This window comes from Enterococcus alishanensis, assembly GCF_019218635.1.
Lineage (GTDB): Bacteria > Bacillota > Bacilli > Lactobacillales > Enterococcaceae > Enterococcus_A > Enterococcus_A alishanensis.
The window spans coordinates 692,059-749,729 of record NZ_JAHUZB010000001.1; the positions used below are offsets into that span (position 1 = coordinate 692,059).

The following is a 57,671-nucleotide window of genomic DNA, read 5'->3' on the forward strand; positions in this document are numbered from 1 at the left end:
AAATGATTCAATTAGAGCCGGTGAATTATTGGTAAGCTTTGATTTAGCAGCCGTTCAAGCTGCCGGATATGATCCAACAATTATGGTAATGGTCACTAACAGTACGAAATTTGGGTCTATTGAATTTGTAGATGAAAATCAAAGTCTGCCTTTGAATGATCAATTTGCAGAACTTTTAGTATAAGGAGAAAAGCTATGACAAAATTTCCGAAAGATTTTTTATGGGGCGGTGCAACAGCTGCTCATCAAGTTGAAGGTGGATTCGACGAAGGCGGAAAAGGACTTTCTGTTTCAGATGTTTATACATTTGACAGTAGTTTGCCAAAAGAAAAATGGACAGACCAATGGCATTTGATGACACATGCTCAAGTGGCGGAGGCACAAAATCCAGATAGTAAAAAATATTATCCAAAACGGAACGGCAATGATTTTTATCATCACTACAAAGAAGACATCGCGCTATTTGCAGAAATGGGCTTCAAATGTTACCGCACATCGATTGCTTGGACTCGAATATTTCCAAATGGAGATGAGGACTTGCCGAATGAAGCTGGTCTAGCTTTCTACGATAAAATGTTTGATGAACTTTTAAAATACGGTATTGAACCGGTCGTTTCTTTGTCCCATTATGAAATGCCTTTACATTTGGCAACCGAATATGGTGGCTGGCCGAATCGTCAGTTAATTGATTTCTATGTTAAATTTGCAACAACTGTTTTTAAACGATATAAGAATAAAGTAAAATATTGGATGACTTTTAACGAAATTAATTGTGTGAAGCACCATCCATACGTGAGCATTGGTGTGATCGAAGAAAATCATCCCAATATTGAACAAGCTAAATATCAAGGTGCACATCATCAATTTATCGCAAGTGCTCTGGCGACTAAAGCTTGTCATCAAATTATTCCTGACTCAAAAGTAGGTTGTATGATTAGTTATCAATTATTGATTCCATATTCATGTGACCCAGATGATGTTCAAAAAACTGTCGAAAGTCAAAGAACCTCTCTATTTTTCTCAGATGTCCAAGCTCGGGGCTATTATCCTGCTTATACAAAAAGAATGTTTGAAGAAAAAGGGGTTGTTTTAGAGACTGAAGTTGGTGATGAAGAAATATTGCGGCAGTATCCAGTAGATTTTATTTCTTTTAGTTACTACATGTCGTCAGCTGTCTCAGCTCATCCTGAAAATTTAGAAAATGCAGAAGGAAATTTGATTACCGGCGGAATAAAAAATCCGTATCTACCTAGCAGTGAGTGGGGTTGGCAAATTGATCCAAAAGGTTTGAGAATTGCTTTAAATCAACTCTATGATCGCTATCAAAAACCATTATTTATTGCTGAAAATGGTCTGGGTGCTGTTGATCAAATTGAAAAAGATGGTACCATTCAAGACGATTACCGAATTGATTACTTAAAACAACATATTGAACAGATACAAGAGGCAATTCATGATGGTGTTGACTTATTTGGTTACACTTCGTGGGGATGTATTGATATTGTCAGTGCTTCAACCTCACAAATGTCTAAACGTTATGGCTACATTTATGTTGATCAAGACGATGAAGGTCATGGTACAAGAAATAGAAGAAAGAAAAAATCCTTTGACTGGTATAAAAATGTCATAGCGACAAACGGTGAAGAATTATAAAAAAGAAATTCCTGCCAGCCGGTAGGAATTTTTTCGGCTTTAATGGCACTAAAAGCTGCTGACAAATCAATAATCAGAAAATACACCTTAAATTAAAACTAATTTAAAAGAAATAAATAATATTTTCAGTTTAGTATAGAAAATTAGTCTTCTTAATTTATTTTAAACGTAATTATTCTTTTAAATTGGCTAACAATAGTACTATAAAATAATCTAACATTTACAATTTCAAAGACTTTTAATCAAAAAACTAAAAAAGAACAAAAAAAATCATTGACAGCGTTTTCTTAATTTGCTATGATGATTTTGAAGAAAATAGACCACTGATGGATAGTGATTGTTTAAGTACAAGCTAAACCTGATGAAAGTACGCTTTTTTGTGTACGTTCATTGGGTTTTTTTGTTGCAAAAAAATAATAAATGAATATTTTTTGTATTTATTTTATATCACATCTGTCATGAAAAATAACAAATAAGGAGTTGGTTATTTATTATTTATTGTTGCAGATAGTAGGAAAATGGAGGATCTAAGCATGCAGATTCAAAAAATTCTAAACAATAATGTTGTGATCACAACAGATCAAAATAATAATGAAGTTGTTGCAATGGGACGTGGTTTAGCGTTCAAAAAAAAAATCGGAGATGTCATTTCTAGTAAAGAGATTGATAAAATTTATCGTCTAGATAATGAAAATTTATCTCACAAGTTTCAAGAATTATTAGAAAATGTTCCTCTTATCTATGTTGAGTTGGCCACTGAAATTATAGATGAGGCAAAGAAAAAATTAGATAAACCCTTAAACGATTCACTATATTTGTCTTTAACGGATCATTTACATGGTGCGATTGAAAGAGGAAGAGAAGGAATCCAATTAAAAAATTTATTGCTTTGGGATATCAAACGTTTTTTTCCTGATGAATATGCATTGGGAAAGAAAGCGATTGTCCAAGTTAAAGAGTTGTTTTCAGTTGATTTAGGAGATGACGAAGCTGGAAATGTTGCTTTGCATTTGGTAAATGCACAAAGCGATGTTGAAAATGGTAACGTCCAGGAATTAACTGAATTGATGCAAGAAATCATTCAAATTACCAGCTATTATTTTAAAGTTCAATTTGACGAAGAATCGGTCTATTTTTATCGCTTTACCACGCATCTACGCTTTTTTGCTTCAAGAATTTTAACTAATAAACAGTTCAATGATGAAACGGACGAAGAATTATTATTGATGATCCAAAAGAAATATCAGAATGCTTATTATTGCACGGAAAAAATTGCGACATTTATTTATCAGAAATATCAGTATTTAATGACTAATGATGAAAAATTATATTTGACAATTCATATTGCAAGACTTGTTCAAAAAACTATTTGAGGAGGATAAAAGATGGGAAAATATGAAGATTTGGCAAAAAAGATCGTCGATAATGTTGGGGGAAGTGACAATATTAATAGTCTGACCCATTGTATTACCCGTTTACGCTTTAAATTGAAAGATGAAAATAAAGCCAAAGATGAAGTTTTAAAAAATACGGATGGTGTTGTGACTGTCATGAAAAGTGGCGGACAGTATCAAGTAGTCATCGGTAATCACGTACCTGATGTCTACGCAGATGTGCAATCAGTAGCTGGAATAAGTGGTGAATCTGAAGATGCCGCAAAAAGTGATGGCAATATTTTTAACCGTTTAATCGACATCTTAAGTGGTTGTTTCCAACCATTTTTAGGTGCTTTAGCAGCGGCCGGGATGATTAAAGGTTTAAATGCTTTGTTAGTATTTTTGGGAACGTTGGGCTGGTTCAACTACACGGTGACATCTGGTAATTATTTGATGTTAAATGCCATTGGTGACGCAATATTTATGTTCATGCCAGTAGTTCTTGGTTTCACTGCAGCGAAAAAATTTGGACTAAATCCAATGGTGGGAATTGTAGTAGGTGCTGCAATGTGTTACCCAACAGTTCAAGGAACAGCGTTACAGGCAGCCTTTACTGAAGCTGCTGGTGCAAATGCAGCTGCGCCATATAGCTTGTTTGGATTACCGGCATATGAGAGATTCTTTGGCATTCCATGGGTAGGAGCAAACTATACTAGTAGTGTTGTACCAGTTATTTTTATTATTGCCTTTGCTGCCCAAATTCAAAAATTGGCGAAAAAGATTATTCCGACTGTTGTACAAAATTTCGTTGTACCATTTTTAGTTCTTTTAATTGCTTTACCGATTGGTTTTTTGGTCATTGGACCCGTAATTTCAATTTTAACTGATCTTTTAAGTGCTGGTTTCCAAGCATTGATGGCCTTCTCACCAGCATTATATGGTGTGGTTTTAGGTTTCTTCTGGCAAGTGCTGGTTATCTTCGGTTTACATTGGTCAATTGTTCCATTAGCAATTATGCAAGTAACCATGAATGGATCAAGTATGATTTTAACAGGTACATTTGGCGCAAGTTTTGCTCAAACTGCCGTTGTTTTAGCTATGTACTTCAAGCTAAAAGACAAAAATTTGAAAGCTTTATGCCCGCCAGCAATTATTTCAGGCTTGTTCGGTGTAACCGAGCCAGCAATTTACGGGATTACTTTACCTAAAAAGACGCCATTTGTTTTCTCAATGATCGCCGGAGCTGTTTCAGGTCTGTTTTTAATGATTAATCAAGTGACTGCCTTCACATCAGGTGGATTAGGAATTTTTGGTATTTTTAACTACATTTCTCCAGATGGAAATGCTAGAGGCATGTGGATTTCATTAATAGCGATTGGTATCGCTGGAGTCGTTGGTTTTGGTTTAACAATGGCTTTTTGGAAGGATAAAACTGTTGTTGCTGATCAAGAATTACCAGAAAATGCTGCAAAAATTCGGAAAGAAGTTGTTACCTCTCCATTAGAAGGACAGTTAATGCCACTAGATACAGCAAGTGATCAAGCTTTTGCCCAAGGTATTTTAGGTAGAGGTGTTGTGATTCATCCAACTAAAGGAGAAGTCGTTGCCCCATTTGACGGTACAGTTATGACGATGTTCCCGACAAAACATGCGATTGGTTTAGTTTCAGATCATGGTATGGAACTATTGATTCATATTGGTATGGACACCGTTCAATTAAATGGAAATTTCTTTGAAAATCACGTCAAACAAGGTGACAAGGTAAAACGTGGAGACAAATTAGTGAGTTTTGATATTCAAGAAATTCGAAATGCTGGTTATTCCGTCGAAACTCCTGTAATCGTTACCAACTCAGCTGATTATTTAGATATTGTTGAATCAGATAAAAAAGAAATTAACGACAATGACGAACTATTAACAGCGGTATTGTAAATCAATAATTAAAGAAAAGTCCTTTAACTAGTGACTTTTCTTTAATTTGGTCTTAAAAAATCACGATATTGAATGTTAGGTTCAGCCATAATATCTGAGCTGGACTTTCTGATATCTACTTGTTCACCGATGGAAATTAGGTGATTAAGATTTTTTTCATAATCTTCAGCAAAGACGCAGCTGTATAAAACATCTAATAAAAAACTGATCGAACTATTAATGCTATAGTTTGCAATTTTTGAATAGAGTCTTTCTCTGGTTGTTATGTGCAAAACAGCTTGAGCTTTTTCAGCAAGCGTATTTTCACCAATGCTTGTTAACGCAATAAAAGGAATTTTTTGTTGATTAAAAAGTTCAGCTAATTTAGTCATCATGACATTTTCACCGGTATATGAAATCAAAATGCAAACATCATCGGGATGAGTATTATGTGCTTCATAAGATTGTTCATTCATAGTGGATACTACACGAACAGCTCGATTGAGTCGGCGCATCTTTAAAGCGAAGTCTTCAGCGATCAATAAATTGGCATTGCTTCCAAAAATCTTAATGGTACGGGCATTGAGCAATAATTGTTGGGCTTTTTGTAATTGATCATGATGGAGCAAACTTAAGCTGTCAGCGATTGTGTCTTTTTCTAGACTAGCAATTTTATGAGCAACTGTCATAATGCCGTCTTGTGGCGAAAACGGTAAATTGGCATCAATATCAGTGAAATACGTATTCAAATAGTGGGATTCAGCTAAAAAAGCATCTTTTAAAGCCGACCAACCTGAAAAATTTAGTTTTTTAGCGACACGAATTAATGTGGATGGATGGACATAAGTGATTTCGGCAATTTCTTTAACGGTTAAGTCTCTCAACTGACTGTCAGAATGTAATAGGAACCTAATAACATTCTCTTCAGCAGTTGAAAAATGAATTTGTTTCATTTTTTCACGGATAAGCATATATTCCCCTCCAAAATATTTACGATATTTTTGTATTGTTGTAAATGATATTAAAGCAAAGTACTACTGTTTTGCAATAGCGTTTACAAATAATACCGCATATAAAGATAAAATTTGTAAATAGTATTGGAATCAACTCAAAACGAATTGTAAATATATTTTACAGATAGGATAATAAATTTGTAAATTAATTATAAGGAGTGAGCTAATGAATCAAGGTGTAAAAATTGCCACGATTGGTGGCGGAAGTAGTTATACCCCAGAATTAATGGAAGGTTTTATCAAAAGATATGAGGAATTACCAATTTCAGAGATTTGGTTGGTAGATATTGAAGCTGGAAAAGAAAAGTTAGCGATTGTCGGAGCAATGGCCCAAAGAATGTGGGATGCTTCACCATATGATGTGAAAATCCATTTGACTTTAGATCGCGAAGCAGCTTTAAAAGATGCTGATTTTGTTACCACACAATTTCGAGTTGGTTTATTGGAAGCACGAATCAAGGATGAAAGAATCCCTGCTTATTATGGCATGTTAGGACAAGAGACTAACGGACCAGGTGGAATTTTTAAAGCGTTAAGAACTGTGCCAATCATTCTGGAAATTGTTGAAGATATGAAACGGCTTTGTCCAGATGCCTGGTTGATTAATTTTGCCAATCCTAGTGGCATGGTGACAGAAGCCATTGTTCGTTATGGTAAGTGGGAAAAAGTCATTGGTTTATGTAATGTACCTGTGATGGCGACGATGATTGAGCCAGCATTAATCGGGAAAAATCCAGATGAGTTAATTTATAAATTTGCTGGGTTAAATCATTTTCACTGGCATAAAGTTGCGGATAATCATGGCAATGACGTGACGATGGATATCATTGAAAAAATGTATGAAGAAGACAACGGCTTACCGAAAAATATTTTCGATATTCCTTTTTATCATGAACAGCTAGAACAGATGAAAATGATTCCTTGTGGTTATCATCGGTATTACTATCGTCAAGAAGAAATGCTGGAACATGCTTTAGAAGAATATCAAACAATTGGTACGCGCGCCCAACAAGTCAAGCAAACAGAAACTGAATTATTTGAACTCTACAAAGATCCAGCACTAAATTACAAACCGGAGCAGTTGCAGCAACGGGGTGGAGCGTATTACTCTGATGCAGCTTGTGAAACAATTGCTTCAATCTATGCCAATAAAAACACGCAATTGGTCGTTTCTACTAAAAATGATGGTGCTGTTCCGGATTTACCAGCGGATTGTGTTGTTGAAGTGACTGCTTATGTAGGTGGTCAAGGAGCACGCAATGTTGCCTTTGGTACATTACCGACAGCTGAAAGAGGTTGGCTGCAAGTGATGAAAGCAATGGAATTATTGACAATTGAGGCTGCAGTCACAGGTGATTATAATACTGTTTTGCAAGCCTTCACGATTAATCCATTAATTCCGTCAGGAAAAACTGCCAAACGAGTAATGGATGAATTGTTTATTGCCCACAAAGAATATTTACCAAACTTTAAAGCAACAATCGAAAAATTAATGGCAGAAGGAATCGAAGTTCAGGATCAAGTAGCTAGTCATTTAGATTTAATAGAAGTATAAAACTTAGGAGGAATCATGCATGGCATTTAGAAAAGATTTTTTATGGGGTGGCGCAACAGCTGCTAATCAATGTGAAGGAGGATACGATCAAGGTGGACGTGGTCTTGCCAATGTCGATTTAGCACCAGTTGGCAAAGATCGAATAGGGGTCATTACTGGTGAGCAAAAAATGTTTGATTTTGATGATGACCATTTTTATCCAGCAAAAAATGCGATTGATATGTATCATCGCTATAAAGAGGACATTGCTTTATTTGGTGAGATGGGATTTAAAACTTATCGCTTATCGATTGCTTGGAGTCGGATTTTTCCTAAAGGTGATGAAACCGAACCAAATGAAGATGGCTTAAAATTTTATGAAGACTTGTTTAAAGAATGTCATAAATACAATATTGAACCGCTAGTGACGATTACTCATTTTGACTGTCCAATGCATTTAGTTGAGAAATATGGCGCATGGCGTAGTCGTGAATTAGTTGGTTTTTATGAAAACTTATGTCAGGTGATTTTTAATCGATATAAAGGCTTGGTTAAATATTGGTTGACTTTTAATGAAATCAATATGATTCTACATGCGCCATTTATGGGAGCTGGACTTTACTTTGAACCAGGAGAAAACAAGGAACAAGTGAAATATCAAGCAGCCCATCACGAATTAGTTGCTTCAGCGATAGCAACGAAAATTGCCCATGAAGTTGACCCGGAAAATAAAGTGGGATGTATGCTAGCCGCTGGTGCTTACTATCCGTACTCATGTAACCCGGAAGATGTGTGGGCTTCTCGTAAAAATGATCGAGAAAATTATTTCTTTATTGATGTTCAATCTCGTGGTGAATATCCAGCATATGCTATAAAAGAATTAGAACGCAACGGCATCGAAATTAAAATGGCCGATGGCGATGCAGAATTATTAAAAAATCATACTGTCGATTTTATTTCTTTTTCTTATTATTCTTCTCGAGTGGCAACCACTGATCCTGATTTATTGGAAAAAACTGAAGGAAATATTTTTGCTTCTATTAAAAATCCCTATTTAAAAGCTAGTGAATGGGGTTGGCAAATTGATCCTTTAGGGCTGAGAATTACTTTAAATGACTTATATGATCGCTATCAAAAACCATTATTTATTGTAGAGAATGGTTTAGGAGCTGTTGATACACCAGATGAAAATGGCTATGTTGAAGACGATTATCGGATAAATTATTTGGCTGAACATTTACAAGCAATGAAAGACGCTGTCGAGTTAGATGGAGTTGATCTTTTAGGATATACAACTTGGGGCTGTATTGATTTGGTTTCAGCTGGAACTGGCGAGATGAAAAAACGTTATGGTTTCATCTATGTAGACCGTGATAATGACGGCAACGGCAGTCTAAAACGCAGTAAGAAGAAATCTTTCGACTGGTATAAAAAAGTGATTACCACAAACGGTGAGGATTTGAGTAATGATTAGGTTGGTTTTAACCGATTTAGATGGCACATTTTTAAATAGTCAAAGTCTGTTTGATGAGAAGCTATATTTGAAAGTACGTAAAATGATGCAAGAAAAGGGAATTATTTTTGCACCCGTGACTGGAAAACAAGCTGAAAGAGTTGAGGAACTTTTTGTGAATGTAGGCTTTGAAGACTTATGGATTTTAGGAGACAGTGCAACTCGAATCAAGCATCAAGGGAAAATTGTTTATCAAGATTTGTTGCCAAATAGAATCGGTCTTAAAATGATTGAGACGCTACAACAGATCCCACATCAGACAATTATCGCTTGCACTGAAGAAGCCGCTTTTATCTTAAAAGATACGCCGGAAGCTGACTTATTTTTTGTAAATGGATCGTACCAAGTAGTGAAATTTGTTGACAAGTATGATCAAATAAGTGATGATTTCATAAAAATTACGGTTTTGGATAATCAGCTACGTACTTTTGAAACGGTTAAGCTTTTGGAACAGTATCAAGATCAAGCGTATTTTGTGGCTTCCGAACCTCGCTGGATAGATATTGCTCAGCTAAATGTTCATAAAGGCACGACAGTCCAAGAGTTGCAAAAATTGTTAGGTATTTCAAAATCTGAAACAATGGCATTTGGAGATGGGTTAAATGATATAGAATTGTTTGCCGAAGCCGACTATAGCTTTGCTGTGAAAAATGCATTCGCTGAGACGAAAGCTGCCGCAAATTATCAAGTGAACTTGAGCAATGATGAAAATGCTGTATTAGTAACATTAGCAAAAATGTTGGCAATTTAAAACAAGCAGTCAGTTTGTGTTATTCAAGCTGGCTGCTTTTTTTTCGGTTGAGATCAAGTAGTTTTAGATTTTAATGATACCAAAAGCAGCCAAAAAATAAATAACTAACAAAGTGAAAACAACTAAAAAGCTAAGAAAAATCATTCCTTGAATCATTCTTTGACTGATGAGTAGTTTTCTTTCTGATACTGGTTGATAAAAATCCTCTTTATAATAAATAGTGATCCAGAAAAGAAAAATAAGTTGGGCTAATTGAAGAGGGATTACTAGGATAATCGCTTCAAAAATTTCTGTTTGACGAATAACATTAATAAAGCCGGCAATCGATCCAATGATAGTAGTAAAAGAAATGATGCCAATGAAAACTCCTTGTTGAACTAAGTTAAATAAAGTAACATCTTGTTTAAGCTTTTTCATATACTTCTCATCTCCTTTCATTAACGCATCCAATGATATTTGATAGTAATCACTGATTTTAATTAGAGTAGGCACATCCGGAAAGCTATTTCCAGTTTCCCAACTGGAAACTGTTTGCCTAGAGACAAACAAATAATCAGCAACTTGTTGTTGCGTCAGCTGCAATTCATTTCTACGCATTTTTAAAATATTCCCTAACATATTTTCACCCCTTACTTAATTTAATTGTAAATGAAAGAGGAGAATTTACTAGCAAATATTCTTGGCATCATTGATTTAACAACAAAAAAACTCCAGAAAGGAATTATCCTTCGTGGAGTTCAAAAAATATTTTTATTTATATAGTCCAAAACTAAATAGCCAAGCAATTAAAACAGAAAGGGGACCCGTCAAAAGCCTTGAGAAAAGTACAGCTGGTACACCAATTTCAACTGTATAAGGTTCTGCTTCAGAAAGAGTTAAACCAACAGGAACAAAATCTGCACCAGCTTGGGAATTAATCGCAAACAATGCTGGTAAAGCCATAGCAGGAGCAATCGAACCTTTACCAATTTCTACGCCTAAAAGTACACCAACAACTTGAGCAATAACAGCTCCAGGTCCTAATACTGGTGATAAGATTGGAATTGTACAGATTAAGGATAAAATGACCATCCCAACAATATTATTTGCTAAAGGTCGGACACCTGTCGCAATAAAGTTACCGATACCAGTGTAATTAATCAAACCTACTAACATACTTACAAAGGTCATAAAAGGTAAGATATTTTTGATAACCATGTCTAAAGTATCTCGCCCAGCTTGATAAAAAACACCGACAAACTGTCCTACGACACGACCAATTTTATTAATTAAGCCGAAAATCCCACCTTGCTTTTGCGTAGCTGCTTTTTTCTCTTTGACATCGGCTTTTGCCTGCGCATATTTATCTTGAAAGTTTTCTTCATTTTCTTCAGGAGCTACTACTGGTTCTACACTAACTTCATCAGATTCTTCCACGATCCGAATATTTTCTGGCTTCACTCCAGAAACAAAAATATCTTCTGTGATATGTTTTGCCAGAGGTCCAGAAGGGGAGGAAGGCAGAACATCCACGGTTGGCACCCGTTTCATGGGATAAACGCCAATCCGTGCAGTCCCACCACAGTCAATTACAGCACACATCATCTCATCTTCAGGAATCGAAGTCTTAAAGCCATCGACGGCTTCTCCGCCGGATAGTTCAGCAATTTTTTCAGCAACTGGATGAATCCCACCACCAGTTACAGAGGCTATTTTTATTTTTTTTCCTTCAGGTTTTAATTCAAAGCCAGGTCCCCAGCCATTATTTCCACGACCTACAAAGATTTTTCTATACATAGTTTTGTCCTCCATCTAGGCTTCTGCCGGTTCTTTCCACATAATTTTAGTTAATGTTTCTGTACAAATACCACGAATTAGAATGACGATTAAGCCTACAAGAAAATAGCGAACGGCTAAAGGCATTGTTGACAAACCTAAAGTAGTAATCCCAGATGAAATACCCGTCCAAACAAATAATTCTCCAGCATTCGCATGGGGAAATAGACCAGTAATTGGGTGAACTAATGAAACCGCTGAGTCGTAAAAAGCTGGTTTTTGTTTTTCTTTTAAGAAACGTCCGAAGGAATAACACATCGGATTGGTCATGAAAAAGACCGCCAATAGTGGGAATAGGGAGTAGCGTAAGACAATATTTTTAGTACAAAATTGAGCGAAATTCGTTACCCGTTCTTCTCCAATTAAAGCTATAAGAGCATTTACAAATGTTAATAAGACCATCAAGGTAGGCAAAATCCCAGTAATTAAACCAACTAAGTTTTCCCCACCTGCATTAAAAATTCCGATAAATCCTTCTGCAATCTTTACTAAAAAGTCCATTAGATTCCCTCCGCTTTCATTATTTCTTGATTGATTAAATCAAAGGCTTGTTGAAAAGCTCTGATTCTTTGTTTCCCCTTTAAAGCCGTCATTGTTTCATTGACATTTTTTCCTATCAATCGTTCTTTTTGTTTGAATCGAGCAAAAACGGTATAACCAGACATTTCGCGATAGTCTAAAATCGTACCGTGTTCATCCGCCACAAGTAGAGAAATTACACCTTTTCCCATTTTAAATTTTGCTTTGGCGACGCCCACACCTAAGTAACCATCAGATCGATGCTTAATTTGATTCAACATATGATGATAATTTTTATGCTGAAAATATGACATGCCAATCTGTATTCCCCAACAAAGCACTAATAAAATAATTAAACCAGCATAGTTAGCCATAGTCTTCCTCCTCTTTTCTATATGTAAGCGCTTGTATAAACAAAATCTTAAATTTTTTTGAAATCAATGTCAATGGAATTTTATCATAATTCACATATTGGAACATATGTGATATTTGTGAATAAATCGGAAATTATGTTACATTACAATTAGAAAAAATATGTATTTACTCATTGACTTTTAAAATAAAGCACTTTATGATTGTTTGTGTATCATATGTTACGTGTAATAACAAAAGAGAAGGAGCGATAACAGTATGACAATTTATCAACAGTTGTTACAAAGACAAGCAGAAGAAAATCCAATCAAAGTCGGGGTAATCGGTGCAGGACAAATGGGTTATGGCATGATTGCACAAATTGCAACGATCCCAGGAATGGCAGTCACTGGCGTGAGTGATATTCGCCAAGAATTTGCTCAAAAAGCAGCCGATGCGTATTTAGCTTCATCAGATATCAAAAATAAAGTGTTAGTAACTACCGATTTTAAAGAAGTCATTCATTCGCCAAACGTTGAAGTGATTGTAGATGCGACGGGTGTACCAGAAGTTGGGGCAAAAATTGCTTTGGAAACGTTGATCGCCAAAAAACAATTGGTTCTATTAAATGTTGAAATTGATATCACCATTGGACCATTGATGCATAAGCTTTATCAAGCAGCTGATTTAGTTTATACCGGTTCTGATGGAGATGAACCCGCAGCAACAACAGAGCTTTTTGAATTTGCTAAATCAATGGGAATGGAAGTTTTAGTAGCTGGTAAAGGTAAAAATAATAAATTAAATGTTGGTGCAAATCCAGATACTGCTCAAGCAGAAGCAGATAAGAAACAAATGGCTTCTCATATGTTGGCAGCCTTTCAAGATGGTACAAAAACAATGGCAGAAATGAATTTACTATCAAATGCGATCGGATTTGTACCAGATAAAGTAGGAATGCATGGACTAGCAGGAGATGTAGACTCGGTTATTAAAGATTTAGATTTGAAAGAAAATGGAGGCGTCTTAAGTAAATATGGCGTAGTAGAATATGTTGATGGGTTGGCACCAGGGGTCTTTGTCATTGTGAAAGGACAAAATGAAGGCGTCCGTCATGAGTTAAGTTACTTAATGAAGACAGGTGATCGGGATCATCATATTTTATATCGACCATATCACTTAGCAAGTTTAGAAACACCGATTACAATCGCAAAAGCAGTTTTAAGAAATGATCATGCTATTGTACCGTTAGGCGCACCAGTTTCAGAAACTGTAGCTGTAACGAAAAAGGATATTGCTGAAGGTGAAAAACTAGATGGTATTGGTGGATTCTGCGTCCGTGGCGTATTGGAAACTCATGTTGATATGAAAAAAGATGGTCATATTCCAATTGGTTTAATTTCTGGAAATGTGATTGCCCGTCGACCAATTAAAGCGGGAACGTTTATTACTGAAGAAGATGTTGTATTGGATGAATCAACGACAGTTTATCAATTAAGAAAATTACAAGATAGTACATTTGATTAAAAAATGTGGTTGATTGTGAAAACCATACATTTTCACTAATTTTTCTTGTAAAATAAAGAGTATTAATAAAAAGGAAAATTCGGAGGGGAATTATGAGCTATTCACAAGATATGCATTTATTAGTTGGGATTGCCACAATGTATTACGACGAGGGAGCGAAACAAGCTGATATTGCCAAAAAATATAATATCAGCCGCTCGCTTGTTTCAAAATATCTTACAAAAGCAAGAGAATTGGGATTAGTTGAAATTATTATTCATGACGAAATGATTCATCCCCATAAAAATATCGAGGACAAAATAAAAAGACGCTACAATTTAGACGAAGTGATTTGCGTAGATTCAAAAGAACCCGAGCAATTAATTAAAAAATTAGGCGTAGCTGCAGCAAAATATCTAACTCGTGTCATTCAGCCAAACCAAATTGTCGGCGTGTCAGCCGGCAACACTGTGCATGAAATGGCGTTGAATTTTTACTCAAAAAATAAATTATCATCAGTGACTTTTGTTCCTTTAGCAGGTGGATTGGGTCAGCAACATAGTGCGATTCAAGCCAATACAGTTTGTGAAATATTAGGTCAAAAAAGCGGGGGTCAATATTTAGCTTTGCATGCACCGATTACGACAGACACAAAAGAAGCGAAAGAAGTTTTTATGAATCAATCCTTTATTAAAAAGGTATTCACTAAAGCAGCAGCAGCGGATATTGCGGTTGTTGGAATTGGTGGTTCACCGGTGTATTCAACGATGACTAAAATTTATTTGACTGAAAAAAACAATGAATTGGCTGAGGATATTAAACGAACGGATATTGTTGGAGATATTTGTTACAACTTTATTGACAAGCAAGGTGCATTAGTAGACTGTAACTGGAATCAACGAGTGATTTCGTTACCATTAGACGATTTGAAAAAAATACCAAAAGTGATTGGTGTCTGTGGTGGTCATGATAAGGTTGAAAGTATTCATGCAGCGATTTCTGGTGGCTTAATCAATATTTTAATTACGGATGATATTACCGCAAATTTATTACTAGATTTTATGTAGTCGTCACAAAGGAGTGTCGGCAATGAGCATGTCATTACCAAATGATGCTGGATTAACGGATCAAGAATTAAAAGAAATATATGAAACGATGTGGAATATTCGTTTTTTTGATGAGAAGGTGGATCAGCTTTTCGCCAAGGGTGTGATTCACGGAACAACTCACTTGGCAGTAGGTCAAGAAGCAACTGCAGCAGGAAGTGGCGCGGTTCTAAGAAAAACTGACTGGATCACTGCTACTCACCGCGGTCATGGTCAAACGATTGCTAAAGGGACCAATATTCATGCGATGATGGCAGAATTATTTGGTCGAACGACTGGTACCAATAAAGGTAAAGGTGGTTCGATGCATATTGCTGATCTCGACACAGGAAATCTCGGAGCTAATGGTATTGTGGGTGGTGGATTTCCAATTGCAACCGGAGCTGCTTTGACTGAGAAGTTGAAAAAAACAGACACAGTTGCTTTGGCCTATGCTGGTGACGGCTCTACTAATGAAGGAAGCTTTCATGAGTCTGTCAATTTAGCTGCTATTTGGGATTTACCTGTTATATTTTTTATTGAAAATAATCAATATGGTATGAGTGGTCCTTTTAAGAAAATGATGCGAGTAGATAAATTATCTGATCGGGCTAAAGCATATGGGATTGAAGGCGTAACTATCGATGGCAATGATTTGATTGAGGTTATTAATACGACTTATGCAGCAGTAGAAAAAGCTCGCCGTGGTGAAGGACCAACCTTGATTGAGGCAATGACTTACCGTTGGAAAGGGCATTCAAAATCTGATGCAAAAAAATATCGTACAAAAGAAGAAGAGGAAGATTGGCGAAAAAATCGTGATCCGATTCGCTTAGCGAAAGAACAGATGATCGGAGCGGGCATTTTTACAGAAGAAGAAGCTGAAGAAATTCGGTTACAGGCAAAACAACGAATTGAAGATGCCGTGACTTTTGCAGAAGAAAGTCCAATGCCAGCTTTAGAAACTCTTTACGAAAACGTTTATGCGGATTAGGAGGGAATTGTCATGAGAGAAATTACGTATTCAGAGGCAGTAAGAGAGGCAATGTCTGAAGCGATGCGCACAGATGAAACCGTCTTCATGATCGGTGAAGATATTGGTATTTATGGTGGTGCCTTCGGAGTCAGTCGCGGTATGGTGGAGGAATTTGGTGAGGAACGAGTGCGTTCAACACCAATAGCTGAATCTGTTATTGCCGGAGCATCAGTCGGTGCAGCTATGACAGGAATGCGCCCTATTTTTGAAATTCAATTTTCTGACTTTGTAACTATTGCCTTAGATCAAATTGTGAACCAAGCAGCAAAAATTCGTTATATGTATGGTGGAAAAGCCAAAATTCCATTGGTTATGCGGACTCCTGGAGGCTCGGGAACTGGCGCGGCAGCCCAGCATTCTCAAAGTTTAGAAAATTGGACAGCCCATGTTCCAGGTTTAAAAGTAATCCAACCGGCAACTGCCTATGATGCTAAAGGACTACTGCATGCTGCAATCGAAGATGATAATCCAGTGATGTTTTATGAACACAAGCTTTGTTATCGCACCACAAGTGATGTACCAGAAGGAAAATATACAATTCCAATTGGTGTAGCAGATATTAAAAAAGCTGGAACTGATATAACAGTAGTGGCAACAGGTATTATGGTTCACAAAGCTTTAGAAGCAGCCGAAAAATTATCAGATGAAGGAATCGATATTGAAGTAGTTGATCCTCGAACATTGGTACCTTTGGATAAGCAAACGATTATTGATTCAGTGATTAAAACGGGTAAAGCCGTAGTGGTGACAGAAGCTGTTAAAAGAAGTGGCTTTAGCGCCGAATTAGCTAGTGTGATTGTCGAAAGTGAAAGTTTTGACTTTTTGGATGCACCATTGGTTCGTTTAGCTGGTAAAGAAGTGCCGATTCCTTATCATCCTGATTTGGAAAAATTAGCGGTGCCACAAGTGGAAGATATTGTTGAAGCTTGTCGCAACTTAGTGAAAGGTTAGGAGGAATAGCGATGGCTCATGAAGTAACGATGCCCAAACTTAGCTCCACCATGGATGAAGGAACCATTACCCTTTGGTTGAAAGAAGAAGGCGATTCTGTTGAAATTGGCGAAGCAATCTTTGAAGTGATGACCGATAAAATTGCGATCGAAGTTGAGGCTTATGAAGAAGGCATGCTATTAAAAAAATACATTGGTGATGGTGAAAGTGCGCCAGTTAATTCAGTGATTGCTTATATTGGTGAAGCTGGAGAAATTGTCCCTGAGACTACGCCTAGTGTTGAAATAGTAGAGACCGAAGTAGTAATTAGTGAGACAGCAGGGGCAACACCTGAAGCAAAAACTGAAAATATAGCTACTTCAAAAATTCGGGCAACACCAGCAGCCAGACGAATAGCTAATGAAAAACAAATCAATTTAGCTGAAATCAATGGTTCAGGTCCCAAGGGAAGAATACAAGCGTTAGATGTAAAAAATTATCAATCTCCTAAAACTACTGGAAAAAATAGTCATGAAATTGAAAGTGATGTGGAAGTTATTGCCTGGGAAGGTATGCGAAAAGTCATTGCTGATCGTATGTCGTACAGTAAAACAACGATTCCTCATGTAACAATGCAAGCAGAAGTCAATATGATTAAGGCAAAAGAATTACGTGAACAAGTCTTACCAATGGTGGAGGCTCAAACTGCTGAACGTATTTCTTACACTGAAATTATTATGAAAGCAACGATGGTCGCCTTAAAAGAGTTTCCAATTTTTAATGCCCATGGAAAAGAAGACGCTATCTATCAATATAGCCAAATTAATTTAGGCATAGCAGTAGCAGTGTCGGATGGCTTACTGGTTCCAGTGATTAAAGAAGCTAACAAAATGGGCTTGGCTGATTTGACGAAACAGACCAAAGAACTGACTAATAAAGCCCGTAATGGTCAATTAACTGGTGATGACTTACAAGGTGGTACATTTACCATCAGCTCTTTGGGACGTTCCAAAGTTCAGTCGTTTAACCCGATTATCAATGCGCCAGAAGTGGCGATTCTCGGAGTAGGTGGCATGAAATCGATTTGGCAAATGGGTGAAAGTGAAGTTGGACCCGAATTTGTAGAGGTGCCAACACTGAATTTAAGTCTATCTTTTGATCATCGTGTAGCAGATGGTGCACCGGCGGCAGCCTTTTTATCTAGAATTGTTGAATTGTTGGAAAATCCATTAGGACTGTTACTTTAAGGAGGTTAAGTTTGTGAGAGAAACAGAAACCGTTGTACTTGGGGCAGGTCCCGGAGGTTATGTAGCAGCAATTCGCGCGGCACAATTGGGTCAAAAAGTGACGATAGTTGAAGCTGGAGAAATTGGTGGTGTCTGCTTAAATGTTGGATGTATTCCCTCAAAGGCTCTGATTACTGCCGGCCACCGTTTTCAAGAAGCACAATCATCGGATTTTTTAGGCGTAAAGACAAAAGAAGTGACGTTAGATTTCAGCAAAACCCAAAAATGGAAAGACCAACAAGTTGTAAAAACTTTAACGAATGGTATTCGTGCTCTTTTAAAGAAAAATGGCGTCACAATTATGGAAGGCTTTGGTTCTTTTCTTGATAAGAAAACCTTGCAGGTAAAGACGAAAAATGGCAATGAAAAGCTAATGTTTAAACAAGCGATTATTGCTACTGGTAGTTCGCCAATTGAAATTCCTAATTTTAAGTTTGAAGGAAGAGTGATTGATTCTACAGGAGGACTAAATCTAAAAGAAATTCCTAAAGAATTAATTGTAGTTGGCGGCGGATATATCGGTTGTGAGTTGGCAGGTGCTTATGCCAACTTAGGTGCAAAAGTGACAATTGTCGAAGGTAGCTCTAATATTTTACCAGCGTTTGAATCGGATATTCAAGCTTTAGTGGTTAAAGGTTTTAAAGAAAAAAATATAAGAGTAGTTACTTCAGCTAAAGCGCTAAAGGCTGATCAGACGAATGACTCGGTAACGATTGAAATTGATGTAAATGGGAAAAAAGAAAAAATGACAGCAGATTATGTAATGGTCACTGTTGGCAGAAAACCCAATACTGCCAATTTAGGTTTGGAAAATTTAGGTATCGTGCCTGATTCAAAAGGACTAATTCCTGTGAGTGATCAATATCAGACCCAGGAAAAAAATATTTATGCGATTGGTGATGTAGTTGCAGGCCTGGCACTCGCTCATAAAGCAAGCTATGAAGCAAAAGTAGCGGCTGAAGTGATTGCTGGAAAAAATGTGAAAAAAGATTATCGTGTGATACCAGCAGTTTGCTTTACAGATCCCGAAGTGGCTACTGTAGGACTGACTAAAAAAGAATCACAAGAAGCTGGTTTAAAAGTGTCTACGGCAAACTTTCCAATGCAAGCCAATGGTCGTGCCTTGTCATTAAATGCAACAGAAGGCTTTGTTCGTTTAGTTTTTGAAAAGGATACTGAATTAGTTGTCGGTGCACAAATTGTTGGAGTAAATGCCAGTGATTTAGTCGCTGAAATTACTTTGGCAATCGAATCTTATTTAACATTAGAAGACATAGCACTAACAATTCATGGTCATCCAACCTTATCAGAGATGGTGATGGATGCCAGTGAAGTTGGTTTAGGTTTACCAATCCATATGTAAAAAAGGAGATAATTGATGGTACGAATAAAAATTACTGATATCGGTGAAATGGTGCCGGCTTTTGAAGAAGAAAAGCTACTGATTTTATTTGGTCAACAAGTAACGGCTGAATTATTACCGATTTGTGTGGTTCACGAACCAGTTGAAATAGAAAAAAGTCCCCTAAAGGCTAATGGGAAAATTAAAATTAATCAACAAGAATATCACATTCAATCGATTGGAGATGCTGCCAATCAGAATTTTGATGAATTAGGACATATTTCTATTTATTTTCGGAATGAAGAAACGGAAGTCTTACCAGGGGCAATAGTTGCTTCTCCTGAAGTATTTCCATCATTTTCGATCGGCGATTTTATTGACATTTATTAAAAAAATAAAAAGCCCTGCTAGATTTTTATAAATCTAGCAGGCTTTTTTTAGTTTATCAAGGCAAAACCAATATTTAAATAAGTAGCAAACAAAATCCATACTAGGTAAGGAATCAATAGATATGCTGCCGGTTTTGAAAGTTTGTGGTAATAAAAAATTTGATAAGCAACGACAATATCCAAGGCGAGAATGTTAATAATTGCCAGTCCCATTTGATTTCCGCCAAAAAATATTAAACTCCATGTAAAATTAAGTAATAACTGGATAGCGTATAACAGATAAGCATTTCTTTTGTAAGTTTGACGGATGTTTCCGGTAATAATGAAAAAAAGTGAGACACCCATCATTAAATATAAAATTGGCCAAACAATTCCGAATAGTGAACCCGGCGGTGCCAACGGGATTTTATCAAAAGATTCATAAATACTGCGAGAATTACCGGCTAATAAGCCAGACAATCCACCTACTAGTTCTGTAAATATAATTGCCGCTACCAGAATTAGCCATTTCTTTTTATTCATTTTAAACTCCTCCTCTGTTCTGATTAATCCTAGCTTAACAAGTAAAGATAAATAATTGGATTCAAATGACCTAGAAAAAATCTGAAAAACTGAATTTTTTTCTTTTTATACGGCCTATTTCCTAAATAATTATCAGAAAAAGCCTTGATAACAGAAAAAAATTTACTAAATATTGTGGAAATAGCTATTTATATATTGAGAATCATTTTTTTTTCTTGAATTATTTTATTGATTGAACTGAATTTTAATAATTAATGGACTTATTAAAAAAAATATTGGTGTAAATGATATAACAAACGATGCAAGCGGTTTCAAAAAAGATAACCCACAAATAAAAACAGTTATGATGGAATTTGAAGTTAATTATAATGTTTTTTATTTTGTTCTTATAAAAAACAAGTTTTTTTAAAATTTTTTTAAAGGAAAGGTGTCATTTTAATGAAAAAGAAATTATCTGTATTGTTTGTTGTGTCAATATTAATTTTACAAATTTTAATGCCAACAATTACTTATGCACAAGAAGCTTCAACCGCTACAACCAATTCAGAAAAAACATCTACAACTAGTGAGTTAGGAAAAGTGTCTTCTTCTATTTTAAGCTCGGAAGAAAATAAGACGACTGAAAGTTCTAAATCAACGGAGCAATCAAATGAGAATAAGCCGGTCACTCCTAAAAAAACCAAAGCAGCAATCAGTGATAATATTTTTACTTCTATTAAAATGTATAAAATTAATGGCGATGAAATTCAACCAACTGATACGATACCGAATATGTCAGGTATCAAGCTAACTATGAATTTTTCATTTGCCAATAAAAATTACCAAGCAGGGGATACATTTACTACACAGTTACCAACACAGTTAGCAATTGCAAAGGATTTATCTGGTGATTTTAGTCCAATGACTTCAGCAAAATGGTCCATTAGCGCTGCTACTAAAGAGTTAACGATTACTTTTTTAGAAGATAATGTCTCTTCAGAAAACTATGATCTAACGTTAGTGACTTCGTTAGAAAAAATATCTGGTGTCGATGAAGAAAGCCAAAAAATAGTTTTTGATACAACACCTCAACAGACCATTTATACGCTTGAAATGACTTCCAGTATTGATAAGGGAAAGACGACGACAACCATCACTTCAGATACTCTGAATCCAAAGACAGCACAGATCAATTCCGTTTTTAATTTAGATCGGACAGACAATACCAATCGTCGCTATCAAATCTATGTCAACAATAATACTAGTAAACTAAATTATGATGAAATTAAGGTCTATTCTAGTGATGTTGATTTTAATGGCACAATTGTTGGCAGTAAAACGCTGCTAAAACAAGATGAGGACTATCAAATTACTTACAAAGGCAATGATACCTCTCAAGCGACAGCTGATATTACTTTGTTAAAATCCATTGGAAAAAAAGCAATTGTTACAGAAGCTACTATTTCTGGGATTGATGGAAAAAATTATGTTGATGATGGTATTGCAGGGTATGAATACAATTATTTATATAACTATGCTTATACTTATGAAAATGAAACCCAAGTGAATTCTGCATTTGCTAGTAAAACTTTTGTCACTTTGCAGCCGTTACAAGCCAGTGGCAAAATTAATCAAGAAACAGGCATGATTGATTGGGAGATCAAATACAATTTCAATCAACAGCCGTTAACATCTACTTCTAAGCTAATAACAAACTTAGCAGATCAAGGTGTCGAGATGGTAGATGGATCACTAGATATTCAAAAAGTTGATTTGAATTATACTAGTGGCAATAGTTATGATGTTCAAGCAAAAGGTGATGGAAGTGGTGATTTTGACCAGTCAGCCAATACGGATGGGTCATTAACTTTAACGACTAAGGCTAACACTACGCAAGCGTATATCATAAAATATTCCACAAAAATAACTGATCCAACTGAACGAATTATTAAAAATAAAGTTACCAACGGAACAATAAATAAAGAAGTTCAAGTTAGTTTGATTCCCAATCTTTTAACAAAAGAAGCCGGAAAAATAGATATTTTCGACCGTACTATGGAATGGAGCATCACTGTGAATGCGGAGAAATATACTATGAAAAATCCCGTTGTTCACGATTACTTTATTGGCGCAGTAAAAGATTATTCAGGTGTAACAATCAGTAAGAAAATTTCAGAAACAGAATCAACACCTTTAGTTGAAGGTGTCGATTATAAAGTGACTAAGTTTGATGAAAATGGTTCTCCTGTTGGCGCACAGCCAAATGTGAATGGCGCACCAGATAGTTTTAATGGTGGTATAAGAATTGATTTTTTAGGTGACTATCAAAATCTAAAAGATACTTTGGTGATTACCATTAAAACTAAAATTGATTCTTCAGGTCAAAAAACTGAAGTAAAAAATAAAGCTACTTTGAATTATGGCGATGTTCCCGGTGTTGTTGAATATGAAGCTAAAGGAACTTTTACAGATCCTTATTACACAGGAGCAACAAAAATAGGCCAAACATCCAATCAAACATCAGAAAAATATTTATATCAAGATTGGTTAGTATTTTTAAACTCAAAAGGTTCAGATTTTAATCTAACGAAACTAGAAGATACTTTACCAGCAGGAACTGAGTTGGTTCCAGATTCTTTACGTTTTGAAGAAGTAACGAGTCAGTCGATGATTGAAAACATGGCTAACTATCTGTCGACAGACTATAAATTAGTACCAGAAGGTTCAGACGCGTATCCAACAAAAATCGATATTAAAGATAATCAAATGAACTTAGAGTTCGCCAACTTAGGCTCAAAACGGGTCTATGTAAAATATCGGACGAGAGTGAAAAAAGATTGGTATGTTTATCAAAAATTAGATAATGTTGCTAAGGTAACCTATGATGATAAAGCACCAATTGATTTAAAATATAGTGTTTATGCTTATAACTATCAGTCAGCGTTACAAAAAGCAGTTGCTAAAGATGCCACAAAAGAAAATGTTGCCAACTGGACAATTACAACTAAGAATATTTCCACTGATTTACCAGTTAATAATCCTGAAATTACAGATACCTTAACTCAGGGAACGACTAATGCAACTTATGATCCAACTTCTTTTGTCGTAACCGATACGGCAACTGGTGAAAAAATTGGTACCGAACATTACCGCTTGACCATAAGCGGGAATTCTTTCAAGATTAATTTCTTAGATTATCAGGCAGAAAGCAATATTCAAGTGACTTATAATACGGTCAGTGAATTTCCTGGTGCAGTAAAAAATCTTTCTCAAGTCAATTCAGCAAGTTATGGCGGCTTAGGAACGTATTATCGTCAAAGTACAGCAACCGTTAATTTAAGCTTTACTAGCGGAAGCGGCTCTGGAGTGATTAAGACTGATAATTTATCGGTACTAAAAGTCAATGATAAAGATGAACCTTTAGCTGGCGCAACTTTTGAAATCCTTAAAGCTGATGGAACAGAAACCGGCTTGAAGGCTGATACTGATGAAAATGGTGAGCTAACTTTTGAAGGACTACCATTAGATAATTACCTATTAAAAGAGACCAAAGCGCCAAACGGCTATGAAATTAATCCTGATTATCAAGAAGGTAAAGCAATTACCTTGACTGAAAAAATGGCTGCTATCAAAGTTGTCAATCAAGCGACTGTTCCTAATAGTGTCGAGTTAACTAAGGTCGATCAAATATCGAAAGAAGGATTGGCTGGGGCAAAATTCCAACTAGAAAAATCCGATGGAACAATTATTAGTTCTGATCATGAGACTGGTACTGACGGACGCTTCACTGTAAAAGACTTACCAATTGGTAAATATCAATTTATTGAAACACAGGCACCAGACGGATATAAATTAGATCAAACCCCAGTAACATTTGCCATCACCGAACGACAAGGACAAGTTGTTAATCTTGAAAAAGAAAATACTTTATTAACTGGTTCTGTCATATTAAATAAAGTTGATGAACAAACAAAAGAACCATTAAAAGGCGCCATTTTCCAACTGAAAAATAAGCAAGGGATAGTCTTAAAATCTGAATTAGCAACAGATGGCTCAGGACAGTTGAAAGTGGAGGACTTAGCTCCAGGGGATTATCAATTTATTGAAACGAAAGCACCAACTGGTTATCAACTAGATCAAAAAGAAGTTGAATTCACAATTGCTAAAGGACAAGATAAAACGATTGTTGTTGAGAAAACCAATATTAAAACCCCAGATCCAGGTACCATTACATTAACGAAAACTGATGAAGAAACTGGAGAAGCTTTGGCAGGGGCAACCTTTAAATTGCAAGACAGCGCAGGAAAAGATTTGCAAACCTATCTGGAACTGGTTACTGACAAATCTGGTAAAATTTCATTTGAAACACTACCGGCTGGAAGTTACCAGTTGATTGAAACAAAGGCACCAACTGGCTATCAAGAAGATAATAAACCTGTGAAATTTACTGTCACAGATCCATCAGAAACAATCGAGTTAGCTAAAACCAATAAAAAAGTAAATCAAGGTGTTATTTTAGAAAAAGTCGATGAATTAACGGGACAACCACTTTCTGGTGCAACATTTGTTTTACAGACACAAGAAGGTAAAACTATTAAAACCGAAAAAATGACTACCGATGATAATGGACGATTGGCAGTGGATGAATTACCACCTGGTAATTATCAATTTGTCGAAAAAGAAGCACCAAAAGGTTACGAACTTGATGAAAAACCAGTAACATTTACTATTAAGAGTAAGCAAGATCAAGCAGTGCAAGTGAAAAAGACCAATAAACAAATCTCTTCAAGTGTGCTTATGAAAAAAGTCGATAGTGTGACTGGTGAAGGATTAGCCAATGCTCAATTCACTTTGCAAGATCAAGCAGGAAAAACCATCAAAGAAAATTTAGTCAGCGATGAAGATGGTAAATTACTAATTGAAAAATTAGCTGTAGGAAAGTATCAATTGGTTGAAACGAAAGCACCGTTGGGTTACAAATTAGACAGTCAACCAATTGACTTTGAAATAACAACGAAAAAATTTGATATGATTAATCTGACAAAGGAAAATCAAAAAGAGCAACCAACCAAAAAAGATCCAGCCAATGACGATACATCCAAAAAATCATTATTAAGCAATACCTCTGCTATACAATCGGCTGGGAGGAACCACACGTATTTACCAAAAACAGGTAATAGTAGTTCACCAATTCTAATAGTGATTGGTACGATCATACTGTTGATATTAGCTGCTTTTACATTTTACAAAAAGAAATATAATTAAAGGAAAGTTCCTATCGCCATTCAGGTGATAGGAACTTTTTTGGTTAAAACAGACAATTAGCTTCAGTTTATTGTTCGTTTTAACCAATGATAGAATCTCAGAAAACGCTTACTATTAACTAGAAAAAGTTTATTTGTCTGAAAATAAAAAGGAACAGGTGAAGAAAATGCGCGTAACAAAAGAAGATTTACATCAATTAATCCAAAACAAAATTCATAAGGCAGGTTTGTCTGAAGATCAAGCAGCGATTGTTAGTGATGTTTTAACCTTTGCTGATGCAAGAGGGATTCATTCTCATGGTGCAATGCGAGTAGAATACTATTCAGAACGGATTGCTAAAGGTGGTATCACGCAAAATCCAAAATTTGAATTCAAAAAAACTGGTCCCAGTGTTGGCATTTTTGAAGGAGATAATGGTTCAGGTTTCGTTGCTGCTGAAAAAGCGATGGATCATGCTATCGAAATCGCGAAAGAAACCGGTATTGCTGTTGTTGGTATCAGAAATATTTCTCATAGTGGCGCACTAGCTTATTATGTAGAAAGAGCAGCTACTCATGATATGGTTGCATTGTCCATGTGTCAATCTGATCCAATGGTTGTACCTTTTGGCGGTAGTGAACCTTATTTTGGAACCAATCCGATTGCTTTTGCTGCACCGAGTAATGATGATAGAATTATTACTTTTGATATGGCTACAACAGTTCAAGCCTGGGGAAAAATCTTACATGCCCGTTCTCGTAAAGAATCTATTCCAGATTCATGGGCAGTTGATGAACAAGGAAATTCTACCACTGATTCAACTAAAGTGAATGCTTTGTTACCAATCGCTGGGCCAAAAGGTTACGGCTTAATGATGATGGTTGATATTTTATCTGGTGTGTTATTGGGCGTACCATTTGGTAAACATGTGTCTTCTATGTATCATGATCTTTCTAAAGGACGTGAATTAGGACAACTTCATGTAGTCATCAATCCTGAATATTTTGTTGGGTTAGATACATTTAAAAAATCAATTTCAACCATGTTAGATGAAATCAAAGAAATCGTACCAAGCGAAGGATTTAAAGAAGTCAATTATCCTGGTGAACGAGGCCGAATGCGGGAACAAAAATATGAAGAAAACGGAATCGAAATCGTTGATGATATTTATAATTATTTAGTTAGTGACGATATTCATTTTGATTATTACGATCACAAGAATAAATTTGCTGAATAAATCAGATCAAATGTACTTATATCTATTTAATAGGTATAGGTACATTTTTTTATTTTATATTGATTTTGTTGACAATAATAATGATAGAATAAATGTAATATAATCTAAGGAGGCATTACCATGATTGATTTTGAAAAAAGTAAATGTAAAGTTGCCGTTGTTCAAGCAGCTCCTGTTCTATTTGATAAAGAAAAAACGATTGATAAGACGATTGCTTTAATAGAAGATGCCAGTCAAAAGTCTGCCGATTTAATTGTTTTCCCTGAAGCCTTTATTCCTTGCTATCCCAGAGGTTTTTCATATGGATTTGTTGTAGGCAGTCGAACAATGGAAGGTCGGCAAGATTGGAAATTACTTTATGACAATTCAGTCGTAGTTCCCAGTAAAGATACCGATCGAATTGCAAGTGCAGCCAAAGAATCGAATGCCTATGTTGCCATCGGTATTAATGAAAGAGATGAAAAAAATTGTACTTTGTATTGTACCTTTATTATTTTTAGTCCAGAAGGCAAAATTGTGTCGAAACACCGCAAACTAAAACCGACTGGTACAGAACGTTGTATCTGGGGTGACGGAAATGAAGGGGCAATTTCGACTGTGGATACAGTATTTGGCACAATGGGTGGATTAATTTGTTGGGAAAACTATATGCCATTAGCTAGGGCTGCTTTATATCAAAAGGGCGTTTCGATTTATTTGGCACCGACAGCCGATAATCGTGAAGAATGGCAACATACGATGCAACATATTGCAATGGAGGGACGCTGTTTTGTGATTGGTTGTAATCAACATGTGACAAAATCTCAGTATCCAGAAGGCTTGCATTCTCAAAATGAATTAGCTGCATTACCTGAAGATTTGTGTCCAGGAGGTAGCTGTATTGTCAGTCCTTTTGGGAAGTATTTAGTTGAACCAGTTTGGAATAAAGAGACCATTATTTATCAAGAATTAGACATGGAACAAGTACCGTTAAGTCGAATGGATTTTGATCCGACTGGGCATTATTCACGGCCGGATGTATTTCATTTAGAAGTAAATAATAACTAATTAAGTAACAATCATTTGTTCCCAGTCAATTGACAAGATTATATTAAAAACTAAAGCTATAAATTGGCGTGATAATACCAATTTATAGCTTTTTTTATCAGAGAAATATTCTCAGAAATTTTTAATTGATTGGATTGAAAAATTTATGATAGTTGATAAGCTTCAACATCAAAGATTGCTTGTTTAAACATATCCTGTGTAATCTCATAAGGAACATGAACGATATCATTCGTGGACATCGCCTTATCGATAATAGCGGTCAAGTCGGTTGTATTATTTAGTCCCATTTCGGTTAGTGAAACTGGAAGTTTATTTTCTTTCATGAAGCGATAAACTCGTTCAAAAAGAGCGTCTTGCTGATCCATTTTTAACAAGGCTAAAACACCGTAACTTACAGAAGCCCCATGTAAATAATCTTCCATTTTTTTAAGAACTGTTGTGCCATAATAAAAAGAATGAGCCATCGCAGAGTTATAGTCATTGATTACTAATACTGAAACTAAACCAGTAGTAACAATAATATCGGCAACCACTTGTTCAATAGCAAAAGATGGAATCCCTGCAGAACTGTCTTTTAAGGCCTGTGTACCATATTCCAACAGACGATCAGTACACATTTTTCCAATTTGAATACCTAATCCGTCGGTGTAATCTAGTTGGTCTCCACGAGCAGAGAAAGTTGATTCAATTTCTTTAGAAAGTGCATCTCCAACGCCAGCCCACAAATATTTATCTGGTGCCTTGGCGATAATAGCAGTATCGATAAATGTATGCGTAGGTGGTTTAGATGGGAAAAAGAGACCTTGCATTTCACCTTCTTCGGTATACATCACACAGACTGCAGTTACTGGTGAACAATTTGAACCAATTGTAGGAAAAGTGAAAACCGGTTTTCCCATTTTCTCAGCAACTACTTTGACTGTATCACAAACGCGGCCGCCTCCTACTGCAAAAAGAATATCTGCCTTTTGGACATCAGCATCATTCACTAATTTTTCGACATTTTCATAAGTGGAGTTACCACCGTACCAAAGGGTATTAGTGACTTCGATTTCTTGTGATAGTGCTTCTTTAATTTTTGTTTCGGCTTTTTCTAATGCTGTTTCGCCACCAATTATAACTGCTTTGCTACCGTATTCTTTTACGATATCTGTGATTTGCTCATAAGCATCGACACCAATTGTATAGTTAGGTAAAAAGACTGTTTGACTCATATTATTTTCCTTCTTTCTTAATCAGTTGATTTGTTAAATATAGTAGAGATAGTCAAAATCATGACAAATGTTATTTTTTAAATGTTGAAATTGAGTATAAAAAAAACATTCCATAAAAGAAGTTCTGCCTTCTTTTAAATGCAATGTGAATAGGGACTTTTTGATTAGATTCTCAAAAAAGTCCCAGCTATAATAATAAAATAATAATTGCCATCTGATTTTTTTCCATCATTGTCTTCACCTACTATTTTTTTGAATTTTCGGAATATTGTATCAATATTTCTTTACAGTTTACAAAATAGATATCTCTTTGTCAATCTAAAAATGGAATTTTAGTTAAAATAAGTTTAAAAAAATATGAGATTGTGGACTGGAGGTGAGGGATCAATGGCTGATTTTGTGAATTCAATTTTGATTTTCTGAGATTAGAATGGAGTACAATATTTACCTAAGTAATGGAAGAAAGAAGATGTTAAAAAGATATCAATAGCATTTTTTAAATAATATAGAAAAATTTTCTGATGATTGATGTTTTATAGGAAAGATATACAACTAAATTTGATAATCTTATGTACAGATGAAAGGTTATTATTCCTGCTATACTAAATAGATAAATAGCAAGAAAGGAGCAGTCCGATAATGAAAAAAGCAGTATTGATTGTAAATCCTAGTTCTGGTAATGAGGAAGCTCAAGAATACGAGAAATTGGTCAAGGAAAAACTGACGGATATATTTGATGAAGTAGAGGTACAGCATACAGGAGACACTGGAGATGCAACTAAATTTGCGAACCAAGCAGTGACAGATAAAGTAGACAGTGTTTTTGCTATGGGTGGTGACGGAACAGTTAATGAGGTGATCAGTGGTTTAGCAGAACAAGAACACCGACCGAAGTTTGGTTTCTTTCCATTAGGTACAGTAAATGATTTGGCTCGCTCGCTGAATATCTCAATGGAACCAGAAGAAGCGGTTGCTGAATTGGATTTGGATCGTCGGATAGCTTTAGACATTGGAAAAGTCAACGAAGATTATTTTATGAATATTGTTGCAGTCGGTGGAATTCCTGAAGCTATCAGTGACGTGGAGGTTGAAGAAAAAACTAAGTTTGGTAAATTAGCTTATTTTACTTCTGGTTTCAAGCAAGTGTTAAAAGATGAAAGTTATCATTTTGAGTTAGAAATCGAGGGTGAAAAAAGAAAAATTGAAAGTAGCGCTGTCGTCATCGCGCTAACTCAAACTATCGGTGGCTACGGTCACATTGTGCCAGAAGCCAGACCTGATGATGGCAAAATGTATCTGATATATCTTAAGAATCAAAATGTGCTCGATATGGTAAAAAGTGTGCCAGATATTATAAAGGGAATCGATCATTCGACAGATTACATTGGTTATCAACCTTTCATTGAAGGCAGTTTATCAGTTAAAGAAGAGGTTGATTTGCATTCTAGTGTAGATGGTGATGAAGGTCCAGGGTTACCATTGCGTTTTAAAATTCTACCACAACATTTGGAGGTTTACGTTGGACCTCAAAAGAAATAAAGTATATTGAACATGATTGGAAATCTAAAAATAGATTCTATATGTAGATATTGATAAAAAACTTTAGATATTTATTATTTAAGCTTTCATACCATACTATTTATTCAATTAGATGGTGATATTTCCAGTGTGTCATGAGCCACAATTTATAAGCTGCTTAACACCTTTGATTCCAGATGTTAAACAGCTTAATTGATTATCAATCCTTCATACGCTTTTTTGCTTTTTTTTGCCATTTGTTCATAATTTCTAGTATGTCACTATGAATAATAAAAATACGTTTAAAAGTGGCAATAGTTGCCTGGTCAACAATGTACAATTTACTATCTAAGTCTCTGAGGAAGGCTCGATGAATATTTACGTTCTCTTTTTAAAATTTTAGTTATTCCATTAAATTGAAGAAATTTCTTGTTTTCCCATGCCGGTATATACTGATAACCTAGAGAATACATCATGCTTGAGATTATCATCGAATAATTTTTCATTTGTATTCGCCTTTAATTTTACAAAAAGAAAAAGCTGCAATTGCATTTATAAACGAGATCTTGTCCACAGTCAAACGCGAGGAAAAACCTCGCGTTTTTTTATGTTGGCTATTGTACTTTTATTACTTTTAATCCAGCCTTTTCGATTTGAGTAATTAATTTTGGTGGACAATACCGATCGGTGATTAAACAATCAAAGACAGAAAGATCAGCGATTTTGAATTTGGAAGTTAACCCGACTTTTCGATGATCCGCAACGAGTATTTTATATTTAACGGTTTGTTTAATCATGAGTTCGTTGATCTTTGCTTCATTTAAAATTTTGGTAGTAACGCCATTTACTATATCAACACCACTACAGCCAATAATACAAATATCTGCATTAGTGGAAGTGATTGTATCTATCGCGATATCACCCACTAAGACTTCTTTTGGAAAACGTAATTCTCCTCCAGTTAAAATGTAATTATAGTTTGCATTGTGAGGTAAGTGAGCAATTTTCAAATTATTGGTGACAATAGTTAAATGTTTGGCTTTTAAGTAATTCACAGTATTTAAAGCAGTGGAACTTGAATTAATAAAGACAGTATCGTAATCGCTTACATAAGTACTGGCAATTCTTGCGATAGATTGCTTGATTAATTCAGGACCAGATGCATCGAAATTTTTTTGATTGTCATAATTAAAAATGCAGTAACCATATTTACGTTGAATATCATTTTTCTCTTCTAGAATATTCAGGTCCCGACGAATGGTACTAATCGATACCCCTAACGAGTTTGCTAACTCTTGTGTAGTCATCCGTTCATGTTGTTCTAAAATATTCAAAATATTTTTGTGACGTTGTTCAATAGTGGCAATGGAATTTTTCACTGAGGTTCCTCCTTTAAAATTTTTTATTTATATCTCATATGAACAAGTATACAACAAAAAAAGATTAATTAATCCAAAAAAATCATATAATGTTCTAACGGTCATAAAAAAGGGTTTTCATAATGATTTTTTGAATATATGATTGTAAATGTAAAGAACAAATAAATCATTTAAGGAGATTCAATTATGGCGAATACGGTAGATAATATTTCAAAAGAAGATTGGATTTTGAATACCTTCCCAGAATGGGGGACTTATTTAAACGAAGAAATTGAGGAAACTGAAGTAAAGGATGGGACTGTTTCAATGTGGTGGCTTGGATGCACAGGTATCTGGCTGAAATCTGCTGCTGGAACAAATATTTTGTGTGATTTATGGTGTGGTACAGGTAAACGTAGCCATGGAAATGGTCAAATGAAAAAAGGTCATCAAATGATGCGAATGAGTGGTGTTCAAAAAATGCAACCTAATTTACGTACACAGCCATTTGTAATTGATCCTTTTGAGATCAAAAAGGTGGATGCATTAGTTGTTACTCATATTCATTCAGACCATTTAGATATTAATACTGCGGCGGCGGTCCATCAAAACTGCCCAACAGCAAAATTTATTGGGCCAAAAGAAGTGGTAGCTACTTGGTTGAAGTGGGGGATCCCTGAAGAAAAAACTATCATTGTTAAACCAGGAGATGAAGTACAGGTTAAAGATATTAAAATAGTTGCTTTAGAAGCATTTGATCGTACTGCTTTGGTAACTTGTGAAGATCCTGCTGTATCTTTGAAAGGGAAATTACCTCAAGATATGGATCAAATCGCAGTAAATTATCTATTTGAAACTTCTGGTGGAAATATTTATCATGCAGGTGATTCTCATTATTCTAATATGTTTGCTAAGCATGGAAATGAACATACAATTGATGTTTGTTTAGGAGCTTACGGAGAAAATCCACGAGGGATTACTGACAAAGTTACCTCTGTCGATATGCTTCGAATGGCGGAATCATTAAATGCTAAAGTTGTTATCCCTGTTCATTACGATATTTGGGCGAATTTTATGGCGGACCCAAAAGAGATCACTGAATTGTGGCAGTTTAAAAAGGATCGTTTGAAATATCAGTTTAAACCTTTCATTTGGCAAGTAGGCGGGAAATTTACTTATCCAACAGATAAAGACGATTTGGAATTTAACTTTTATCGTGGATTTGATGATGCTTTTTCTATCGAAAATGATACGCCATTCCCATCATTCTTATAAGAAAAGAGGGTATTAAAATGCTTAAATATTTTTTTGAAAATGAGTTAGTAAGTTATTCAGAAAAAACAATTACTGATTGGCGAGAGGCAATTAGTGAGAGTTGTCAACAATTACTAAATAAGGGAATAATTAATCAAACATATATTGATGAAATTATCACATGTGTTGAAAAACACGGTCCATATATTGTTATTGTACCGCAAGTAGCAATGCCTCATTCTTCTGATAAAAGTGAAGGGATTTTTGGTACAGCGATAGCTTTTACAAAATTTAAATCACCAATTGTGTTTGAAAGTGATGATGAAGAAGAAAAATCAGCCAGTCTCTTTTTCACATTAGCCGCTAAAAACTCGGAAGAACATATGGAAAATATTCAGAACTTGTCTGAATTATTGATGACAGAAGGATTAATTGATCAACTAGTCGCTAGTGAGTCTATCGAAGAATATCAACGTATAATGAAAGAATTTAATATCTAGGGGGAGATATGAATGGGTGATTTTTTACTAAAAATTTGGACATATTTTGCTACTAACATTCTGACGCAACCAGCCTATTTAATTGGTTTTATAGTTTTGCTAGGCTATATCTTACTGCGTAGACCTTTTTATGAGTGTTTGGCTGGTTTTTTAAAGGCTACTGTAGGTTATTTTATTTTATCTGTAGGTTCTGGTGGATTGGTTAATAATTTCCGACCGATCCTAGTAGGACTGAAAGATCGATTTAATCTAGACGCGATGGTTACCGATCCTTATTTTGGTCAAAATGCTGTTGATGCTGGTTTAATGAAAACATTTGGTCGTACATTTGGTGACGTGATGATTTTATTGCTAATTGCTTTTATTATGAATATTTTATTGGTACGTTTCCAGAAATTTACAAAGTTAAGAGCAGTATTTACTACCGGAAACGTTCAAATTCAACAGGCGGCTACCGCATTTTGGATTTTACTATTTTGTTTCCCTAATTTAGGACGAATAGAAGTTTTGGTTTTTATGGGGCTAATTCTAGGATGTTATTGGGCGGTGGCCTCTAACTTAACTGTGGGAATTACACAAGAATTGACCGAAGGGGCTGGTTTTGCAGTAGCCCATCAACAAATGTTTGGCATATTTATTTTTGCTAAGTTGGCAGAATTCATGAAGAAACGTGATAGAAAGAATCATCGGTCAGAAAAAGCTGATAAAAAATTAGAGGATATGGAATTGCCAGGTTTCTTATCAATTTTCAATGAGAACATGGTCGCTACTTCTTTATTAATGTTATTTTTCTTTGGCATTATTTTATTAGTGTTAGGTCAGGATTATTTAGTTCAAGCAGGATTTATGGAACAGGGACAAAGTTTTCTATTTTACATTATGACGACCTCTTTGAACTTTGCAGTGTACCTAGCTATTTTACAACTGGGTGTTCGTACTTTCGTTGATGAATTAACACAATCGTTCCAAGGAATCTCCAATACAATTCTACCAGGAGCGGTTCCCGGGATTGATGTAGCTGCTACTTTTGGATTTGGTTCGCCCAATGCTGTAACAGTTGGTTTCTTATTTGGTGCGTTAGGTCAGTTTGTGATGATTGGTTTATTAATTTTATTTAAATCACCAACAATTGTCATTGCTGGTTTCATTCCGTTGTTCTTTGATAATGCTGTAATTGCTGTTTTTGCAAATAATCGTGGCGGATTTAAAGCTGCATGTATTTTCCCATTTATTTCAGGATTAATTCAAGTAGGAGGATCTGCTTTATTCGCTACATGGATTGGTTTGTCTAAATTTGGCGGTTATATTGGAATGTTTGACTGGGCAACTGTTTGGCCAGTAATGACTGTAGTGATGAAAGTTTTAGGTTATGTAGGTGTAGCCGTCGTGGTAATTGGATTGTTGATTATTCCTCAATTACAGTATCGGAAAAATCCAGAAGGCTATTTTATGATTGTAGATGATTATGAAGAGTATGCAGAAAAATTTCAAAACAATTAATTACTTTAAGGAGGATTTATAATGAGAATTTTAGTATCTTGTGCAAATGGATCTGGAACTAGTTTAATGATGATGAGAAGTGTAGAAAAAGCGATGAAAGATTTGGATGTAACTATAACAAAAATTCATCACTGTGCAATTTCGGAAGGTAAAAGCTCAGCAGGTCAATATGATGTTGTTTTCACTCCTATGAATTTTTTAAGTATGTTTGCTCAAGCGCAAAAAAAAGGAACTACAGTGATAGGTATCAAAAATGTTATGTCAGCAAAGGAAATTGGCGAGAAATTTGCTGAGTCTGAAATTTATCAAAAAATGAAATAAAAGGGGTTTAATATAGTGAGACCAAAATTGCAAATTGCTCTGGATCATAATGATTTAGAAACTGCTTTGGCTGATATCGTCAAAGTTGGTGATGTTGTCGATATCATTGAGGTAGGAACAATATTATGTTTACAAGAGGGCCATCGTGCCATTAGTTGTATCCGTAGCCTATTTCCTGAAAAAATAATTATTGCTGATACTAAATGCGCCGATGCAGGAGGAACAGTCGCTAAGAACGTCGCTGTTGCAGGAGCAGATTTTATGACTGTTATTTGTTGCGCTACTTTACCAACAATGGCAGCTGCTAAGGAAGAAATTAAAGAACTTCAAGTGGAACTATATGGGGATTGGACATTTGAACAAGCACAGCAATGGTTAGATTTAGGAATCACGCAGGCAATCTATCATCAAAGTCGTGATGCTTTATTATCAGGTGAAACTTGGGGTGAAAAAGATTTAACAAAAGTAAAAAAATTAATTGATATGGGATTCAATGTATCAGTTACTGGTGGGTTGACGGTTGAAACATTGAAATTATTTGAAGGTTTGGCAGTCTATAATTTTATTACAGGTCGTGGGATTTCAGCGGCACCTGATCCAGTCAAAGCTGCTGAAGCCTTTAAAGCTGAGATTATACGAATTTGGGGTGAGTAAGTTGACTCAAATTGGGATATATGAAAAAGCTTTGCCAAAGGATATTTCATGGTCAGAAAGATTTTCGTTAGTTAAGGAATTAGGATTTGATTTTATTGAAATGTCAATTGATGAAACAGATGAGCGATTGGCTAGATTAGACTGGTCAACAAAAGAAATAAAAGAACTGAGAGAAGCGATGTTTAGTTCTGGCGTAAGAATTCATTCAATTTGTTTAAGTGGTCATCGTAGGTTTCCTTTTGGTTCTAGTCAAGTTGAAGTGCGTAAAAAAGCCATCGAAATAATAGATCAGGCGATTAAACTGGCTGATCAATTGAGCATTAAAGTGATCCAAATTGCAGGCTACGATGTTTACTATGAGGACAAGTCAATGAGTTCTAGAGAAGCATTTATTACTGGTTTAAAAGAAAGTGTTCGCAAAGCTGCACAGTATGGTGTTATTTTGTCAATCGAGATTATGGACGATCCATTTTTAAATTCAATTACTAAGTTTATTGAAATAAAAAAACAAATTCATTCGCCATATCTTCAAGTTTATCCGGATTTGGGAAATTTATCTGCTTGGCCGGAGAATAATCCTGCTTATGAATTAGAGTCAGGTATTGACTATATAACATCAGTCCATTTAAAAGATACCTATTCAGTTACTAAAGATTTTCCGGGTCAATTTAGAGATGTTCCTTTCGGTGAAGGGTGTGTTGATTTTTTAGGTCTCCTAAAGACATTAAACAGGTTGGATTTTCCTGGTCCATTCTTGATTGAAATGTGGAGTGAAAATAGTTCAAACTATCAACAAGAAATTCAGTCAGCAAAAACGTATTTGTATCCGAAGTTATTGGAGGCGGGTTACGATGTTTAAAGAAGTCATTGAAGAAATGAAACAGCGAGTTTATCAAGCCAATATGCAGTTGCCGCAATTAGGATTAGTGAAGTTAACTTGGGGAAATGTTAGTGAGATTAACCGTGAAGCTGGCGTCATTGTCATTAAACCAAGTGGTGTAAATTATAAAGATATGACACCTGAAAAAATGGTGGTCACAGATTTAAAGGGAAACGTTGTTGAAGGAGAAAAATTAAGACCCTCATCAGACTTAGCTACACATGTTGTATTGTATGAACAAATGCCAGATGTTCAAGCAATTGTTCATACACATTCCACCAACGCGGTGATGTGGGCACAAGCTGGTCGCGATCTGCCTTCCTATGGAACGACCCATGCTGATGCATTTTTTGGGTCAGTACCTTGTACACGACAGCTGACCAATGAAGAGGTAATCAATCAATATGAAGAAAACACAGGGAAAGTGATCGTAGAAACTTTTCGTGAACGAAATATTCAACCCACAGAGGTTCCAGGAGTACTCGTTTATGGTCATGGGCCTTTTACTTGGGGAGATACCCCCAAAAAAGCAGTGGAAAATAGCTTGATTCTTGATGAAATTTGTGTGATGGCTAGAGAGACTGAACAAATCAATCATAAAATCTCTGCAATTCCACAATATTTATTGAATAAACATTATTTTCGCAAACACGGAGATACAGCCTATTATGGGCAAAGTTAAATAAAATGCGGTAGACAAAATTTTTATTTTTGCTTCAGCTTGTAGACGAAGAAGGTTCCACACTCAAAAAATCGAGTGTGGAATTTTTTTATTTGAATGATTTTGAAGTTGCGTGACTAACTATTTCTAATTCATTACAGGTAAATTCAAACTTCGTTTGCATTGCCCTTTCTTATAATCTTGATGCGTTCTTTGAGATCAGTAATAAAAAGCGAGAGTTAAGAAGAAATATGTAAGATTTCTTTTGGGATTAAAATGGTTACTTAGAAATTTTGAAGATATTAAAACATTTTTCTTTTTGCTAAAAGAATGACTGATTTTGAAAAGGGTACGCTACGAAAATTTTTACTCATTTTAATATTTGTTAGAGGTTGGCAATCAGATAAATTCATACATAAGAAAACAATTTAGAAGGCCATAGTTGATATAAGATGTCTTCAGGTGATAATTAGAAGTTCGTAAGGGTGGTAAGAATTTTCATAATTGATTGTTTAACATTATTTCTAGTCTTCTAAGAACTAGACTAGAATTCTTTGTCTAAAGTATATGACCATTTTTTCATGATGTCGCTAAATATAAAGTTGTATTTTTTAATATAACGTTGACTTAAATAATACAATGTTGTATTATCGTTTTGGAAACGTTTCAATACAATAGAGAAAGAGTGATTATTATGAATAAAAAATCCGTAATTATCAGTACAGACCCAGGAATTGATGATGCTGTTGCAATCGCATTGGCACTTTTTAGTGAACAATTAGAAGTAAAGTTAATTTGTCCTATTTTTGGAAATGTAAGTTTAGAGAACACAAAATTAAATACTGAAAAATTACTTACGCTTTACAAAAAATCCCCCCGCATTGTATTAGGTAGTCACAAACCGTTATTAAGAAAATCAATTAATGCTAGCAATGTTCACGGAAAGTCTGGAATGGATGGTTATTCTTTTACTGCTTCAAATATTTTAGTAGATGAAACTATAACTGCGGCAGCAGCTATGCATGAAGTCGTTAATCAGTCAGATGATAAAACGACAATTATTGGGATTGGCCCATTGACAGATATTGCATTGTATATTCATTTATATCCACAAGATTTTAAGAAAATTGAAAAAATTGTTGTTATGGGTGGAAGTTTAGGTCGAGGAAATTACGGTGTTTTATCTGAATTTAATTTTGCAGCTGATCCCGAAGCTGCCAAAATAGTTTTTGATAGCGGTATCCCAATTCAAGTAGCACCTATGGAAGTTGGTCGTCAAGCCAAGGTGATGCCTGAAGTATCTGAAAAGATAAAAAAACTTGGTGCAATAGGTGATATGTTCTATCAATTATTTTCAAAATATCGAGGCGGTAGTTTTGCCACAGGATTGAGCATGTACGATGCTTTAGCAATCGGATTGGTTTTAAATCCAACGATGTTTGATATTGTTTCAACAAGAGTGGAAATAGAAACAACTGGTTTGTTAACTGCCGGAGCTTCATTGATTGACCTTAAGGGTTATCTTGATCTTCCTGCAAATGCCGAAGTAGCTGTCAGTGTAGATCCAAAACAATTTGAAGAGTGGTTTATCGAGGCTATTGCTAAAACTATATAAAGAAAGAGTGGTTGAAATAGTATGAATGTTTTATTAACTTGTATTGTTGGTATATTAGCAGTTGGAATTCTTGTTTATATGTTATTGAAGAAAAATGATATTAAGATGACCCTATTATTTTTAGGTGTTGTTCTTATGTATATTGCACTTTTAATGGGCAGAAAACTTGAAGTAAGTGATCCTACAGGTGCATTATTACTCGATCCGTTCCAAGTAATTGTTGATCAATTTACAAATACATTGGTTGGACCTGGTTTTGTTATATTAATTTTAGGTGGATACAGTGCCTATATGAATCATATTGGTGCTAACAAAGTAACTGTACAAGCATTGACCAAACCAATCGCAAAAATTAAATCAATCTATATTTTGATTCCAATAGTTTTTTTAATTGGTAATTTGTTGTCTCTTGTTATTCCAAGTGCTTCTAATTTAGCTATTATATTGTTAGCAACACTTTATCCAGTTTTGCGTACAGCAGGTATGTCTCGCCTCAGCGCCGCGGCGATTATTGGAACTTCGGCTACTATTGTCCCAACACCTTTAGGTTCCGACAATGTGGCAATTGCCTCTTTGCTAAATGTAAACGTTACAGACTATGTTTTTAAAAGCCATGCACTCGTTTCAATTCCTACTTTACTAGCGATCGCTATTGTTCATTATTTTTGGCAGAAGCATGAGGATACTAAGCAGCATGAAACATTGAGTTATGAAGAGGAAATAGCTGAAAATGATGGAAGTGAAGCAAAGGTGGATACCGAAACTTCTTATTCAGGATTACAAGCATTTGTTTATGGTACATTACCTCTTCTTCCTATTATTTTATTGTTGATTGTCTTTGTTTTGAATATATTCCTTGGAACTACTTTAAATATCAGTGTTCAAGTTGTTAGTTTGATCAGTTTTATCATTGCCGTTTTAGTTGAATTTGCGACTCATCATTCGATTAGTTCTGTATTAAAAGAAACAAGTTACTTTTTTGACGGTATGGGAAGTGTCATGAGTATTGTCGCCTTATTAGTTTCTGCGCAGGTATTTGTTCAAGGACTTACTTCTATAGGGATTATCGAATTAGTTCAAAAAACGATGGAAAATATTAATGGTGCAGGTATTCTTCTTCCAGTTATTATGGTTGTTTTCACAGCAGTTATTGTATTATTAAGTGGAAGTGGGACAGCATTACTTTTTGCCATGATTCCTTTGATGATTCCGCTTTCTAAAGCTGCAGGCATAGATCCGATTGCTTTATCAATCCCTATGCAACTTTCTGGGAATTTACTAAGAGCTGTGTCACCAGTTGCAGCTGTTGTCCTAATTGTTGCTGGTACAACGAAACTATCTCCTATGCAAATCGTTCGTAGAACATCTGTGCCAATGATATTTGGGGTTGTCCTTTCACTAGTCTTATCGCTAATACTATTTCAATAGTTGGTATGAATTATCTTAAACGAATTGCTGTCTCTAGTGACTATTCAAATATTCTAAAATTAATCAATAACGGAAAAGAACAGATGAAATCTGCTGGAATTACTCAATGGAATGATTCCTATCCCAGTAAGGAAATTATTTGGCAAGACATCATTAAAAAGGAATTGAGACTTTATGGAGATCATTACGAGGCTAGTGTGACTGTTTCAAAACATGAGCGTACTATCTTTATTCAACGGTTAGTCGTTCATTCTCAGCATCAACGAAGTGGCATTGCGCGATTTATTCTGACCGATATTATTAGACAAGAAAAGGTAAATTCCGAGGTTGATCAACTTAAAATAAGTACGAACCATTCGAATATTCCTGTTCAAAAACTTTTGACTAGTCTCAATTTTATTCCTTGCAGAAAATACCTCATACCTAATCGTGAACAATTTGGAGACTTTATTGAATTTATTTATCCGCTAAGAATTTTCAAATAAAGATTATGATACAATGTTATTATATTTATTTTACGAGGAATGAGGATGAAGATGCATCGTACACCAAAATATGTCCAAGTTTACAATCAAATTTTATTGATGATCAAACGGTCACAATTTGCACCTGGTTCAAAATTACCTTCAGAAGAAAAGCTGACAAACGATTTTAATGTTAGTCGAGTGACTTTGAGAACTGCTTTATCTCTTTTAAAAGAAGACGGTGTTATCAGCAGTATTCATGGTCAAGGTCATTTTGTTACTATGACAGAAACACAAAAAAATGATCAAGGAATTCGCGTGTTAAGATGTCCAATTTTAGATAGTTTGACAATTCCAATTGAAGAAATCACTCATAAAGATGCTTACTATTTTAAAAACCCCAGCAGTGTTTTTACAGATAAGCTATTTGGCGTCAAGGATATTTCTTACTTCACTTTAAATATTTGGTATAAAATCAATCAGTTGAATGTCGCAAACATTTTCTCGATTTTGTTGCCTGAAACAATTGAAAAATTTAATTTAGATTTGGAAGATGAAGAGCAAATTGTCCAATTTTTAGAAGAAGATATATATCGTGAAGTCGCTAACTCAAAATTAACAATTAGTATTTCTTCAAGAGAACCTGATAGTTTTAGACGTGAATTTTCTGAGGAAGATAAGTTAGTTCTAATGACTGAAAATCTCTATTCTATGAATGGGAAAGTTTTAGCACAAAATAAGTACTATATTTCTGATAATTTTTTCAGAACTTCATTAGTTCGTTATCAATCGAACCAGTAAAATAGGTACCTCATAAATGTGAGGCTTAGTTATAAGTTATCACCGATAAACATAATTATCCGTTTTAACAGCAGTTATGATCAACTTAATAAACAGTGAAATGAACGATTTAGATTTGATCGTTATTTCACTGTTTTTTTAATATATATAACATTTCTGTAAAAAGTAGTAACTAAAATAAAATGGATTTTTTCTTTAGAGAAAGCTAAAATTTACTATAAATTAAAAAAGATTTATTAAACTGAGAGGTAGAAATGAAAAAAGAGGTATTTTTACAAAAGTTGAAGCGTCAAATTTATGATGGTAAATATCTTTTAGGTATATCCACAGCAACAGGAATGAGTGCAATTAATGCAAAAGAGGGTGGGGCGGATATGATTCTTGCCCTAAACTCAGGAAAATTTAGGCAAATGGGTCGAAGTTCATTAGGTGGCTATCTTCCATTTGCCAATAGTAATGAACTGGTAAAGAATTTCTCGACAAGAGAGTTGCTACCAATACTTGCAGATTTTCCTGTTCTGTTTGGTGTAAATGCGACAGATCCATTGATGGATTCAAAAGAGTTAATTAAGTATATTGGCGAAAGTAATTTTACCGGTATAGTCAATTATCCGACAATTAGTTTGATTGATGGGCAATTTAAAGAAGCTTTGGATGAACAGGGTATTTCCTTTTCTCAAGAAGTAGAATTTATTGCTGAAGCAAAGAAGAATGGATTGTTTACCATGGGGTTTATCACAAACACTGAGGAAGTGAGGCTGATGGATCAAGCAAAACCTGATATCATTTGTATTCATTTAGGACTTACTGAAGGTGGAAGTTTGGGTGCTAAAAAGATGCGTTCTTTTGAAAATATGTTATCGACAATTCAAGAAATAACAGCGTTACTAAAGAGTAGGAATTCAGCGAGCATTATTATGGTATACGGAGGACCTATTAATGATTTAATAGAGGCTCGGTATATTTATAATCAATTTCCAGAAATAAAAGGATATATTGGTGGATCAACATTTGAAAGAATTAATTCTGAACAAATTTTATCTTCACAAATCAAATCTTTTAAAGATGCGACACATACTCAGCATGACAATTTAACGATTCAAATTTTAGAAGGCATAGAGAAATACTATGATTATGTAGATTTTATAAAAAAGTATATCAGTGAGAATTATTCTACGCCAATTTATATCAGTGAACTGGCTGAATTTACTAACTTATCACCCAGCTATCTGAGTGACTTATTTAAGAAGAAAACGGGGATCAGTTTTACAGAATATCTAATTAAGTTTCGACTGAATAAATCAATTGAATTAATGAATTCTACTGATTTAAAATTGGTGGAAATAGCAGATTTAGTTGGCTATCCAGATTACGCCCAATTCAACAAAATATTCAAAAAGTATATGAAGAAACCACCAAAAGAATACAAAAAATCTAATATATAAACTATTTTCCAGTATAATAAAACGTTTTCAACCGATACTTGAAATCATATACTTACCTTGTAAGCAGGAAATTAAAAAGGAGGTATAAATAATTGAAAACGGTAGCTTTAGTCGGTACATTCGATTCGAAAGGAACAGAGTATCAATACATTAAACAACTTTTAGAAAAACTTGATTTAAATGTCTTTACTATTCACACAGGTGTTTTCGAATCCTCATTTGTACCAGACGTTGATGTCTCTGAGATCGCTGAACAAGTTGGTGAAAATATTGCTCAGATTCGTCAACGAAATGATAGGGCATATGCAACGGAAATTTTAGCTAAGGGTTTGGAGATTTTATTACCTAAGCTGTATGAAGAGAATTTATTTGAGGGTGTCCTTTCTTTTGGTGGAACGGGTGGCACTTCTTTAGTAGCTCCCGGTATGCGTCAATTACCAATTGGATTACCAAAATTAATTGTTTCAACAGTTGCTTCAGGGGATACTAGTGTTTATGTTGGTACAAGTGATATTATCATGATGCCATCGATCGTTGATGTTTCAGGTTTAAATAAAATTTCTAAAAGGATTTTTGGAAACGCGGTTTCCGCAATGGCAGGATTGTTAAACTACCGATTTGAAACAGAAGAGGATGAACGTCCTTTAATTGCAACAACAATGTTTGGCGTCACTACTCCGGCGGTAAATTATGCGAGAGAGTATCTTGAAAAAAATGGATACGAAGTTTTAGTTTTTCATGCTACAGGCGTTGGTGGTCGAACAATGGAATCGTTAATTTCAGATGGCTATTTTAAAGGAGTTCTCGATCTTACGACTACAGAGTGGGCAGATCAACTTGTTGGCGGGATTCTAAATGCTGGAGAAAAAAGACTTGAAGCTGCAGCCTTAGCCAAAGTTCCTCAAGTAGTTTCACTTGGTGCAATGGACATGGTCAACTTTGGTCCATTTGATACTGTGCCAGAGAAATTTAAAGAAAGATTGTTTTATAAGCATAATCCTACGGTTACTTTGATGAGAACAACAGTGGAGGAAAATAAAAAACTAGGACAAATAATTGCAGAAAAATTAAATTTAGTTCAAATAGAAACTGTCTTAACCATCCCTAAAAATGGTTTTTCAGGTATTGATGTTGTAGACGGTCCTTTTTATTATCCAGAAGCAGACCTTGCGTTGATTGATGCATTAAAGAAACATTTAAATAATGAAAAAGTAAAATTGATTGAATTAGACTATGCTATAAACGATCAAGCTTTTGCGGAATTTTCAGCACAGCAGTTGATTAATCTGATTGATAAGAAAGGAAATTAAATTATGAATACTCAAACAAGAAAAGACATTATTAGTTCTTTTAAAGAAAAAGTTAAAACTGGTGATATTTTGGTTGGTGTCGGTGCAGGAACAGGAATCACCGCTAAAAGTAGTGAAGCTGGCGGGGCAGATATGCTAATTATTTATAATTCGGGACGCTATCGAATGGCTGGAAGAGGATCACTAGCAGGACTTCTTTCTTATGGAGACGCAAATCAAATCGTTGTAGAAATGGGACAAGAAGTTTTGCCCGTGGTTAAAGAAACACCTGTTTTAGCTGGAGTTTGTGGAACTGATCCGTTTCGCGTAATGGACGTTTACTTAAAACAATTGAAAGAACAAGGATTTAATGGGGTACAAAATTTTCCAACAGTCGGATTGATTGATGGTGTTTTTAGACAGAACCTTGAAGAAACTGGAATGGGATATGGCTTAGAAGTTGAAATGATCAAAAAAGCTCACGAATTGGATATGCTAACTACGCCATATGTATTTGATCCAGAACAAGCTAGAAAAATGGCGGAAGCGGGAGCTGACATCTTAGTTGCTCACATGGGATTAACTACTAAAGGAACTATTGGAGCAAAAACAGCACTAACTTTAGATGATTGTGTTAAAAAAATCGAAGCAATTATCCAGGCAGGAAGAGAAGTTAATCCTGAAATTATGGTAATTTGTCATGGAGGGCCGATTGCTGAACCGGAAGATGCCAAGTATGTAATTGAAAAAACAGAGGGAATTGATGGATTCTTCGGTGCTTCGAGCATTGAACGTTTTGCAGCAGAAAAAGGTATACGAGAACAAACAGCGGCTTTTAAAGATATAAAAAAATAAATAATTGATAAAAAAACTAGATTGATCATGATGATTAATCTAGTTTTTTTTGTTTTTAAAAGTAATCAGGCGAGCTTTGATGCAATGTTTATTTTAGAAACATATGATTTCAAAAATACTTTAAATTATTGAACATCAGAAAAATTTCCTACCCTTAGGAAAAATATCAAAATGAAAGTAAAAAAATTTGACTGTACAATGAAATTATAAAAGAAGAGGAGGAATTCAAAATGACAACGAAAGTACTATTAATATGTGGAACAGGTGCTTCATCTGGTTTTATGGCAGCAAATGCAAGAAAAGCAGCAAAGAAAGAGGGATTAGATTTTGAAATCAAAGCCAAAAGCGAGTCAGAAATTACTGATTACTTAAATGAAATTGATATTTTATTGGTTGCGCCCCATTTAAAGTACATGTTGAATGAAGTTAAAGAGGAAGCGGAAGCTGCAGGAGTCAAAAGTGCGATTATCCCGCAAAAAGTTTATGGTGCACTAGATGGAAAAGGTTTAATAGAAGAGGTAAAGCAATTAAAAGAAGAATAAACATTGGGTGATGTCATTGGATAAAGAATTAGCACTACTTAAATATCTGAAACGTAATACAGGCGTTCGTATTACTTCTAGAAAATTAGCAGAATACTTGGACGTATCCACTAGAACAATTAGAAATTATATTAAAAGAATAAATGAGAATGAGCCAAACCTAATTATTTCAGATTCAAACGGGTACCAAATTAATCTGGAGAAAAATTATAAAGATATTGATAGTAATAATATCGAAAGCCAACGTAAAATCTATATTCTGCGACGATTAATTAAAAATGTTCATCGTGGTTTAGATTTATATGATTTGGCGGATAGTTTATATATATCTGAGTCAACATTGAAGTCAACCATCAATTCTATCAATAAAGACATTAAACAATGGAATGTCACAATAAAAAGTCGAGATTTTAAAATATATATTGACGGCAATCAATATGCAATTCGACACTTACTCCTAAATATTCTAAATCAGTCATCAGTTGAAAATTTTAGCCTTTCTCATGAAATTCAAGAAATACTTGGACCGAATATTAAGTTAGATGATTTATACAAAATATGTTTGAAATACCTTGGCGCTGAGACAAGTAATACCTTTTTCTTAAAAAATCTCGTTTTCCATCTTTCAATTGCCTTAGATAGAGCAACCACAGAACTTTTAGCTCCTCAAAATTTTTCAAATGACGTTGTTGAAGAAATTATCAAAGAAATTCAAGATAACTATTCGTTGTATTTTATTAAAGAAGATTTAGACGAGTTTGATGAGCTTTTCGAGCAAATTTATCATCGGAAATTTGATGTTTCTAAAGGGAAAAGTGAGAAACATATCAATAAAATTAGCATCATGTTAAAAGAACTTGAAAATGTTTATGGTATAAGTTTTGAAAATGAAGATTTTAAAAATCGGCTCTTGATTCATATCAACAGCCTTTATCAACGTGCGAAAAAAAATATTTTCTCCAGAAATTTAAGCTTTGAGAAGATTAAGGTCAAATATCCAATTTTATTTGATATCGCAGTATATTTAGCTTCACTTCTTGAAAAAAATTTAAATATTGAAGTTAACGATGATGAGATCGCTTTTCTAGCCTTACATATAGGTGCTTTTTTAGAAAGTGAACCAGCATCATCAAACTTACGATTGAAAACAGCGATTGTTACGCCAGGATATTTAGATGAAGGCACACAAATTGCAAATCAAATTAAGCGTGAATTTTCAAATGATTTATTGGTTACTGATGTCCTAGATGTAGATATTTTTGATCAAGTGACGGATTCTTTTGATTTAATTATTACGAACTTCCCAATGACTGATCTTTGGCAGCTAAAGAACAGTACCACCAAACAAGTAACCGTTCATGATAGCATTTTACCGGTAGAAAAGAATGAACTATGGGAAGCGATTCGTGAAATAAAAAGTGACTACTATAGCGAAGAAATAACTGTTTTGCTGAATAAAACTTTAAAAAAGAGCAATTTTTTAACTAATTACAGTGGCAAAACATATAAAGAGGCATTAAAAGATATTTCTGATCATTTATTCAAAAGTGGCTCAGTGGATAAAAAATATTTTGAGCAGCTGACTGAACGGGAACAGGCTTCTTTTACAAGCTTTCCTAGTGGAATCGCGATTCCTCATACTTTAAGAATGGAAGCAAAAAAAACTGATGTAGCTATTATGATTCCAAAGGAAGAAATTCAGTGGGGAGATAATAAAGTAAAGCTTATTGTTGGCATTTCAATCAATAAAGAAGATAGACAGATTTTTAATAAAGTTTTTCAGCGCTTTGTAGAGATAATCTCGGCAGAGGAAAATGTTACAAAATTGAGTAAACAGATGGATTTGAATGAATTTTTGAACTTATTAATTCAATTAATGAGCGAGGACAACTATTACGAATAAGTAAGGAGGCATAATAATGGAATTAGGTATTAGTAGAGATGAGCTCAATATTATCTCTATGAATGTTATTTTGCATGCTGGGAATGCCCGTGACTTAAATATGTCTGTTTTGGACATGTTAGCGGAAAATGACAAAAATTATATAGCAATCGAAGAGAAAATTAATAGTGCAAAGAAAGAATTAAATGAAGCTCATAAGTTTCAGACAGATATGATTCAGTTAGAAGCTAATGATAAGGAAGTTCCTTTTTCTGTCCTTTTAATTCATGCGCAAGATACTTTGATGACTATTACAAGCGAAGTTTTGATGACTGAAAAAATGGTGAAAATTTTTAAGAATAAGGAGGACTAAATTATGGATAATTTGACAAACTGGATGACGGATAAATTTGCACCAAAAGTAAATAAAATTGTAAAAAATCCTTGGATTGCATCTATCCAAGAATCAATTTTGACTGGTATGCCTATGATTTTCATCGGATCATTTGTTACAGTATTGTCTCTTGTGAGGGACATTTGGCCAGCTTTTCCAGATTTTTCATTGCTGAGTACGTTTAGTTTTGGGTTGTTTTCTCTTTTTATGTCATATTTGCTTCCAGAAGCGATTATGAATAATAAGGGTTATAAATCAGCTGCAAAGCCCGCAGGTTTAGCAGGTATTGCTTTTTTCTTAATGCTCGTTTATCCAACAATTGATGACGGAAAAGGGATAATTACTCTAACTACTGCAGAATTAGGTACTGGTGGTATGTTGGTGGCGTTGGTAGCAGGACTATTTGTCGGCTTAGTTATGACAATTGCATCAAAATATCAACTTATCGGAGAAGACTCTGCTTTGCCAGATTTTGTTGCCGCATGGTTTAATACAATACTTCCAATTACCTTAATTTTATTGGTAGGCTGGATCTTTACTTTCCAAATGCATTTCAATATGAGTGCTGCAATAATGACAGCTTTACAGCCGTTAGTAAATATTGGTGGAAGTTTTGGTGGCTTCGTCTTAATTGTTTTTCTTGGTTATTCATTTCTATACTCATTTGGGATTTCCTCGTGGATTATCTATCCGGTGGAAATTGCAATTGCTTTACCAGCTATCGCAGAGAATGCCCGAAACGCCGCTAATGGTTTACCAGCAACAAATATTTTTACTGAAGAAGTAGTGGGTATGTTTGTTATCGGTGGGGGTGGTGCTACATTGGCACTTTGTATAATGATGACGTTTATGGCTAAATCATCTCGAATGAAAATAGTTGGTCGGGCGGCGATAATTCCTTCGATTTTTAATATTAACGAACCAGTTGTATTTGGTGCACCCATAGCATTTAATCCAACTTTGATGATTCCAATGTGGATTATGGGTTTATTAGGTCCTATCTCAGCTTGGATAGTCATGAGGATTGGGCTTGTACCAATTCCAGAACACGTTTTTGATCTTTGGTATTTACCAGCACCAATATTTGCGTATATTTCAACTAATTCGATTAATGGATTAATTTATACAGTCGCATTATTTGTTATCTCATGGTTTGTTTATTTACCATTTTTTAAAGTATATGATAAACAAGCAATTCTTGAAGAAGCTGCTGAGGAGGCTTAAGTTATGACAGATTTATTAGAATTAATTGCACCAGTAAAAAAATTCCCTGAAAACTTTCTTTGGGGAGGCGCCGTTGCTGCAAATCAATTAGAAGGTGCTTGGGATATAGATGGAAAAGGTCCTTCTCAAGCTGATATTATGGAATTACCAAAAGAGTATAGCCGAAAAGGCTCTTTTGGTGAGAATGTCACTCGTGAAGAAATTGAGCGTGCGCTTTCTGATAAGACAGGAAATTATCCTCGAAGAAGAGGTATCGATTTTTACCACACTTACTCTGATGATTTGGAATTAATGGCTGAGATGGGATTCACTTGTTTTCGAACATCTTTTAGTTGGGTCCGCATTTTTCCTCAAGGGGATGAGGAAATGCCTAATGAAAAAGGCTTAGAGTTTTACGATCGTTTAATAGATAAAATGTTGGAATTAGGAATTGAACCAGTGATGTCGCTTTCTCACTATGAAATGCCTATCAATTTAATACTAAAATACGGTGGTTGGAGTAATTCAAAACTCATTGACTTCTTTGTTAAATTCTCAAAAATTTTGATGGAGCGATATAAAGATAAAGTGAAATATTGGATTGTCTTTAATCAAGTTAACGATGTTTATGGATGGGGAGAATTCCCAGGACTTGGTATTTTAAAGGAGCATGGAGAAAAACAAAAAGATGCCGTTTTCCAAGGCGTTCATAATCAATTTGTAGCTAATGCTAAGGTTGTTGAAATGGCGCGCCAGATCAATCCAGAGATGCAAATTGGCATGATGCTTGGATTAAGTCCGCTGTACCCTGAAACAGATAGTCCGGATGATGTTATGGCAGCCTATAAACTCTGGGGAAAAAATGCGTTATTCTTTTCTGATGTTTTGGTAAATGGTGAGTATCCTGGATATATGATTAGGTATTTTGATGAACAAAGCATTGAAATTAACGCTACCGAAGAAGATCTTAAACTAATTAAGAATAACACGGTTGATTACATTGCATTTAGTTATTACGATACAAAAATTGTTAGCGCTGAAAACCCAGATAAAATTAAACCAAATCCAAAATTAGATGCAAATATTTGGGACTGGGCAATCGACCCATTAGGCTTTCAATTCAGTTTTGATTTTCTTTGGGAGAGATATCATAAACCATTGTTTGTAGCAGAAAATGGGATGGGTTCAATCGATGAAGTTGTCAATGGTAAAATTCATGATGAATATAGAATTGACTATCTTAGCGCTCATGTAAAGGCAATGAAAGAAGCAATCAAGGATGGTGTAGACATTATTGGCTACGCTTCATGGGGACCAATAGACATCATTAGTTATTCACAAGCTGAAATGAGTAAACGCTATGGCTACATCTATGTTGATCTTGATGATGAGGGAAATGGGTCCGGAAAACGGATAAAGAAAGATAGCTTTTACTGGTATAAAAATGTTATTAGCAGTAATGGCGAAGAGATTTAGTCGGTTGATCTTAAGATAATTAGAAAATAGTTTATCCCTATCTAAATTCATTCAATATGGATTTAAATAGGGTTGCTTTGTGTATTGCAAATAAATTTATAACTTTCCTAAAAATGCTTCTCAAAAATATACGGCAGATACTTTGTAGATTGATTTGGAAGAATAAAATATGAATAATCAATCATTTAGAAATTCATTATCCTGTTTTTGCTTGTCTATATTTATAAAGATAGTCCGGAATTATTAAAAAATATGGTTTCGAATAATGGGGGACATTTCCTAAGATTTTTAAAATGTGTGGGAAAATGGATCATTTGTGTTTTGGTAAAGATATTTTGGAATGAAAAGATGCCACTAGTAATTTAGGTCATCAAAAGACTTTACTTTATATACAGGAATCACCCGAAAAAATCAAAATACTTCTTGACCTCTTCGGGTGATAGCTTTAAATTATGCGATTAGATTTTTAACCAAATCTTGTAATATCAGGATTTTTACCAGATAACATATCCTGAATTCTTCCCCCAATGAGTGCATTGTAAATTGGATGGGTTAGAATGTAGAATTGCTCTTCTTCGATTGCTTGGAAAATAAGCATTCCTACTGAATCAATTGGTGTACCAGTTTCAATAAATTGATTAATTGATTCTATTGCAACTTTATATGATTCACTTGAATAGTAAGGGTCATCATTAATTTTGAATCTTTCGGGTCGCCGTTCTTGCGAATGATGTAATGTTGTTTGGACAAACCCAGGGCAATACACAGAAATGCCTATATTAGCTTGTGCTAGTTGTAAATCAATTTGAGCTGTTTCGCTAGTTAGAACAGCAGCATGCTTGGTGGCATTATATGGTCCGGTATTGGGATAAGCAATTGTTCCAGCAACTGAAGCGACATTTACAATATGACAAGGGGTTCCTTGTTTCAACATAATTGGAATAACTTCATGCATGCCATAAATTTGCGACATTAGATTGATATCGACTGTCCATCGCCAATCTTGAGTGGGGAGCTCCCAAATTCGTCCACTCATACAAATGCCAGCATTGTTAATCAGTAAATCAATGGTTCCAAAAGTGTCAATAGCTATTTTCACCATCTCTTGAACGTTTTCCTCTAAAGAAACATCATAAGTCAACGCGATACCTTCAGCACCCATTTTTTTACAAGATGTTAAGGTTTTTTCTGCCGATCCAGGTTCAATATCAACTAAAACTAACTTCATTTCACGCCTAGCGGCTTCTTTTGCAAATTCAGCACCAAATCCATTTCCAGCTCCCGTGATGACAGCAGTTCTTCCTTTAAAATCCTTCATGGTTTGTCCTCCTTAATTAAACACGACTGCTTTATTGAAACCGTCGTGGATTGCTTCAGCAATACGACCTGCTTGTGCATTGTCACCAATAATTCTTACATTGTTACAGATTGCTTTGAAAGTTTCAGCAATCTCAATATTTGGTGTAACGCCCAATGCAAGCACGACATTGTCTGCTTCTATCACTGCAGATTTTCCAGCAAGCAAATTGAAAACAATTGTTTTATTTTGATCAATAGCTTCTAAACGAGTATTAGTCAAAAATTGCACGTTGTGTTGATTTAAGCGATTCATAATTCCTTCCAAAATCATATAATGAACAGATGAGCCAATTGATGGTAACATTTCAACCATTGTCACATCATGTCCTTTATTTGCCAAGACTTCGGCCGTTTCTAAACCAGTCATTCCAGAACCAATCACAGTAACATTTTTTCCTAATTCTGGTTGGGAAGTTAAGTAATTTTCTGCACTGATTACATGATCACTATCAATTCCCGGAAGAGGAGGTAGGATTGGTTTTGCTCCACTTGCAACAAAAATACCAACTGGTTTAATTGCTTCAATTGCTTCAATTGTTGCTTCAGTGCCTAATTTAACCTTTACATCGAGCCGACTTAATTCTTCAGACATGGTCTCAACTAGCCAGGTCAGTTTTTCTTTATAAGGTGGTTTGTCAGCGATATTTAGAGCACCACCCAATTGGTTTTCTTTTTCAAATAGAGTGACGGTGAACTGTCGCTTAGCTAGAGTAATTGCTGCTTGCATGCCAGCTGGACCACCACCAATTACCACGACGTCTTGTTTATTACCATCTTCATTCAATTGTGCAAAAGTTTTTTCAGCTCCACATCTAGGGTTAACAGCACATTTTGTTTTTCTACCAGTTTCTAGTTCAGCAAAGCAGTAAAGACAACCGATACATTTACGAATACCGAGTTCATCACCTTTTTTAGCTTTACTAGCCCATTCAGAATCAGCTAGTTGCGCTCGTCCGACACCAATGAAATCACAAACATCTTCCTCCAAAAGACTTTCAGCAAAACTTGGTTCTTTAATATTATTAACGGCAATTACAGGCACATGAACATGTTCCTTAATAGTTTTAGCTAAATCTTTTTTCCAACCTTGTGCGTAATCATTTGGTTCAATAATTGTGGGGCTTGATTCATAGGTACCACTGCTGACATTGATCACATCTGCACCATAGCTTTCTAGTAGTAGTGCAATTTTGACAGTGTCTTCTATGCGATTTCCCCCCTCAATATAGTCATCTCCACTAATTCTGACACTCACTGGAAAGTCGGGGCCACACATAAATTTAGTATATGTCAAAATATCCCCTAAAATGCGTACACGATTTTGAAAGCTGCCACCGTATTTATCAGTACGTTTATTAGTGTGAGGACTTAAGAAACCGTTCAATAAGTATCCATGAGCAGCATGAATTTCAACACCATCGATACCAGCAGTTTTTGCTAAGACTGCACCGGTTACAAAAGCTGTCACTAAATCATCGCATTCTTGCGTGGTTAATTCCCGAGGCATTTCTTGTGTTTTACCGCAAGGAATAGCACTTGGCGCAACTGGTTGATTTCCTCCTTGAAGCATGCTGTTTGATTCTCGTCCAGGGTGGTGGAGTTGGAGGAAAATTTTTGAATCATATTTATGAACGGCATCTGCCAACCGCTCTAATTGGGGGACACATTGCGCATCGATTGCTTGTAGTTGATTAAAAAGTCCTCGTCCATGCTCATTATTCACTCGTGTAATTTCAGTAATGATTAATCCACAACCATTTTTAGCTCGTTCTTCGTAATAGGCAATCATATCGTCGGAAGCTTCTCCGGCAGCAGTTGCATATGCTGTACCCATAGCGGGCATTACAATACGATTTTTTAAAGATAACTTTCCAATAAATCCTGGTGTAAAAATTTTTGGATACTTCATAAATTCACGACCTCCAGTACAATTTTTTTTTACATGTTTATTGTATGTGATAGCGCTTACTATATTGAAGGTATAGATTATCCGAAATAGTTTGACTTGTTTGTGCAAAAAGTACTAAACTAAAATTGAGGTGATAATAATGAATTTCACAGAAATAATTGCAACATTGCAACAATTTGGTAGCATTAGGAAAATTCAAGATAGTCACAGTCAAACTTTGAAACACTTATCATTTGTGAATGAGGATACAATCTATGATCAAGAAACTTTGTATTTCATGAATAGTCCTCAAAAGAAAACAGAGACACTGCCACCTTATTGTATTTTAGGAGAACAAGATATTTATCAACATTTCTCAGCAGTTAAAGCCAATGGTTTAGCAATAGTCGAGGCAAAAAGCCTACAAGTATTTTTTAATCATGCAAAACGTATCATGCAGGCTGAAACAAAAAAAATTGAGACTGACAATTGGTTGCCAGTAATTAATAATATGAAAGATTTAAATGAAATCGCTAACACGACGGCGACAATATTCAATAATTCAGTAATATTTATGGATATCAATCATCGAGTACTAGCTCATTCGACGGTTTATCCAATAAGTGATGTTGTTTGGTCAGATATTATAAATAAGGGCTACTTGTCTTACCAATATATTTTAGATGCTGAATCCCCTGATTTTCTGTTGGCGCCAGATAGTGGAGAGCCGGTTACTTTAACTTGTTGGGCGTCACCTTTAAGAAAGTTGTGTAGTAAAATTGTTTCTTCAGAAACCAATGATTGGCTTGGGTATATTGTAATGATTGAAGAAGAAAGTCAAATATCAAGTTTTCATCTTGATTGGATGCCAATTATTAGTCGCGCAGCTAGTAAAATTTTAGTACAAGATCCATTAATTATCTCTATGAAAAAATCAATCCACAGTAAAATTCTATATGAGTTAATTATCGGTGCAAAAGTTCAAGATCTTACCAATACTCTGAAGCAAATAAATTTTCTTGATAATAATGAACGTTGTGTAGCGATGATCGCAGCGGAAAAACCAATCGATCAACAGGTTTTTTTTCTAAAAATACCGCAACTTCTAAATAAAATCCTACCTAAAAGTTATTTTACTTATCATGAAAATCGAATTATTGCCATGATTGAATTGAGCGATACTATAGAATACTTTGATAGTGAAAAACTTGATGAATTGAATCGACTAATAAATAAATATCAACTCAGAATTGGAATCAGTACAAATTTTACTCAAATTTCTGAATTTAGACGACATGTTGAACAGGCAAAGAGAGCAATTACTTTGGCTAAAATATTTGAAGATGAACAAATTGCAACATATGAAAAGTATAGTTTTTATGATTTGTTGAGACGAGTGACCTTGAGCTCCGAGGATAATTTAAGGGACTTTTGCCATCCAGCCGTGCAAAAGTTACGAGAATACGATTATTTCCATCAAACAACGTTTAGCCTTACTTTAAAGACTTATTTAGATCAAGCAGGAAGTTTGAAAATGACAGCAGCAAAATTATTTATTCATCGAAACACTTTATTGTACCGAATGGATCGAATTAAAGAATTATTAGCTATTGATTTAGAAGACCCGAATTTACGATTCCACTTGATGGTTTCTTACAAAATTGAAAAATTTTCTCAAATCATTTCTCAAGAAGAGTGTTGTTTTGAAGATAGTAAAAATAGTATATCTATTTAAAAGGAAGCTTTAAGTCTCCGTCAGAACGGAACTTAAAGCTTCCTTAGTTTTATTATTGAATAAGTGAGGATGATTGGATTCTCAATCCTTAATAAAGCATCAATATTTATTATGCAAAAAAATGCAAATGGAGATGAGCTAGAATAGATTCAAAATTTGATGATGAATCGTTCAATCAGTTTGGCACAAAAATAACTGAAGAAGCACCTTGCTGAAATTTAAAAAAATAATCAAGGCCTTTGGTGTAAAGGAGTCGAAGCATATTTATTGCAAAACTATCAAAACAAACAAAAAACCAAACTGTCAATAATGATAGTTTGGTTTTTTAGTAGAATAAATCTAATTGAATTTTTTCTAATACTTCGGTAAAATGTGTATCTGGTTTTTCATCGCTAATTAGATAATCCAAATTACTCAACTGTAAACTATTAAAAGTGTAAAACTTATTAAACTTACTAGAGTCGATAATTCCTATTAATTCGTTAGTATTTTCGCGAATTCTTTGCTTTAATAAAGCTTCAGTTTCTTCATTTTCAGATAAACCTTGATCAGCAGAAATTGCCCCACTGGAAATAAAAGCCACATCAAAATTTATTCCACTGAGTTGTTTAAAAGTTTCTAACCCATTTGTTACGCCATTTTTTACGTAACCACCTAACATATAGACATCATTTTTGGTTCTTTTTTCTAATAAGCTAGCAGTTTCTAAGTTGGTGGTAAAGATTCTTAGATTTTCAAAAGTACCCAGATGCTTTGCTAAATAAAGAGCAGTTGTACTGGCATCTAGAAAAATCGTGTTGTAATCTTCAATAAAATCTACCGCAATTTTGCCAATTTGACGCTTACGGTCTTTATTCGTGCGCACTTTAAATTCAAAAGGGGATTCCTTTAGTTTATCTTTGATAAAACTGACGGAGCCCTTTTCTTGTTTCACCAGATTTATTTTTTCCATGTAACGAATGTCACGGCGAACAGTACTTTCACTATAATTGACAGCGCGAGCCAAGGCGAGAATAGTCATTTTTTTCTTTTTTCTTAAAACAGCTAAGATTAATTCTTGACGATCAGTATTCATAATCAGGCTCCTTTTTATTTTCAACAGTATAACATAAGTTTTCTGTCAATTTTTTTGACAATTTTTCATGTTATTTGACAACTATTGATACCGTTTTCTAAGCTTGGTAAAGTTGGTTTATCAAATCAATGTTATTGGAGGAGTTAGTTATGGTATTAGCAAATTTGAAGGATGTTTTAACGAAAGCCAATGAAGAAAAATATGCAGTGGGTGCTTTTAATGTGACAGATTTAAATACAGCAAGAGGTATTGTAGCGGCAGCTGAAGAATTACATTCACCAGTGATTTTACAATTTGCTGAAGTGCATGATGAATATATTA

Annotated in this window: 50 protein-coding genes (2 of these 50 only partly in view); 39 read left to right on the plus strand and 11 right to left on the minus strand. The window is 34.9% G+C overall.

Features of this window, described 5'->3' with window-relative positions; genetic code table 11:
• The 4 genes from KUA55_RS03345 to KUA55_RS03360 all read left to right on the plus strand — a co-directional run.
• Positions 1 to 184: the final stretch of a beta-glucoside-specific PTS transporter subunit IIABC gene (locus KUA55_RS03345; RefSeq protein WP_218324747.1), read on the plus strand. It extends 1,652 nt beyond the left edge of the window; the window shows 184 of its 1,836 coding nt (coding positions 1,653-1,836); its start codon lies beyond the left edge, outside the window; it ends in the stop codon at positions 182 to 184.
• A gap of 11 nt (positions 185 to 195) precedes the next feature.
• Entirely contained in the window at positions 196 to 1,653 is a 1,458-nt protein-coding gene (locus KUA55_RS03350; RefSeq protein WP_218324748.1) for a glycoside hydrolase family 1 protein, read from the plus strand.
• A gap of 533 nt (positions 1,654 to 2,186) precedes the next feature.
• On the plus strand, positions 2,187 to 3,026 hold the full coding sequence (licT, locus tag KUA55_RS03355) for a BglG family transcription antiterminator LicT (RefSeq protein ID WP_218324749.1): 840 nt from the start codon (positions 2,187 to 2,189) through the stop codon (positions 3,024 to 3,026).
• A 12-nt stretch (positions 3,027 to 3,038) separates the two neighbouring features.
• Complete coding sequence (locus KUA55_RS03360) at positions 3,039 to 4,961, plus strand: beta-glucoside-specific PTS transporter subunit IIABC (protein ID WP_218324750.1); 1,923 nt, start codon at positions 3,039 to 3,041, stop codon at positions 4,959 to 4,961.
• A gap of 41 nt (positions 4,962 to 5,002) precedes the next feature.
• Here the strand turns inward: KUA55_RS03360 and KUA55_RS03365 are convergent, their stop codons facing one another.
• Positions 5,003 to 5,911 carry a MurR/RpiR family transcriptional regulator gene (locus KUA55_RS03365; protein ID WP_218324751.1) on the minus strand — a complete coding sequence of 303 codons (909 nt, stop codon included), beginning with the start codon at positions 5,909 to 5,911 and terminating at the stop codon, positions 5,003 to 5,005.
• A 208-nt stretch (positions 5,912 to 6,119) separates the two neighbouring features.
• Between KUA55_RS03365 and KUA55_RS03370 the strand changes: the two genes are divergently transcribed.
• The 3 genes from KUA55_RS03370 to KUA55_RS03380 are packed head-to-tail and all read left to right on the plus strand — an operon-like array spanning position 6,120 to position 9,751.
• Positions 6,120 to 7,508, plus strand: coding sequence for a 6-phospho-beta-glucosidase (locus tag KUA55_RS03370; RefSeq protein WP_218324752.1), 1,389 nt, complete (start codon positions 6,120 to 6,122; stop codon positions 7,506 to 7,508).
• A 19-nt stretch (positions 7,509 to 7,527) separates the two neighbouring features.
• The gene (locus KUA55_RS03375) at positions 7,528 to 8,961 is read left to right on the plus strand and encodes a 6-phospho-beta-glucosidase (RefSeq protein WP_218324753.1); all 1,434 of its coding nucleotides are present in this window, start codon (positions 7,528 to 7,530) and stop codon (positions 8,959 to 8,961) included.
• Positions 8,954 to 9,751, plus strand: coding sequence for an HAD-IIB family hydrolase (locus KUA55_RS03380; protein WP_218324754.1), 798 nt, complete (start codon positions 8,954 to 8,956; stop codon positions 9,749 to 9,751). The genes KUA55_RS03375 and KUA55_RS03380 overlap by 8 nt, the downstream gene beginning before the upstream one ends.
• Before the next feature lie 63 nt (positions 9,752 to 9,814).
• Here the strand turns inward: KUA55_RS03380 and KUA55_RS03385 are convergent, their stop codons facing one another.
• The 4 genes from KUA55_RS03385 to KUA55_RS03400 all read right to left on the minus strand — a co-directional run bounded on the left by KUA55_RS03385 (position 9,815) and on the right by KUA55_RS03400 (position 12,459).
• On the minus strand, positions 9,815 to 10,369 hold the full coding sequence (locus KUA55_RS03385) for a helix-turn-helix transcriptional regulator (protein ID WP_218324755.1): 555 nt from the start codon (positions 10,367 to 10,369) through the stop codon (positions 9,815 to 9,817).
• A gap of 132 nt (positions 10,370 to 10,501) precedes the next feature.
• Positions 10,502 to 11,527 carry a PTS glucitol/sorbitol transporter subunit IIB gene (srlE, locus tag KUA55_RS03390; protein WP_218324756.1) on the minus strand — a complete coding sequence of 342 codons (1,026 nt, stop codon included), beginning with the start codon at positions 11,525 to 11,527 and terminating at the stop codon, positions 10,502 to 10,504.
• A 15-nt stretch (positions 11,528 to 11,542) separates the two neighbouring features.
• The gene (gene srlA / locus KUA55_RS03395; RefSeq protein ID WP_218324757.1) at positions 11,543 to 12,067 is read right to left on the minus strand and encodes a PTS glucitol/sorbitol transporter subunit IIC; all 525 of its coding nucleotides are present in this window, start codon (positions 12,065 to 12,067) and stop codon (positions 11,543 to 11,545) included.
• A complete protein-coding gene (locus KUA55_RS03400) occupies positions 12,067 to 12,459 on the minus strand; it encodes a transcriptional regulator GutM (protein ID WP_218324758.1) in 393 nt (130 codons plus the stop codon). The genes srlA and KUA55_RS03400 overlap by 1 nt, the downstream gene beginning before the upstream one ends.
• A 256-nt stretch (positions 12,460 to 12,715) precedes the next feature.
• On the opposite strand from KUA55_RS03400, the gene KUA55_RS03405 reads away from it, so the two are divergent.
• The 7 genes from KUA55_RS03405 (at position 12,716) to KUA55_RS03435 (ending at position 20,011) form a co-directional block, all read left to right on the plus strand.
• Complete coding sequence (locus tag KUA55_RS03405; protein WP_218324759.1) at positions 12,716 to 13,963, plus strand: NAD(P)H-dependent oxidoreductase; 1,248 nt, start codon at positions 12,716 to 12,718, stop codon at positions 13,961 to 13,963.
• Between the two features lie 92 nt (positions 13,964 to 14,055).
• A complete protein-coding gene (locus KUA55_RS03410; RefSeq protein ID WP_218324760.1) occupies positions 14,056 to 15,009 on the plus strand; it encodes a sugar-binding transcriptional regulator in 954 nt (317 codons plus the stop codon).
• Positions 15,010 to 15,031: 22 nt separating this feature from the next.
• Positions 15,032 to 16,021 (plus strand): thiamine pyrophosphate-dependent dehydrogenase E1 component subunit alpha, encoded by a 990-nt coding sequence (locus tag KUA55_RS03415; protein WP_218324761.1) that lies wholly within the window; start codon positions 15,032 to 15,034, stop codon positions 16,019 to 16,021.
• Between the two features lie 12 nt (positions 16,022 to 16,033).
• Positions 16,034 to 17,014, plus strand: coding sequence for an alpha-ketoacid dehydrogenase subunit beta (locus tag KUA55_RS03420; protein WP_218324762.1), 981 nt, complete (start codon positions 16,034 to 16,036; stop codon positions 17,012 to 17,014).
• Between the two features lie 11 nt (positions 17,015 to 17,025).
• Positions 17,026 to 18,240 (plus strand): dihydrolipoamide acetyltransferase family protein, encoded by a 1,215-nt coding sequence (locus KUA55_RS03425; protein ID WP_218324763.1) that lies wholly within the window; start codon positions 17,026 to 17,028, stop codon positions 18,238 to 18,240.
• A gap of 13 nt (positions 18,241 to 18,253) precedes the next feature.
• A complete protein-coding gene (lpdA, locus tag KUA55_RS03430) occupies positions 18,254 to 19,642 on the plus strand; it encodes a dihydrolipoyl dehydrogenase (protein WP_218324764.1) in 1,389 nt (462 codons plus the stop codon).
• A 15-nt stretch (positions 19,643 to 19,657) separates the two neighbouring features.
• Positions 19,658 to 20,011, plus strand: a complete 354-nt coding sequence (locus tag KUA55_RS03435; protein WP_218324765.1) for a PTS glucitol/sorbitol transporter subunit IIA — start codon at positions 19,658 to 19,660, stop codon at positions 20,009 to 20,011.
• Between the two features lie 47 nt (positions 20,012 to 20,058).
• Here the strand turns inward: KUA55_RS03435 and KUA55_RS03440 are convergent, their stop codons facing one another.
• Positions 20,059 to 20,532: a TspO/MBR family protein gene (locus KUA55_RS03440; RefSeq protein ID WP_218324766.1), complete on the minus strand. Its 474-nt coding sequence runs from the start codon at positions 20,530 to 20,532 to the stop codon at positions 20,059 to 20,061.
• Between the two features lie 438 nt (positions 20,533 to 20,970).
• On the opposite strand from KUA55_RS03440, the gene KUA55_RS03445 reads away from it, so the two are divergent.
• The 3 genes from KUA55_RS03445 to KUA55_RS03455 all read left to right on the plus strand — a co-directional run bounded on the left by KUA55_RS03445 (position 20,971) and on the right by KUA55_RS03455 (position 28,039).
• Complete coding sequence (locus tag KUA55_RS03445) at positions 20,971 to 25,776, plus strand: SpaA isopeptide-forming pilin-related protein (protein WP_218324767.1); 4,806 nt, start codon at positions 20,971 to 20,973, stop codon at positions 25,774 to 25,776.
• Positions 25,777 to 25,942: 166 nt separating this feature from the next.
• Positions 25,943 to 26,992, plus strand: a complete 1,050-nt coding sequence (gene allD / locus KUA55_RS03450) for an ureidoglycolate dehydrogenase (RefSeq protein WP_218324768.1) — start codon at positions 25,943 to 25,945, stop codon at positions 26,990 to 26,992.
• Positions 26,993 to 27,112: 120 nt separating this feature from the next.
• A complete protein-coding gene (locus KUA55_RS03455) occupies positions 27,113 to 28,039 on the plus strand; it encodes a carbon-nitrogen hydrolase family protein (RefSeq protein ID WP_218324769.1) in 927 nt (308 codons plus the stop codon).
• A 143-nt stretch (positions 28,040 to 28,182) separates the two neighbouring features.
• On the opposite strand, the gene KUA55_RS03460 is transcribed toward KUA55_RS03455, so the two are convergent.
• A complete protein-coding gene (locus KUA55_RS03460; protein WP_218324770.1) occupies positions 28,183 to 29,253 on the minus strand; it encodes an iron-containing alcohol dehydrogenase family protein in 1,071 nt (356 codons plus the stop codon).
• Positions 29,254 to 29,892: 639 nt separating this feature from the next.
• Between KUA55_RS03460 and KUA55_RS03465 the strand changes: the two genes are divergently transcribed.
• Positions 29,893 to 30,792: a diacylglycerol/lipid kinase family protein gene (locus KUA55_RS03465; protein ID WP_218324771.1), complete on the plus strand. Its 900-nt coding sequence runs from the start codon at positions 29,893 to 29,895 to the stop codon at positions 30,790 to 30,792.
• A 593-nt stretch (positions 30,793 to 31,385) separates the two neighbouring features.
• Here the strand turns inward: KUA55_RS03465 and KUA55_RS03470 are convergent.
• Entirely contained in the window at positions 31,386 to 32,150 is a 765-nt protein-coding gene (locus KUA55_RS03470; protein ID WP_218324772.1) for a DeoR/GlpR family DNA-binding transcription regulator, read from the minus strand.
• Positions 32,151 to 32,336: 186 nt separating this feature from the next.
• Between KUA55_RS03470 and ulaG the strand changes: the two genes are divergently transcribed.
• The 19 genes from ulaG (at position 32,337) to KUA55_RS03565 (ending at position 51,293) form a co-directional block, all read left to right on the plus strand.
• On the plus strand, positions 32,337 to 33,404 hold the full coding sequence (gene ulaG, locus KUA55_RS03475) for an L-ascorbate 6-phosphate lactonase (RefSeq protein ID WP_218324773.1): 1,068 nt from the start codon (positions 32,337 to 32,339) through the stop codon (positions 33,402 to 33,404).
• Between the two features lie 17 nt (positions 33,405 to 33,421).
• The gene (locus tag KUA55_RS03480) at positions 33,422 to 33,883 is read left to right on the plus strand and encodes a PTS sugar transporter subunit IIA (RefSeq protein WP_218324774.1); all 462 of its coding nucleotides are present in this window, start codon (positions 33,422 to 33,424) and stop codon (positions 33,881 to 33,883) included.
• A gap of 12 nt (positions 33,884 to 33,895) precedes the next feature.
• The gene (gene ulaA, locus KUA55_RS03485; RefSeq protein WP_218324775.1) at positions 33,896 to 35,383 is read left to right on the plus strand and encodes a PTS ascorbate transporter subunit IIC; all 1,488 of its coding nucleotides are present in this window, start codon (positions 33,896 to 33,898) and stop codon (positions 35,381 to 35,383) included.
• A 21-nt stretch (positions 35,384 to 35,404) separates the two neighbouring features.
• Positions 35,405 to 35,704, plus strand: a complete 300-nt coding sequence (locus tag KUA55_RS03490; RefSeq protein WP_218324776.1) for a PTS sugar transporter subunit IIB — start codon at positions 35,405 to 35,407, stop codon at positions 35,702 to 35,704.
• A 12-nt stretch (positions 35,705 to 35,716) separates the two neighbouring features.
• Positions 35,717 to 36,358 (plus strand): 3-keto-L-gulonate-6-phosphate decarboxylase UlaD, encoded by a 642-nt coding sequence (locus tag KUA55_RS03495; protein WP_218324828.1) that lies wholly within the window; start codon positions 35,717 to 35,719, stop codon positions 36,356 to 36,358.
• A gap of 1 nt (position 36,359) precedes the next feature.
• Positions 36,360 to 37,217, plus strand: coding sequence for an L-ribulose-5-phosphate 3-epimerase (locus KUA55_RS03500; RefSeq protein WP_218324777.1), 858 nt, complete (start codon positions 36,360 to 36,362; stop codon positions 37,215 to 37,217).
• Entirely contained in the window at positions 37,210 to 37,920 is a 711-nt protein-coding gene (locus KUA55_RS03505) for an L-ribulose-5-phosphate 4-epimerase (protein ID WP_218324778.1), read from the plus strand. Before KUA55_RS03500 ends, KUA55_RS03505 begins: the two co-directional genes overlap by 8 nt.
• A 673-nt stretch (positions 37,921 to 38,593) precedes the next feature.
• Complete coding sequence (locus tag KUA55_RS03510; RefSeq protein ID WP_218324779.1) at positions 38,594 to 39,514, plus strand: nucleoside hydrolase; 921 nt, start codon at positions 38,594 to 38,596, stop codon at positions 39,512 to 39,514.
• A gap of 21 nt (positions 39,515 to 39,535) precedes the next feature.
• Positions 39,536 to 40,942, plus strand: coding sequence for a C4-dicarboxylate transporter DcuC (dcuC, locus tag KUA55_RS03515; RefSeq protein ID WP_218324780.1), 1,407 nt, complete (start codon positions 39,536 to 39,538; stop codon positions 40,940 to 40,942).
• Positions 40,943 to 40,947: 5 nt separating this feature from the next.
• Positions 40,948 to 41,427: a GNAT family N-acetyltransferase gene (locus KUA55_RS03520; protein ID WP_246601361.1), complete on the plus strand. Its 480-nt coding sequence runs from the start codon at positions 40,948 to 40,950 to the stop codon at positions 41,425 to 41,427.
• Between the two features lie 51 nt (positions 41,428 to 41,478).
• On the plus strand, positions 41,479 to 42,207 hold the full coding sequence (locus tag KUA55_RS03525) for a winged helix-turn-helix domain-containing protein (RefSeq protein WP_218324830.1): 729 nt from the start codon (positions 41,479 to 41,481) through the stop codon (positions 42,205 to 42,207).
• Positions 42,208 to 42,461: 254 nt separating this feature from the next.
• A complete protein-coding gene (locus KUA55_RS03530; RefSeq protein ID WP_218324781.1) occupies positions 42,462 to 43,652 on the plus strand; it encodes a phosphoenolpyruvate hydrolase family protein in 1,191 nt (396 codons plus the stop codon).
• 92 nt (positions 43,653 to 43,744) lie between these two features.
• Positions 43,745 to 44,962 (plus strand): Tm-1-like ATP-binding domain-containing protein, encoded by a 1,218-nt coding sequence (locus tag KUA55_RS03535; RefSeq protein ID WP_218324782.1) that lies wholly within the window; start codon positions 43,745 to 43,747, stop codon positions 44,960 to 44,962.
• Between the two features lie 3 nt (positions 44,963 to 44,965).
• Positions 44,966 to 45,796 (plus strand): phosphoenolpyruvate hydrolase family protein, encoded by an 831-nt coding sequence (locus tag KUA55_RS03540; protein ID WP_218324783.1) that lies wholly within the window; start codon positions 44,966 to 44,968, stop codon positions 45,794 to 45,796.
• A gap of 230 nt (positions 45,797 to 46,026) precedes the next feature.
• Entirely contained in the window at positions 46,027 to 46,338 is a 312-nt protein-coding gene (locus KUA55_RS03545) for a PTS sugar transporter subunit IIB (RefSeq protein WP_218324784.1), read from the plus strand.
• Between the two features lie 16 nt (positions 46,339 to 46,354).
• Entirely contained in the window at positions 46,355 to 48,241 is a 1,887-nt protein-coding gene (locus KUA55_RS03550) for a BglG family transcription antiterminator (RefSeq protein WP_218324785.1), read from the plus strand.
• Positions 48,242 to 48,257: 16 nt separating this feature from the next.
• On the plus strand, positions 48,258 to 48,593 hold the full coding sequence (locus KUA55_RS03555; protein ID WP_218324786.1) for a PTS lactose/cellobiose transporter subunit IIA: 336 nt from the start codon (positions 48,258 to 48,260) through the stop codon (positions 48,591 to 48,593).
• A gap of 3 nt (positions 48,594 to 48,596) precedes the next feature.
• Positions 48,597 to 49,838 (plus strand): PTS sugar transporter subunit IIC, encoded by a 1,242-nt coding sequence (locus KUA55_RS03560; protein WP_218324787.1) that lies wholly within the window; start codon positions 48,597 to 48,599, stop codon positions 49,836 to 49,838.
• A 3-nt stretch (positions 49,839 to 49,841) separates the two neighbouring features.
• The gene (locus KUA55_RS03565; RefSeq protein WP_218324788.1) at positions 49,842 to 51,293 is read left to right on the plus strand and encodes a glycoside hydrolase family 1 protein; all 1,452 of its coding nucleotides are present in this window, start codon (positions 49,842 to 49,844) and stop codon (positions 51,291 to 51,293) included.
• A gap of 466 nt (positions 51,294 to 51,759) precedes the next feature.
• Here the strand turns inward: KUA55_RS03565 and KUA55_RS03570 are convergent, their stop codons facing one another.
• Positions 51,760 to 52,611, minus strand: coding sequence for an SDR family NAD(P)-dependent oxidoreductase (locus KUA55_RS03570; RefSeq protein ID WP_218324789.1), 852 nt, complete (start codon positions 52,609 to 52,611; stop codon positions 51,760 to 51,762).
• 12 nt (positions 52,612 to 52,623) lie between these two features.
• Complete coding sequence (locus tag KUA55_RS03575) at positions 52,624 to 54,561, minus strand: NAD(P)/FAD-dependent oxidoreductase (RefSeq protein WP_218324790.1); 1,938 nt, start codon at positions 54,559 to 54,561, stop codon at positions 52,624 to 52,626.
• A 139-nt stretch (positions 54,562 to 54,700) separates the two neighbouring features.
• On the opposite strand from KUA55_RS03575, the gene KUA55_RS03580 reads away from it, so the two are divergent.
• The gene (locus tag KUA55_RS03580) at positions 54,701 to 56,275 is read left to right on the plus strand and encodes a PucR family transcriptional regulator (protein WP_218324791.1); all 1,575 of its coding nucleotides are present in this window, start codon (positions 54,701 to 54,703) and stop codon (positions 56,273 to 56,275) included.
• 325 nt (positions 56,276 to 56,600) lie between these two features.
• On the opposite strand, the gene KUA55_RS03585 is transcribed toward KUA55_RS03580, so the two are convergent.
• Positions 56,601 to 57,350 carry a DeoR/GlpR family DNA-binding transcription regulator gene (locus KUA55_RS03585; RefSeq protein ID WP_218324792.1) on the minus strand — a complete coding sequence of 250 codons (750 nt, stop codon included), beginning with the start codon at positions 57,348 to 57,350 and terminating at the stop codon, positions 56,601 to 56,603.
• A 149-nt stretch (positions 57,351 to 57,499) separates the two neighbouring features.
• On the opposite strand from KUA55_RS03585, the gene KUA55_RS03590 reads away from it, so the two are divergent.
• Positions 57,500 to 57,671, plus strand: the 5' portion of a protein-coding gene (locus tag KUA55_RS03590) for a class II fructose-bisphosphate aldolase (protein WP_218324793.1). It continues 686 nt past the right edge of the window; the window shows 172 of its 858 coding nt (coding positions 1-172); the start codon lies at positions 57,500 to 57,502; the stop codon falls past the right edge of the window.

Excerpts from the sequence above, each read along its gene's own strand:
- KUA55_RS03580 (WP_218324791.1), top strand. The coding sequence starts at position 54,701 with ATGAATTTCACAGAAATAATTGCAACATTGCAACAATTTGGTAGCATT.
- KUA55_RS03555 (WP_218324786.1), top strand. The coding sequence starts at position 48,258 with ATGGAATTAGGTATTAGTAGAGATGAGCTCAATATTATCTCTATGAAT.
- KUA55_RS03400 (WP_218324758.1), bottom strand. The coding sequence starts at position 12,459 with ATGGCTAACTATGCTGGTTTAATTATTTTATTAGTGCTTTGTTGGGGA.
- KUA55_RS03415 (WP_218324761.1), top strand. The coding sequence starts at position 15,032 with ATGAGCATGTCATTACCAAATGATGCTGGATTAACGGATCAAGAATTA.
- KUA55_RS03490 (WP_218324776.1), top strand. The coding sequence starts at position 35,405 with ATGAGAATTTTAGTATCTTGTGCAAATGGATCTGGAACTAGTTTAATG.
- KUA55_RS03375 (WP_218324753.1), top strand. The coding sequence starts at position 7,528 with ATGGCATTTAGAAAAGATTTTTTATGGGGTGGCGCAACAGCTGCTAAT.
- KUA55_RS03530 (WP_218324781.1), top strand. The coding sequence starts at position 42,462 with ATGAAAAAAGAGGTATTTTTACAAAAGTTGAAGCGTCAAATTTATGAT.
- allD (WP_218324768.1), top strand. The coding sequence starts at position 25,943 with ATGCGCGTAACAAAAGAAGATTTACATCAATTAATCCAAAACAAAATT.
- KUA55_RS03405 (WP_218324759.1), top strand. The coding sequence starts at position 12,716 with ATGACAATTTATCAACAGTTGTTACAAAGACAAGCAGAAGAAAATCCA.
- KUA55_RS03520 (WP_246601361.1), top strand. The coding sequence starts at position 40,948 with ATGAATTATCTTAAACGAATTGCTGTCTCTAGTGACTATTCAAATATT.
- KUA55_RS03440 (WP_218324766.1), bottom strand. The coding sequence starts at position 20,532 with ATGAATAAAAAGAAATGGCTAATTCTGGTAGCGGCAATTATATTTACA.
- KUA55_RS03585 (WP_218324792.1), bottom strand. The coding sequence starts at position 57,350 with ATGAATACTGATCGTCAAGAATTAATCTTAGCTGTTTTAAGAAAAAAG.
- KUA55_RS03455 (WP_218324769.1), top strand. The coding sequence starts at position 27,113 with ATGATTGATTTTGAAAAAAGTAAATGTAAAGTTGCCGTTGTTCAAGCA.
- KUA55_RS03545 (WP_218324784.1), top strand. The coding sequence starts at position 46,027 with ATGACAACGAAAGTACTATTAATATGTGGAACAGGTGCTTCATCTGGT.
- KUA55_RS03360 (WP_218324750.1), top strand. The coding sequence starts at position 3,039 with ATGGGAAAATATGAAGATTTGGCAAAAAAGATCGTCGATAATGTTGGG.
- KUA55_RS03460 (WP_218324770.1), bottom strand. The coding sequence starts at position 29,253 with ATGAGTCAAACAGTCTTTTTACCTAACTATACAATTGGTGTCGATGCT.
- dcuC (WP_218324780.1), top strand. The coding sequence starts at position 39,536 with ATGAATGTTTTATTAACTTGTATTGTTGGTATATTAGCAGTTGGAATT.
- KUA55_RS03525 (WP_218324830.1), top strand. The coding sequence starts at position 41,479 with ATGCATCGTACACCAAAATATGTCCAAGTTTACAATCAAATTTTATTG.
- KUA55_RS03370 (WP_218324752.1), top strand. The coding sequence starts at position 6,120 with ATGAATCAAGGTGTAAAAATTGCCACGATTGGTGGCGGAAGTAGTTAT.
- KUA55_RS03565 (WP_218324788.1), top strand. The coding sequence starts at position 49,842 with ATGACAGATTTATTAGAATTAATTGCACCAGTAAAAAAATTCCCTGAA.
- ulaG (WP_218324773.1), top strand. The coding sequence starts at position 32,337 with ATGGCGAATACGGTAGATAATATTTCAAAAGAAGATTGGATTTTGAAT.
- KUA55_RS03465 (WP_218324771.1), top strand. The coding sequence starts at position 29,893 with ATGAAAAAAGCAGTATTGATTGTAAATCCTAGTTCTGGTAATGAGGAA.
- KUA55_RS03510 (WP_218324779.1), top strand. The coding sequence starts at position 38,594 with ATGAATAAAAAATCCGTAATTATCAGTACAGACCCAGGAATTGATGAT.
- KUA55_RS03385 (WP_218324755.1), bottom strand. The coding sequence starts at position 10,369 with ATGTTAGGGAATATTTTAAAAATGCGTAGAAATGAATTGCAGCTGACG.
- srlE (WP_218324756.1), bottom strand. The coding sequence starts at position 11,527 with ATGTATAGAAAAATCTTTGTAGGTCGTGGAAATAATGGCTGGGGACCT.
- KUA55_RS03365 (WP_218324751.1), bottom strand. The coding sequence starts at position 5,911 with ATGCTTATCCGTGAAAAAATGAAACAAATTCATTTTTCAACTGCTGAA.
- licT (WP_218324749.1), top strand. The coding sequence starts at position 2,187 with ATGCAGATTCAAAAAATTCTAAACAATAATGTTGTGATCACAACAGAT.
- KUA55_RS03480 (WP_218324774.1), top strand. The coding sequence starts at position 33,422 with ATGCTTAAATATTTTTTTGAAAATGAGTTAGTAAGTTATTCAGAAAAA.
- KUA55_RS03380 (WP_218324754.1), top strand. The coding sequence starts at position 8,954 with ATGATTAGGTTGGTTTTAACCGATTTAGATGGCACATTTTTAAATAGT.
- KUA55_RS03575 (WP_218324790.1), bottom strand. The coding sequence starts at position 54,561 with ATGAAGTATCCAAAAATTTTTACACCAGGATTTATTGGAAAGTTATCT.
- srlA (WP_218324757.1), bottom strand. The coding sequence starts at position 12,067 with ATGGACTTTTTAGTAAAGATTGCAGAAGGATTTATCGGAATTTTTAAT.
- KUA55_RS03445 (WP_218324767.1), top strand. The coding sequence starts at position 20,971 with ATGAAAAAGAAATTATCTGTATTGTTTGTTGTGTCAATATTAATTTTA.
- KUA55_RS03570 (WP_218324789.1), bottom strand. The coding sequence starts at position 52,611 with ATGAAGGATTTTAAAGGAAGAACTGCTGTCATCACGGGAGCTGGAAAT.
- KUA55_RS03350 (WP_218324748.1), top strand. The coding sequence starts at position 196 with ATGACAAAATTTCCGAAAGATTTTTTATGGGGCGGTGCAACAGCTGCT.
- KUA55_RS03425 (WP_218324763.1), top strand. The coding sequence starts at position 17,026 with ATGGCTCATGAAGTAACGATGCCCAAACTTAGCTCCACCATGGATGAA.
- KUA55_RS03560 (WP_218324787.1), top strand. The coding sequence starts at position 48,597 with ATGGATAATTTGACAAACTGGATGACGGATAAATTTGCACCAAAAGTA.
- KUA55_RS03505 (WP_218324778.1), top strand. The coding sequence starts at position 37,210 with ATGTTTAAAGAAGTCATTGAAGAAATGAAACAGCGAGTTTATCAAGCC.
- KUA55_RS03435 (WP_218324765.1), top strand. The coding sequence starts at position 19,658 with ATGGTACGAATAAAAATTACTGATATCGGTGAAATGGTGCCGGCTTTT.
- ulaA (WP_218324775.1), top strand. The coding sequence starts at position 33,896 with ATGGGTGATTTTTTACTAAAAATTTGGACATATTTTGCTACTAACATT.
- KUA55_RS03410 (WP_218324760.1), top strand. The coding sequence starts at position 14,056 with ATGAGCTATTCACAAGATATGCATTTATTAGTTGGGATTGCCACAATG.
- KUA55_RS03420 (WP_218324762.1), top strand. The coding sequence starts at position 16,034 with ATGAGAGAAATTACGTATTCAGAGGCAGTAAGAGAGGCAATGTCTGAA.
- KUA55_RS03540 (WP_218324783.1), top strand. The coding sequence starts at position 44,966 with ATGAATACTCAAACAAGAAAAGACATTATTAGTTCTTTTAAAGAAAAA.